Below are 54,521 nucleotides of genomic sequence, written 5' to 3'. Positions count from 1 at the left end.
CAGCCCGTTCCCGCCCTCGACCAGCTCTGTGCCGGTCGCGCTCTTCTTCGCGGCCTCGTAGATGCGATCCGGCAGCGCCGCCGTGCGATGGCTCGGGAACACGCGGATCTTGTAGGTTTCCGGATAGCGCTTGAACATCGCCATCTGGCCTTCGGACAGCTTGTCCTTGTACTGATCGGCGTTCTGCGCGGTGATCACGAACTGCGGCTGCTCATTGCCGAACGGGTTGGTGAGATGCCCGTTCTTCAGCGGCGCTGCATCGGTAGCCAAGCCACCGTCCCAGGCGGGGATGGTGCCATCGGCATTACCGGACTTCTCGGCGCCCAGCGGCGTCAGGCTGGTACCGAGCTTGGCGGCCTCCTCGGGAGAAACCGCGGCCATCACGCTGCTGGCGAGCAGGGAGAAGGCCAGGACACTGAGTAGCTTTCTTGTTGTTTTCATAGGTTTGCAGTTCCTTCGTTATTCTGGGTTGCGGCTGGAGCCGTCACTCATCGCGCGCCTGCGGGCGGGACCGGCTGGCCGGCCGCCGCGCCACGGCATGCGGCACTACAGACGCCTCCTTAGAAGTTCACGCCCACGCTGAAGGCGAGGAAATCGCGGTCGGTCAGCACGTTGTAGTCGCCGCCGAAGAAGTCGGTGTACGACAGGCTGGCGGTGTAGGTGTTCTGGTACTCTGCATCCACGCCGATACTGATGGCCTTGGAGCCTTCGATAAACAGGTTGTTCGGGCCGTAGCCGTGCACGTCATGCGAGAACGACAGGTTCGGCGTCAGGTTCACACCGGCGAATACGTTGCTGTAGTTCGCCAAGGCCCGCAGGCGGTAGCCCCAGGAGTCGGAAGTTACAAAGCCGTCATCTCCATAACGCGCCAATTGAGTGGCGTCGCTAGGAGTTCCGTAAATGGCGTCTCGCCCGTAGCGAAGCTCATTTTCGCTTTCAAGCCCACCGACATGAGCAAAACCGATTTCCCCGATAAGCGTTACACGGCCGGCGCCAAGCACCTGATCGAAGAAATGAGTAAAGGTTGTCTGAATCTGTGTAACTTCTTTACGGTTGTAGCCACGGTTATCGGCACCGAGCGAGCTCTGAACCGGCGACGCAGCCCCGCCTGCCAATGGGTTAAGTATGGCACGGGACAAATCCGTGGTATTAATCTGCACCGGCAAGTTAGGCCTGTAGCTTATCTCCCCGGACCACGCAGTACCTGTAGGGAGGGTTGTTGAAAAACTGAGACCATAAAGCCGAATATCCTCGGGGTACTCGAGATAGTACCGACCATTACCCAAGAAGACACTTTGGGCAAAACCGCCAGCGGTTTCGGAAAAGGCATCCGATGCGCATGCGGCACCGCCACCAAAGAAGTCACAGAGATCATTTAAGGCACCACCGACGCCAACCTCGCCAAGAGCCAAGGCAGTGGCCATTCCTGGGGTAGTGGTTCCAACATAAGGCGTACGGCTATGGTAATTCATAAAGTAAAAGCCGTACTCCGCAGTATCAGCCAGCCAGCGGAGCGCCAATCCATACTGCCCTGAGTCGCGCGCGTCCCGATCACCACTCCGGGGCAGAACCACGCCTTCACTGGTTACATCGAAGCCTGCGCCATAGGGAGCCGCCAATGGTGCAAGCGGCGCAATCGCACCGCTGCCGACGTGATAGTTATTATCGCATCCATCCTGAGCGACATCAGATCCGAAGAAAGTTCCGCAGTTATCTACGATGGTTTGATCCCACTCCAACTGGTAAAAGGCTTCCATGCTGAGCTGATCGGTAAGACTCTGCGAGACATAGAGCATGTTTACCGGAATGAGGCCTTCCTTGATTTCTGCACCTGGGCGGCGGAAGGCAGCAGCGTCGAGCGGATTAATCGAGTTGATACTGTTACCGATAAAAGTGCTTTCACCCCAACTTACAACCTGTCTACCGAAGCGAACCGTACCCGGCAAATCTCCAAGGTAATAATTGTGGTAAAGAAATGCGTCGAGAATCTGTGCGCCAGAGGATTGGGCAGCCTCTTTCCGATTGCTATCGCTGATATCCTTCCAAGGCCGGTTTTCGTCCTTTAGCTCGAAGTCATACCAATACTTGCCGCGAACGAACACACCAGTATCGCGATAGCGAAGCTCAAGGTCGTGCACACCCTTGAAGATCTTCGAGAAGGTCTCCCCCTTCTTGAAATTCAGCCGGCCGTCGTCACCCGTCTGGGTGTAGCCAGTACCGCCGTTATTGATGCCGATCAGATCCCTATCCGGATCATCCATGCCCCAGCTGGCCCCGATGGACAGCGCGGAGTCGAACTGCCCCTCGATTTCTCCGATGTTGAAGGTGACGGCATGAGCCGGGGCGACGGCGCCCAGTGCGATGGCCACTGCGAGGGTTTTCGGCTGGAAGAATCCTTGCCTTGTTTTTGTTGTTGTCATGCGGCGCTCCTGGTGGTTCCTGAGTGCATTAACCGTAACGACACGGCAGAAGGTGGATAAGCGCACTAAGGTTTGATTTGGTCTGTCATCCTTTAGGATGACTGCCTGGTCCCGACGGGCTCTGCGACGGGCTTTCCGATCCTGTCGGCCCGAGCCTGGACCTGCTCAGCCTAGCCCTGAACGGCCGCCGAGCAAAGCGGCCGCCGGCACCTTGCACCATCGGCGTGCAAAAACCCGGCGGCAATCGGCAAAACCGCCCGCACCGGGCGGCAAGGCCCGCCCTAGAGCCTCCGCGCGCGCGAGCAGGTTGCAACCCGAGGGGCGAACCCGGGCGTTACCCTCGTGCCCCGAGGGTGAGAGAAAAGGAAACAGCGCCCCACGCGAAGGCACGGGGGCCGGGCAGGCAAGCGCCCGGATGCGGGGGAGTCATTCACGGGAACGGGGCTGCATCATTCAGCCCGCGATGCGGCCCCGGCTCGGCGCTAGTCGAAAAAGCCCTTCATCCAGCCGAGATAGCGCTCCACGTCCACCTCGCGCGGAGCCCAGGGTGCGCGCTCGGCGTCGGTCAGCGGCAGGTAGGGCCCGGCCTTGCACTCGAACAGCAGGCTGTCCGGCGCCAGCACCACCAGGGCGTGGTAAAGGCCGGGCGGGATGTCGACGCCCAGGCAATCACCGCCCGCCTCCAGCAGCCGCTGCTCGCGAACGCCGCCCTGCTCGTCGAAGATCAGCAGGCCCAGGCGTCCGCCGAGCACGATCAAGCATTCGGCCTTGTCGTCGTCGAGGTGCCGGTGCGGTGCGACGTAGGTGGACGGCTGCAACCCCATCAGCAGGCGCTGGCAGGGCTCGTCCGGGCGGTGCAGCAGGTGGTGATGGCGCTGGCGCGGGCAGTTGTCCGCCGCGGCCGCCAGCGCCTGGAACAGCGACCTGTCGAAATAACGAGGGCTGGACACACTGCGCCCCGGGCTCAGAGCCCCTTGACCGCGTAGATGCCGGCGGCGTTGCGCCAGTAGCCCTTGTAGTCCATGCCGTAGCCGAAGATGTAGCGGTCGACGCAGCTCAGCCCGACGTAGTCGGCCTTCAGGTCCGGGCGCGACTTGCGCTGGTGATCCTTGTCGATCAGCACGGCAGTGTGGACGTTGGCAGCGCCGGCGTGACGGCAGAAATCGACGATGGCGCCGAGCGTGTGCCCTTCGTCGAGGATGTCGTCGACGATCAGCACGTCGCGGTCGATGAAGGAAATCTCCGGCTTGGCCTTCCAGAACAGCTCGCCGCCGCTGGTTTCGTTGCGGTAGCGGGTCGCGTGCAGATAGGACAGCTCCAGCGGGAAGGCCAGCTTGGGCACCAGCTTGCCGGCGAAGATCAGCCCGCCATTCATCACGCAGAACACCACGGGGTTGCGATCCGCCAGGCGGGCGCTGATCTGCTCGGCCACCGAGTCGATCGCGGCTTCGACCTGCGCTTCGGTGTACAGGCAGTCGGCTTCGGCCATTACCTGGCGAATGTGGGCGATATCGACGGACATGAGCTTCTCCGGTAGGACAACAGGGATCGAGAGCAAGCCTAGCAGGCCGCCCGCGAGAAAAGCGCGCGACGATAGCGGGCCAGGACCCGCACAGCAAGGCCTGCGGGGATATGACGCAGAAATAGCCGGTCACCGGGCGATGCTTTAATCTAGCCCGGTTTTTTGCCCGCCGGAGCCCTTCCCCCATGTCCATCCAAGAGATCCGCCACCCGCTGATCCGCCACAAGCTCGGCCTCATGCGCCGGGCCGACATCAGCACCAAGAACTTTCGCGAACTGGCCCAGGAAGTCGGCTCCATCCTGACCTATGAAGCGACCCGCGACCTGCCGCTGGAGCACTACGACATCGAAGGCTGGTGCGGCCCCGTGCAGGTGGAGAAGATTTCCGGCAAGAAGATCACCGTGGTGCCGATCCTGCGCGCCGGCATCGGCATGCTCGACGGCGTGCTCAGCCTGATACCGGGCGCCAAGGTCAGCGCGGTGGGCATCGCCCGCAACGAGGAAACGTTGCAGGCACACACCTATCTGGAGAAGCTGGTGCCGCAGATCGAGCAGCGCCTGGCGATGATCATCGATCCGATGCTGGCCACCGGCGGTTCCATGGTCGCCACCATCAACATGCTGAAGAAGGCCGGCTGCCGCGACATCCGCGCGCTGGTGCTGGTGGCCGCGCCGGAAGGCATCGCGGCGGTGGAGAAGGCCCACCCGGACGTCACCATCTATACCGCCTCGATCGACGAGCGGCTCGACGCCAACGGGTACATCATTCCCGGCCTGGGCGATGCCGGCGACAAGATCTTCGGCACCAAGCAGAAGGACGTCTGAGCATGCAGGATCACATGCACGACCCGGTCTGGCGCCAGGCGCTGGCCGGTTCGCAGATGCTCTTCGTGGCCTTCGGCGCGCTGGTGCTGATGCCGCTGATAACCGGGATGGACCCCAACGTGGCGCTGTTCACCGCGGGGCTCGGCACGCTGATCTTCCACCTGGTCACCCGCAACCAGGTACCGGTGTTCCTCGCCTCGAGCTTCGCCTTCATCGCTCCCATCCTCGCCGCGCAGGGCGAGTTCGGGCTGCCGGCGACGCTGGGCGGGCTGGTCGCCGCCGGCGTGGTCTACATGCTGCTCTCGCTCGGCGTGAAGCTGCGCGGCACCGGTTTCATCGACCGCCTGCTGCCGCCGGTGGTGATCGGCCCGGTGATCATGTCCATCGGCCTCGGCCTGGCGCCGGTGGCCGCCAACATGGCGATGGGCAAGGCCGGCGACGCCAGCGCCCAGCTGGTGCCCTACGATACCGCGCTGATGATCTCGCTGCCGGCGCTGATCACCACGCTGGTGGTCGCGGTGGTCGGCCGCGGCCTGCTGCGGCTGGTGCCGATCCTCGCCGGCGTGTTCGTCGGCTACCTGCTCGCCTGGTGGCTGGGGGTGGTGGACTTCAGCGGCGTCGCCGCCGCCCCCTGGCTGGCGGTGCCGAACTTCGTCGCCCCGGAATTCCACTGGGGCGCCATCCTGTTCATGCTGCCGGTGGCCATCGCGCCGGCCATCGAGCACATCGGCGACGTGCTGGCGATCGGCACCGTGACCGGCAAGAACTACCTGCACAAGCCCGGCCTGCACCGCACCCTGCTCGGCGACGGCCTGGCCACCTCCGCCGCCGGCCTGTTCGGCGGGCCGCCGAACACCACCTATTCGGAAGTCACAGGCGCGGTGATGCTGACCAGGAACTTCAATCCGCGGGTGATGCTCTGGGCCGCGGCCGTGGCGATCGTGCTGGCGTTCATCGGCAAGTTCGGCGCCGCCCTGCAGAGCATCCCGGTGCCGGTCATGGGCGGCATCCTCTGCCTGCTGTTCGGCTCCATCGCGGTGGTCGGCCTGAACACGCTGATCCGCCACCAGGTGGACCTGTCCGAGGCGCGCAACCTGGTGATCGTCGCCGTCACCCTGACCTTCGGCATCGGCGGCATGGTGATCGGCGCCGGCGACGTTAGCCTCAAGGGCATCTCGCTGTGCGGCATCGCCGCCATCGTGCTGAACCTGGTGCTGCCCGGCGGCAGCAGCTGGCGCCAGTCCTCGCGCCCGGTCGAGCCCTGAGCCAATCGCGGCAACGCCGCTCGCTCAAGGCCTGGCCAAGCCCCGTGAGCGGTCTCGACCGCGAATGCCGTTCCGTCGCGGTCAAGACCGCTCCCACACGCACCTTTAAGCGAGAGGACGGGGCGCGAACCCTCCCTCATCCGACCCCGCGGGCCACCTTCTCCCGGAGGGAGAAGGGAAAAGCGTAGGGTGCATGCGCACCGCCGGCAGGGCCTTGGCCTTCAGCCGCCACTCGCCGGACTGGACGTCGACCAGTCACGCAGCCGCTCCACGCTCTCGCGGTAGGGCCCGAGCCCGCTGGCCAGCAGGCCGAAGGCGGCGACCACCGCGCCGAGCGTGATGATCAACAGCGAGTAGCGCAGCGCCTGGTCATAGCCGAACACGTAGTCGGTCACCACGGCGACCGCCGTCGGCCCCACGCCGAGGCCGAACAGGGTGATGACGAACAGGTAGATCGCCGAGGCCTGACCGCGCATCGCGTTGGGCATGATTTCCTGGATCGCCGCCGGCGCGACGCCGAACGGCATGCTCAGGCAGAACACCGTCGGCGCCAGCAGCACCGAGGCCCAGATACCGTCGGGCATCAGCGGAAACAGCGCCACCAGCGGGATGGCCGTCGCCGCGGCGAACATCCCCACCCGCATGTTGGCGTCGGTGCGCCCGCGCCTGGCCATCCAGTCGGCCAGGCGTCCGCCGAAGACGATGCCCAGGCAGCCGAACACCGCCACCAGGCTGCCGTAGACGATGCCGACTTCCGAAGCGCTCCAGCCGTAGGTGCGGATATAGAAGGTCGGCACCCAGGCGGCGCTGCCGTAGCCGGCGAAGGCGAGGAAGGCGAAGCCGAAGTTGTGGTGCAGCACCGTCTTGCGGTTGGCCCGCAGATACCGGGCGACCTCGGCCATGGGCACCGCCACCCCGGCGCCGGCACCGCGTCGCGCAGGCTCCTGCACCGCGAGCATGAGCAGGGTGAAGAGCACGCCGGCGGCGCCTAGGATGAGGAAGATCGACTGCCACGGGCGCACCTCGCCCACCACCGGCAGCACCAGGTCGCCCTGCGCCGAGGCGAACTGGATCACCAGCCCGCCGAGCAAAAAAGCGATGCCCGAGCCGAGATAGACGCCCATGGAGTAGACGCTGATCGCGGTGGCCCGGCGCTCGGCCGGAAAGCTGTCGGCGATCAGCGAGTAGGCCGCCGGCGACAAGGCCGCTTCCCCTACCCCGACGCCGATCCGGCACAGCAGGAACTGCCAGTACATTCGCGCCAGCCCGCAGGCCGCGGTGGCCGCGCTCCAGAACAGGATGCCGACGGCGATCAGCCCGCGCCGGCTCCTGCTGTCGGCCAGGCGCCCGAGCGGGATGCCGCAGACCGTGTAGAAGATCGCGAAGGACAGCCCCATCAGCAGGCTCATCTGGGTGTCGCTGATCACCAGATCGCGGCGGATGGGCTCGACCAGCAGGTTGAGGATCTGCCGGTCGATGAACGACAGGACGTAGGCGACCATGAGGATCGCCACGGTGGTCCAGGCGCGGGCGCTGGAGGGGTAGCCGTTGTTATCGTTGTGCATGCGGGCTCCTCGGCGCCGCCCGTGGGGCGGCACGGCGGTGGAAGACGCCGCAGCTTAGGCCGGCCGGTAGCGCGCCGGTGCGCTTATCAGCCAGGCGAATGCGCGCAGCCGGCTCGTGCTGATGACGGCCGGAGGCCGTCGCCTTTCAGCACCCAGCGTCGGGCCTGGCGGTACGCCGGCAGAGGTCGACCAGCGTCTCGACCCAGGCGGGATGGTCGTTCAGGCAGGGCACCAGTTCCAGCCGCTCGCCGCCGGCCTCGGCGAACTGCTCCGCGCCGCGCAGGCCGATCTCCTCCAGCGTCTCGATGCAGTCGGCGACGAACGCCGGGCACATCACCAGCAGCTTCTTCACGCCCTGGGCAGCCAGTTGGTCGAGCCGCGTCTCGGTGTAGGGCTCGATCCATTTGTCCTTGCCCAGCCTCGACTGGAAGGACACCGACCACTGCCCCGGCTGCAGGCCTGCGCGCTCGGCGAAGCGCTCGGCGGTGCGCAGGCACTGGCTGCGGTAGCAGACGGCGAGCACCTCGTCGCGGATGCCGCTGCTGTCGGCGGCCTGCAGGTCGTGCCCGGGGTCCTTGACCAGCTTGCGGATGTGCCGCTCCGGCAGGCCGTGGAAGCTCAGCAGCAGGTGGTCGAATGCCTGCGCGAGGTACGGGCGTGCGCTTTCCACCAGCGCATCCAGGTAGGCGTCGTCGGCATAGAACGGCGGCACCACGGCCAGCGCCAGGTCCAGCCCGCGCTCGCGGATCACGCGCTGCGTCTCGACGATCGCTGTGGTGGTGGTGCTGTCGGCGAACTGCGGGTAGAGCGGCGCCAGCGTCACCCGGCGCACGCCCTGGGCGGCCAGGCGCAGCAGCGCCGATTCGATGGAGGGCTCGCCGTAGCGCATGCCCAGTTCGACCGGCCCGTGCGCCCAGAGCGCCTGCACGCGCGCCTGCAGACGACGGCTGAGCACGATCAGCGGCGACCCCTCGTCCCACCAGATCGAGGCATAGGCGTGCGCGGACTGCGCCGGGCGCCGGATGAGAATCGCCGAGACCAGCAGCCGGCGCAGCGGCCAGGGCAGATCGACCACGTAGCGATCCATCAGGAATTGATCGAGGTAGCGACGTACGTCCTCCACCCCGGGCGACGCGGGCGAACCGAGATTGACCAACAGCAGCGCATGATCGTTCATGGCGATTCCTTTGTTCGGCGCACCCGGCGAGCCGGGTCTGATGGGCGGGCATTATAAGGGCGCGCCCGGCCCCGCCGCCCACAGAGATTGCCAATCGCCATGATTGAGGCCACTACCGCCGCCGGTCAGGCGGCGACGTCTTGCTTGGCATTGCGCACCATTCTGGGCTTAGTCTGAAACGGCGCCGGGCCGGTCGGGAGCGACCGGCGAGCACCGACGCCTCTCGCCAACATGCAGGTGGTTGAAAGGGATGCGCCCGGGGGTTTCAGGGGGTGCATGCGACCGCTTGCCAGGTCCAGAGGAGAACCATGAGTACACCCATTGCGATCATCGGAACCGGCATGGCCGGCCTGTCCGCCGGACAGGCGCTGGTCGAGGCGGGGCTGGATGTGCGGTACTTCGAGAAGAGCCGCGGCAGCGGCGGCCGCATGGCCAGCAAGCGCAGCGACACCGGCAGCCTCGACCTCGGCGCCCAGTATTTCACCGCGCGCGACCGCCGTTTCGCCGACGTCGTCCAGCAGTGGCGGGCCCGCGGCTGGGTGGGCGAATGGGCGCCGTCGCTCTACCAGGCCAGCGAGGGCCAGTTGAGCCCTTCACCCGACGAGCAGGTGCGCTGGGTCGGTGTACCGCGCATGAGCGCGATTTCGCGGGCCCTGCTCGGCGCCCTGCCGACGGAGTTTTCCTGCCGCATCACCGAGGTCTTCCGCGGCGACCAGTACTGGCACCTGCAGGACGCCGAGGGTAAGAACCACGGCCCCTTCAGCCGCGTCGTCGTGGCCACGCCGGCCCCACAGGCGAGCAACCTGCTGGCGGCGGCGCCGAAGCTCGCCAGCGTCGCCGCCGGCGTCGCCATGGAGCCGACCTGGTCCGTCGGGCTGAGCTTCGAGCGGCCGCTGGACACCGAACTCGACGGCTGCTTCGTGCAGGGCGGCGCGCTGGACTGGGTCGCCCGCAACCGCAGCAAGCCGGGGCGCGAGCCGGTCCCGGACAGCTGGGTGCTGCATGCCAGCAGCGACTGGAGCCGGCACAACCTGGACCTGCCGAGGGAAGCGGTCACCGAGGCCCTGCATGGCGAGTTCGCCGAACTGGTCGGCTGCGCGGTACCGGCCCCGTCGTTCAGCGTCGCGCACCGCTGGTTGTACGCCAAGCCCACCAGCAGCCACCAGTGGGGCGCGCTGGGCGATGCCGACCTCGGCCTCTATGCCTGCGGTGACTGGTGCAGTTCGGGACGGGTCGAGGGCGCCTGGCTCAGTGGCCAGGAAGTGGCGCGGCGGATCATCAGCCACCTGCAGTAGCCCTGAAACGAGAAAACCGCCGCCGGCGGTTTTCTCGTGCAGCGATGCGGGGCGCGGATCAGAAGGCCAGGCGGTAATGCACCGCGTAGCTCTCGACGCCATCGTTCGGGTTCTTCAGCCCGGCGTTGGAATAATGAATGGCCCGGATGCCGACCTCGTGCCCGCCGGCGAAACGCAGGCCGGCGCCGAGGCGGTCCTCGAACTGGAACGAGGAGCCGAGGTCGCGATCCTCGATTTCGGTGCTTTCGAACGCGGCGATGCCGATGCCGGCCTCGAGATACGGGCGCACGGCGTCACCGTTGAATTCGTAGACGAACACCGGGCTCAGCGACAGGCTGTGGTTTGCGCTGGTTTCGTCCCCCTCCCAGTAGGTGTAGCCGGCATCCCAGTAGCCGGTGAGACGCCCGACGCTGGTCTGCCACCAGTTGGTGCCGAAGTCGAACTGCAGGCCGAGGCGGTAGGTCATGGTTGACTCGCCGGTCTGGCCGACGGATGCGGTCAGCCCTGCCGCGTGCGCAGGAACCTGAGCGAGCAGCAGGATCGCGGTGGTTGCCCCCAGAATCGTTTTTTTCATTCTTGAAACATCCTTACAAACAATTGGCGTCGAAAAAAGTTGAACATCAGTTCAGTTTATGAAACCGCCGTTCGGCGGAAAGTTCCTAGCCGGCGAACCGACGCACCGGCGCAGGCGCCCCCCAGAGCACCGGCAATACCCGCTGCAGCTGCTGCGGATCGGCACTGCTCCAGAAGCCTGTCGTGGCCACCCCCTCGCCTTGCAAACCGGCGGCCACCAATACGTCCTCGAGCCGTCTGGCCACGGCCGCGCCGGTGTCGACCAGGGTAACCGTCGGCGGCACCAGGCGCTCGAGCAGCGGGCGCAGGAACGGGTAGTGCGTGCAGCCGAGGATCAGCGTGTCGCAGCCCTCGGTCAGCAGGGGCTCGACGAAGCTCAGCAGCAGCGCGCGCGTCCGAGGCCCGTCGAGATCACCCGCCTCCACCAGCTCGACCAGCCCGGGACAGGGCTGGGTCACCACCCGCACGTCCACCGCGAAGCGGTCGAGCAAGGCGGCGAAGCGCGCGCTCTTCAGCGTGCCGGTGGTCGCCAGCACACCGACCACGCCGCTGCGCGTGGCCCGCGCGGCAGGCTTGACCGCCGGCTCCATGCCCACGATGGGCAGCTCGGGATGGCACTCGCGCAGCTCCGCCACGCCTGCCGCGGTGGCGGTGTTGCAGGCCACCACCAGCGCCTTGGCGTTGCGCTCGAGAAAGAAGTCGGCAATGGCGCGGCAACGCGCGCGGATGAAATCGGGCGTCTTCTCGCCGTAGGGCACATGCCCGCTGTCGGCCAGGTAGAGCAGCGACTCCCGCGGCAGCCGGGCGCGGATCTCGCGCAGCACCGACAGCCCGCCGACGCCCGAGTCGAACACGCCGATCGGCCGGTCATCCGCCATGGCGCGCCCCGCAGACCGCGCAGCCGGGATCGCGCCTGACCCGCAGCTCGCGGAAGCGCGTGCCCAGCGCATCGACCAGCAGCAGCCGGCCGACCAGGGGTTCGCCGAACCCGGCCAGCAGCTTCAGCGCCTCCAGCGCCTGCAGGCTGCCGACCGTGCCCACCAGCGGGCCGACCACGCCGGCTTCGCTGCAGGTCAGCTCGGCCTCGCTGCCGTGCCCGTACAGGCAGTGGTAGCAGGGGCTGTCCTCGCGACGCGGGTCGAACACCGCGAGCTGCCCCTCGAGGCGGATGGCCGCGCCGCTGACCAGCGGCTTGCGCGCGGCCACGCAGGCGGCGTTGATCGCCTCGCGCACGGTGAAGTTGTCGGTGCAGTCGAGCACCAGGTCGACCGCCGCGACGGCGGCGGCCAGGGTGTCGGCGTCCATCGCCTGGCGCTGCGGCACCAGGCGCACGTTGGGGTTCAGCACCTGCAGCCGGTTGATCGCCGAATCCACCTTGGAGAGGCCGACCGCCTGGCCATCGTGCAGCACCTGGCGCTGCAGGTTGGTCAGGTCGACCTGGTCGAAGTCGGCCAGGTGCAGCTCGCCGACACCCGCGGCGGCCAGGTAGAGCGCCACCGGCGAGCCAAGCCCGCCGAGGCCGACGATCAGCGCCCGGCTGTCCTTGAGCCTGAGCTGGCCCTCGACGTCGATCTGCCGAAGCAGGATCTGGCGGCTGTAGCGGAGCAGTTCGTCGTCGCTGAGCATGAAGATCCTCGGTCGTTGATCGTTAGCCTGCGTGCTCCGGGCCCATGCGCCCGAGGCTGATGCGCAGGTGCCCAGCCAGGTCGGCGCGGCTCTGCACCGCCTCGAAACCGGCAGCACCCAGCAGCTCCCGCACCGCGGCCGCCTGGTCGTAGCCGTGCTCGAGCAGCAGCCAGCCACCGGCCCGCAGATGCGCCGGCGCCCCGGCGACGATGTGGCGCAGGTCGTCGAGCCCGTCCGGGCCCGCGATCAATGCGCTGAGCGGCTCGAAACGCAGGTCGCCCTGCGCCAGGTGCGGATCGTCCGCCGCCACGTAGGGCGGGTTGGCGACGATCAGCGCGAAGCGCTGCCCCTCGAGCGCGGAGAACCAGTGGCTGCGGTGGAAGCGGACGTTGCCCAGCCCGAGCCGCGCGCGGTTGCGCTCGGCCAGCGCCACCGCCTCCTCGACACGGTCGACACCGGTCAGGCGCCAGGCCGGCCGCTCGCTGGCCAGCGCCAGGGCGATGGCGCCGGTGCCGGTGCCCAGGTCGAGCACGTCGAGGGATTCGGCCGGCAGCAGCGCCAGCGCGGTTTCCACCAGCAGTTCGGTGTCCGGCCGCGGGATCAGCGTGTGTGGCGCGACTTCCAGCTCCAGCGACCAGAACCCCTGGCGGCCGAGGATGTAGGCCACCGGCTCGCCCTGCCGGCGGCGCGCCAGCCAGGCGCGGTAACGCTCTGCCACCTCGGGCGCGACCTCGCGCTCGGGCCAGGTGCGCAGGTAGCTGGTCGACTTGCCCAGCGCGTAGGCCAGCAGCCACTCGGCGTCCAGCCGGGCGCTCGGCGAATCGGGCAGCGCGGCCTCGGCGAGCAGGCCGGCGATGGTCGGGACGGGGCTCAAGGCAGGCGGCTCAATCGCCCAGCGCCGCCAGCTGGTCGGCCTGGTATTCGCCGAGCAGCGGCTCGATCACCGCGTCCACGCCGCCGGCCATCACCTCGTCCAGCGCGTAGAGGGTCAGGTTGATGCGGTGGTCGGTGACCCGGCCCTGGGGAAAATTGTAGGTGCGGATGCGCTCGGAGCGGTCGCCCGAGCCCACCAGCAGGCGGCGCGTCTCGGAGATTTCCTTGTGCGCGGCGGCGTCCTGCTGGTCCTGCAGCCTGGCCGCCAGCCAGGCCATCGCCTTGGCGCGGTTCTTGTGCTGCGAGCGCTCCTCCTGGCACTCGACGACGATGCCGGTGGGCAGGTGGGTGATGCGGATCGCCGAGTCGGTCTTGTTGACGTGCTGGCCGCCGGCGCCCGAGGAGCGGTAGGTGTCGACGCGCAGGTCGGCCGGGTTGATCTCGATGGCCGCCTGCTCGTCGGGCTCCGGCAGCACGGCGACGGTGCAGGCGGAGGTATGGATGCGGCCCTGGGACTCGGTTTCCGGCACGCGCTGCACGCGGTGGGCGCCGGATTCGAACTTCAGCTTGGCGTAGACGTTGTCGCCTTCCACGCGGGCGATGACCTCCTTGTAGCCGCCGTGCTCGCCAGGGCTTTCGGAGAGTATCTCGACCCGCCAGCCCTGCCTCTCGGCGTAGCGCGAATACATGCGGAACACGTCGCCGGAGAAGATCGCCGCCTCGTCGCCACCGGTGCCGGCGCGCACTTCGAGGAACACGTTGCGGTTGTCGTTCGGGTCCTTCGGCAGCAGCATGCGCTGCAGTTCGCCCTCCAGCCGCTCGAGTTCGATGCGCGCCTGCGCGACTTCCTCCTCGGCCATCTCGCGCAGGTCCGGGTCGCTGTCCTTGAGCAGCGCCTGTGCGCCCTCCAGGTCCTGCTGCACCTTGCGCAGCCGGCGGTAGGCGGCGATCACCGGCTCGACCTCGGCGTATTCCCTGGAATAGGCGCGGAAGCGGCTCTGGTCGCTGATCACCTCGGCATCGCCGAGCAGCGCGGTGAGCTCCTCGAAACGGTCCTGCAGGGTATCGAGCTTGTTCAGCAGCGAGGCTTTCATGGGGTGTCCGACCCTCCGTTGAGGGCGAAGAGCTCCTCGGCCATGGCCAGCGCCTCGATCCGGCCCTCGGCCGAAAATTTCTTCAGTTGCACGCTCGGCGCGTGCAGCAACTTGTTTGTCAGCCCGCGGGCGAGCTGCGCCAGCGCTTCCTCGGCGGGCACGCCGCTGGCGAGCAGGCGCATGGCACGCTGCAGTTCCTCGTCGCGCTGGCGCTCGGCGCGCTGGCGGTAGGCCTTGAGCACGTCCACCGCGGCCAGCTCGCGCAGGCGCAGCATGAAATCGTCGGCGCCACTGGCGACCAGCTCCTCGGCCGCCAGCGCCGCGTCGTGCCGGCTCTTGAGGTTCTCCGTGATGACCTCGTGCAGGTCGTCCACGGTGTACAGGTAGACGTCGTCCAGCTCGGCCACCTGCGGCTCTATGTCGCGCGGTACGGCGATGTCGACCATGAACATCGGCTTGTGCTTGCGCACCTTCAGCGCCTGCTCGACCGCGCCCTTGCCGAGGATCGGCAACTGGCTGGCGGTGGAGCTGATGACGATGTCGCAGTTCGGCAGTTCCTGCGGGATGTCCGCCAGCAGGATGGCGTGCGCGCCGAACTGCTCGGCCAGCAGGCTGGCGCGCTCGAGCGTGCGGTTGGCGACCACGATGCGCTTGACGCCCTGCTCGTGCAGATGCCGGGCGACCAGGGTGATGGTCTCGCCGGCGCCGATCAGCAGCGCCTGGCTGCGATCGAGCTTGGCGAAGATCTGCCGGGCCAGGCTGACCGCGGCGAAGGCGACCGAGACCGGGCTTTCGCCGATGGCGGTGTCGGTGCGCACCGTCTTGGCGGTGCTGAAGGTGGCCTGGAACAGCCGCCCGAGCAGCGGCCCGACGCTGCCCGCCTCGCGCGCCACGGCGTAGGCGGACTTCATCTGGCCGAGGATCTGTGGCTCGCCGAGCACCATGGAGTCGAGCCCGCTGGCCACCCGCATCATGTGCCGCACGGCCTCGGCATCGGTGTGCACATAGGCGCAGGCGCGCAGGTCGTCGAGGTTCAGGCGGTGGTAGTCGGCCAGCCAGGCGAGCACCGCATCCGGCTGCACCTGGTCCTGGTGCAGGTACAGTTCGCTGCGGTTGCAGGTCGAGAGGATCGCGGCTTCGCGGGTCGGTGTCAGGCGACACAACTGCTGCAGCGCTTCGACCGTCTGCTCGGGCGTGAACGCGACCCGCTCGCGGACGTCCACCGAAGCGGTCTTGTGGTTGATGCCGAGCGCGATGAAGGACATGCGGATCGCTGATGAAAAAACGGAGCCCGCAATTCTCCTACTTCGCCAGATTGAGAACAACTGTTGCGGGCAATTGTCTCAATCCTCCGGACCTCGCCGGCCCGGCCGCCCCATGGGCTTGCCCGGTGGCTTGTGTCATCATGCCCCGACCCCACTGCCACGCGGTCCCGTATGAATAGAAGCCTTGCCCTCGCCGCCCTTCTGCTTCTGGCCGGCTGCCAGTCGATGCAGCCCGTCGAGCGCAGCACCCCGCCGGTGCAGGACGAGGCCTCCGCCCCCGCGGAGCCCGCGGTCACCGAGTACGGCTCGTTCAGCGCGGACACGCTCTACGCCCTGCTGGTGGCGGAGCTGGCGGGCCAGCGCAACCGCTTCGACATCGCCCTCGGCAACTACGTCCAGCAGGCCAACGCGACCCAGGACCCGGCCGTCGCCGAGCGCGGCTTCCGCATCGCCGAGTACCTCGGCGCCGAGCAGGCGGCCCTCGACACCGCGCTGATCTGGGCGCGCAACGCGCCGGACAACCTCGACGCCCAGCGCGCCGCCGCCGTCCAGCTGGCGCGCGCCGGCGAATACGAGCAGTCGATGGAATTCATGGAAAAGGTGCTGCGCGGCCAGGGCGACACCCATTTCGACTTCCTCGCCCTGTCCGCCGCCCAGACCGACGCGGACACCCGCGCCGGCCTGCTGCAGAGCTTCGACCGCCTGCTCGCCAAGTATCCGGACAACCCCCAGCTGGCCTTCGGCAAGGCGGTGCTGCTGCAGCAGGACGAGCGCCCGCAGGAAGCGCTCGCCCTGCTCGAATCGCAACCGCAGGCCAACGACCAGGTGCCGTCCATCCTGCTGCGCGCGCGCCTGCTGCACGCCCTCGGCCGCAGCGACGAGGCCGTGCCGCTGCTGGAGAAGTCGCTGAAGCGGCATCCGGACGACAAGCGCCTGCGCCTGACCTACGCCCGCCTGCTGGTCGAGCGCGGACAGCTCGAAGCGGCCATGGGCGAGTTCGCCACCCTGGTGCAGCAATACCCCGAGGACGACGACCTGCGCTTCTCCATGGCCCTGGTGTGCCTGGAGGCGGAGGCCTGGCAGGAAGCGACCATATACCTGGAGGAACTGATCGAGCGGGGCAGCCACCTGGACGCGGCGCAGTTCAACCTGGGTCGCGCCTACCAGGCGATGGGCGAGACGGACGCGGCGCTCGACGCCTTCGCCGAGGTCGGCCCGGGCAAGGACTACCTGCCGGCCAAGCTGCTGCAGAGCGAGCTGCTGTTCGACGCCGGCCGCGGCGAGCAAGCCAGCCGCGTGCTGGCCGAGGCCCGCGAGCAGCAGCCGGACTACGCCATCCAGCTGTACCTCATCGAGATCGAGGCGCTGCAGGACAAGGGCGAACAGGGCGCCGCCTGGCAGCTCGTGCAGCAGGCGCTGGAGCAGTTCCCCGACGACCTCAACCTGCTGTACACCCGCGCCATGCTCGCCGAGCAGCGCGGCGACCTGGCCCAGCTCGAGCGCGACCTGCGCTTCATAATCGAGCGCGAGCCGGAAAACGCCATGGCCCTCAACGCCCTGGGCTACACCCTCGCCGACCGCACCACGCGCTACGACGAGGCCCGCGCGCTGATCGAGCAGGCCCACGAACTCAACCCCGACGACCCGGCGATCCTCGACAGCCTCGGCTGGGTGAACTACCGCCTGGGCGACCTGGAAGAGGCCGAACGCCTGCTGCGCCAGGCACTGGAGCGCTTCCCCGATGCCGAAGTCGCCGCCCACCTTGGCGAAGTCCTGTGGGCGAAGAACCAGCAGCAGGAGGCCCGCCGCGTCTGGTCGGACGCCTTCGCGGCGCAGCCGGACAACGCCATCCTGCGCAACACCCTCAAGCGCCTGACCGGATCGGAGACGCCCTGACCGATGACCCTGTTCAAACGACTGCTGCTGCCCGCCTTCGCCCTGCTCCTGGCCGGTTGCGCCGGGCTCGGCCCGCAGGAAAGCGTGCAGGGCCCTGGCGACCAGGGCTCCTGGCAGACGCACAAGGCCCGCGTGTCCGCCATCGACGGCTGGCAGATCAACGGCAAGGTCGGCATTCGCGCCCCGCAGGATTCGGGCAGCGGCACCCTGTTCTGGCTGCAGCGCCAGGATTATTTCGACATCCGCCTGGCCGGCCCGCTCGGCCGCGGCGCCACGCGCCTGACCGGACGCCCCGATGAGGTGGTGCTGGAAGTCGCCAACCAGGGGCGCTTCCAGGCCGACTCGCCGGAGGCCCTGCTCGAGGCGCAGCTCGGCTGGCGCCTGCCGGTGTCGCACCTGCTCTGGTGGGTTCGCGGGCTGCCGGCGCCCGACAGCCCGCGGCAACTGACCCTGGACGACAACGGCCGCCTGGCGCGCATGACCCAGGACGGCTGGGAGGTGGAATACCTCAGCTACCTGCAGCAGGACGGCTACGCGCTGCCCGAGCGCATCCGCCTGGAAGGCCAGGACCTGCGCGTGACCCTGGTGATCAAGGACTGGCAGCCGCGCCAGCTCGGCCGCTGATGACGCGACTGACGCTGCCGGCGCCGGCCAAGCTCAACCTGATGCTGCACATCCTCGGGCGCCGTCCCGACGGCTATCACGAGCTGCAGACGCTGTTCCAGTTCCTCGACCACGGCGACGAGCTGACCTTCAGCCGGCGGGACGACGGCGAGATCCGCCTGCTGACGCCGCTGCCCGGCGTCGACCCCGAACGCAACCTGATCGTCCGCGCGGCGCGGCTGCTGCAGCACAGCAGCGGCTGCCGGCTCGGCGCCGACATCGAGCTGATCAAGCGCCTGCCCATGGGCGGCGGGATCGGCGGCGGCAGCTCCGACGCCGCCACCACCCTGCTCGGGCTCGACCGGCTCTGGGATCTGCGACTGGGCGAGGAGCGGCTCGCCGAACTCGGCCTCGCCCTCGGCGCCGACGTGCCGGTGTTCGTCCGCGGGCGCGCCGCCTTCGCCGAGGGCGTGGGCGAGCGGCTCACGCCGGTCGAGCCCGCCGAGCCCTGGTATCTCGTGCTTGTGCCGCAAGTGGCTGTCAGCACAGCAGAAATTTTCTCGGCGCCGGAGTTGACACGGGATAGTCCGGCCATTACAGTGCGCTCCGTTCTCGAGCGGGGCGGTCGAAATGACTGTCAGCCGGTTGTAGAGAAGCGTTACCCAGAAGTTCGTAACGCTTTGATCTTGCTAAACAAATTTGTTTCAGCTAGATTGACCGGTACCGGTGGTTGCGTGTTTGGGGCCTTCCCCGACCAAGCCGAAGCTGATAAAGTCGCGGCCCAACTTCCGGAATCCCTGCCAGGCTTCGTAGCCAAGGGAAGCAACATCTCGATGTTGCATCGCAAGCTGCAGAGTCTGTCCTGAGACAGGTATCCGAAGGGTACCGACACGATACAGGGGCGTCGCCAAGCGGTAAGGCAGCAGGTTTTGATCCTGCCATGCGTTGGTTCGAATCCAGCCGCCCCTGCCATTTTCTCTCATCAGGTCCACCTCAGCCGGCAAGGTACTGCGCGTGTCCAAGATGATGGTCTTCACGGGGAACGCCAACCCCGATCTGGCCCGGCGTGTCGTACGTCAGTTGCATATCCCCCTCGGTGATGTTTCCGTCGGCAAGTTCTCCGACGGCGAAGTCAGTGTCGAAATCAACGAGAACGTCCGCGGCAAGGACGTCTTCCTGATCCAGCCGACCTGCGCACCGACCAACGACAACCTGATGGAACTGGTGGTGATGGCCGACGCCTTCCGCCGCTCTTCCGCCACCCGCATCACCGCTGTAATCCCCTACTTCGGCTATGCCCGGCAGGATCGCCGCCCGCGTTCGGCGCGCGTCGCGATCAGCGCCAAGGTGGTCGCCGACATGCTCACCGTGGTCGGCGTCGACCGCGTACTGACCGTCGACCTGCATGCCGACCAGATCCAGGGCTTCTTCGACATCCCGGTGGACAACATCTACGGCTCTCCGGTACTGGTCGACGACATCCAGGATCAGCGTTTCGACAACCTGATGATCGTCTCCCCGGACATCGGCGGCGTGGTACGTGCCCGTGCGGTCGCCAAGACCCTCGGCGTGGACCTGGCGATCATCGACAAGCGTCGTCCGAAGGCCAACCAGTCCGAAGTGATGCACATCATCGGCGACGTCGAAGGCCGTACCTGCGTGCTGGTCGACGACATGGTCGACACCGCCGGCACCCTCGGCCACGCGGCCAAGGCCCTGAAGGACCACGGCGCCGCCAAGGTCTACGCCTATTGCACCCACCCGGTGCTGTCCGGCCGGGCCATCGAGAACATCGAGAATTCCGTGCTCGACGAGCTGGTGGTGACCAACACCATCCCGCTGTCGGCCGCCGCGCAATCCTGCACGCGCATTCGCCAGCTGGATATCGCACCCGTCGTCGCCGAAGCGGTACGCCGCATCAGCAACGAAGAATCGATCAGCGCGATGTTCCGTTAAGGACGCGCGCCGATCCTACGATGCCCCGCCGCGTGCGGGGCTTTTTGCCAACCGCCCGGACGCTGGTCGCAAGCGTTTCGGGCGTTGTTGCTATTTTGGAGAAACGAAATGACCGATTTCACCCTGAATGCCGAAGTGCGTTCCGACCTGGGGAAAGGTGCGAGCCGCCGCCTGCGTCGTAACGCCAACCTCGTTCCCGCCGTCATCTACGGTGGCGACAAGGCTCCGCTGTCGATCAGCATCCTCGCCAAGGACCTGGCCAAGCTGCTGGAAACCGAAGCCTCCTTCAGCCACGTGATCACCCTGAACCTGGGCGACCAGAAGGAATCCGTGCTGATCAAGGCCCTGCAGCGCCACCCGGCCAAGAGCTTCGTGCTGCACGCCGACTTCATGCGCGTGGTCGCCGACCATAAGCTGACCGCCATCGTCCCGCTGCACTACATCAACCAGGAAAACTGCGTTGGCGTGAAGAACCAGGGCGGCGAGATCCTGCACAACCTGAACGAAGTGGAAGTGTCCTGCCTGCCGAAGGACCTGCCGGAGTTCATTGAAGTCGACATGGCCAAGGTCGAGATGGGCCAGACCCTGCACATGACCGACCTCAAGCTGCCGAAAGGCGTCGAGCTGGTCGCCCTGGCGCACGGCAGCGACCTGCCGGTGGCCAACGTTCACCAGCCGCGCGTGAACAAGGAAGACACCAAGGAGGAAGGCGCCGCCGAGTAATCGCGCGCGCCTGAGGAAGGGCCCCTGTCGTGACTGCCGTGAAACTGATCGTCGGCCTGGGAAATCCCGGCCCCGAATACGACCAGACCCGGCACAACGCAGGGGCCCTTTTCGTTGAGCGCCTGGCCGCCCGCGAGGGTGCGGGCCTGAGCGCCGACCGCAAGTATTTCGGCCTGGTGGGCAAATTCAGCCACCGCGGCCAGGACGTCCGTCTGCTGATCCCCACCACCTTCATGAACCGCAGCGGCCAGGCCGTCGCGGCACTGGCGGGCTTCTTCCGCATTCCGCCGGAGAGCATCCTCGTCGCCCACGACGAACTGGACATGCCCCCGGGCGTGGCCAGGCTCAAGCTCGGCGGCGGGCATGGCGGACACAACGGCCTGCGCGACATCATCGCCAGGCTCGGCAACCAGAACGGCTTCCACCGGCTGCGCCTGGGCATCGGCCACCCCGGGCATGCCAGCCTGGTCAGCAACTACGTGCTGGGGCGCGCGCCGCAGGGCGAGCGCGAGAAGCTCGATACGGCGATCGGCTTCGCCCTCGACGTGCTGCCGGAGATGCTCGAAGGCGACTGGACCCGCGCCATGCAGCGCCTGCACAGCCAGAAGGCCTGAGCGCACCGGCGCTCGCGCTGCGCACCACCCTGCCCTTCTGATATAACCCGGGCTTCGCTCGGAGAGACTACCAACTCGAGGCACCTTCCATGGGATTCAACTGCGGCATCGTCGGCCTGCCCAACGTCGGCAAGTCCACCCTGTTCAACGCACTGACCAAGTCCGGCATCGCGGCCGAGAACTTCCCGTTCTGCACCATCGAGCCGAACAGCGGCGTGGTGCCGATGCCCGATGCCCGCCTCGATGCGCTGGCGGCGATCGTCAAGCCGGAGCGGGTGGTCCCGACCACCATGGAGTTCGTCGACATCGCCGGCCTGGTGGCGGGCGCCTCCAAGGGCGAGGGCCTGGGCAACAAGTTCCTCGCCAACATCCGCGAGACCGACGCCATCGCCCATGTGGTGCGCTGCTTCGAGGACGAGAACGTCATCCACGTCTCCAACAGCGTCGATCCCAAGCGCGACATCGAGATCATTGACCTCGAACTGATCTTCGCCGACCTCGACAGTTGCGAGAAGCAGCTGCAGCGCGTCACCCGCAACGCCAAGGGCGGCGACAAGGAAGCCCTGGCGCAGAAGGCCCTGCTGGAGAAGCTGATCCCCCACTTCACCGAAGGCAAGCCGGCGCGCAGCCTGATGAAGGACATGGACGAGGAACAGAAGCGCGTCATCCGCGGCTTCCACCTGCTCACCTCCAAGCCGGTGATGTACATCGCCAACGTCGCCGAGGACGGCTTCGAGAACAACCCGCACCTGGACGTGGTGAACGCCATCGCCGCCGAGGAAGGCGCCGTGGTGGTGCCGGTCTGCAACAAGATCGAGGCCGAGATCGCCGAGCTCGACGACGACGAGGAAAAGCAGATGTTCCTCGAATCCATGGGCATGGACGAACCCGGCCTCAACCGCGTGATCCGGGCCGGCTATGAGCTGCTCAACCTGCAGACCTACTTCACCGCCGGCGTGAAGGAAGTGCGCGCCTGGACCGTCAAGGTCGGTGCCACTGCGCCCCAGGCCGCCGCCGTGATCCACACCGACTTCGAAAAGGGCTTCATCCGCGCCGAAGTCATCGCCTACGACGACTTCATCGCCTACCAGGGCGAAGCCGGCGCCAAGGAAGCCGGCAAGTGGCGCCTGGAAGGCAAGGAATACATCGTCAAGGACGGCGACGTGATGCACTTCCGTTTCAACGTCTGAGCCCCCGCCAGCCCCAAGCCCGGCGCACACCCTCGCAGGGTGCGCCGCCCGCACCGAGACAACCGAACGCGCACTGCAACACCGCAGGCACGCGTCGCCCTGGCGCCCCCTACGGACCGGTGTCGCCCCACCCTGTGGGAGGCGCACCCTCGCGACGACTGTGGGCCGAAGGACCGCCAGAGGCCAAACGCATCGCCCCGAGAAGGGCCTCCAAAAGCATTCGAAGCCGTGCTGGCCCGGGGTTGTGCCGCACGCACAAAGTGGCTGGAACCTCGGAAGGCGCACACAGCCCCACCCCGAAGGCTCAGCGCCGCTCCTCGCGTATGAACGGCACGCCCAGGGCGCCGGGCTGGCTGCCGCTCACCTGCTTGCCGGAGGCGACCCAGATCATCACCGCCAGGGTGACCGCGTAGGGCGTCATCAGCACGAAGTACTGCGGCAGGCGGATGCCGGCGGCCGCGAGTTGCGGGATCAGGGCCTCGATGCAGCCGAACAGCAGCGCCCCGGCCAGCGCCTTCCATGGCGACCAGCGGGCGAAAATCACCAGCGCCACGGCGATCCAGCCGCGGCCGCCGGTCATGTCGGCGATCCACAGCTTGGTGCTGAGCACCGAGATATAACCGCCGGCCAGACCGATCAATGCGGAGCCTGCGAGGATTGCCACCAGCCGGTAGCCGAGTACGGAAATGCCCGCGGCATCCGCCGCCTGCGGATTCTCTCCCACGGCGCGCAGGCGCAGCCCGGTGGTGGTGCGGGTGAGCAGCCAGACCACGGCGAGGAAGATCAGCGGCGTCAGGAACACCAGCGGGTTCTGCACGAAGACCTTGCCGATCAGCGGCAGCTCCGACAGCGGCCACAGTTCGATCGCGCCCAGGCCCCGGACCGGCTTGTTGGTCCATTCCAGCAGCGTGCCGAGCAGCCCGGTCAGGCCCTGGCAGAAGAACACCAGCGCCAGCCCGGCGATCACCTGGTTGATCCGCAGCACGATGACCATCAGCGCGAACAGCAGCGAGACGACGCTGGCGGCGGCCATCGCCAGCAGCAGCGAGACGCCGGGCGTCCCGTAGGCCAGCTGCGCGCCGATGCCGGCCAGCGCGCCGACCAGCATCAGGCCCTCGGCACCGAGGGCCAGCACCCCGGCGCGCTCGGTGAGGATCAGTCCCAGCGCGGCGAGCGCGAAGGGCACGGCGAAGTCCGGCGTGTTGCCCAGCCAGTTGGCGATCATGTCCATCAGCTTTCGCCTCCCTGGACGCGGCGGATACGGTGGCGAATGAAGAAATCCGACGAGGCGACGCAGATGACCAGGATCGCCTGGATCAGCTGCACCATGGAAAACGGGATCTGGTAGAAGACCTGCAGGCTGCGCCCGGCGACGAACAGCATGGCCATCAGCAGCGCCACCACCAGCGCGGCGATGGGGTTGTTGCGCGCCAGGAAGGCGATGAGGATTCCGGAGAAGCCGTAGCCCTGGTAGAACGACTGGGTCAGCCGGCCCTCCTGCCCCGCCGTGACCAGGAAGCCGGCGATTCCGGCCATGGCGCCGGACAGCAGCACCGTGGCGACGATCATCCTGCGCACCGGCACGCCCACCGCGCCGGCGACCCGAGGGTTGGCGTCGACGAAGCGCAGGTACAGCCCGGCGCGCGACAGCCCGAGGAACCACAGCGCCAGCAGCGCCACGACCACCGCCAGCGGCACCGCGGCGCTGATGCCGTCGAGCACGTCCGGCAGCCGCTCGAACGGCTGGAACTGCGGCGAATAGGGGAACGAGCTCCTGGGATCCTTCCAGCTGCCGTAGAGCAGGTGCAGCAGGAAGTTCAGCGCCAAGTAGTTGAGCATCAGCGTCGAGATGATCTCATTGACCGAAAGGCGCAGCTTGAGCAGCACCGGCGCCACCGCCCAGGCGAGGCCGCAGACCACCGCCGCGCCGAACATCAGCGGCAGGCGCAGCGCCTCGGGACCGATCTGGAACAGCGAGATCGCGGTGGCGCCGATCGCGCCCCAGATCATCTGCCCCTCGAGCCCCAGGTTCCAGAAGCGGGCGCGGAACGCCATGCAGCCGGCCAGCCCCACCAGGATCATCGGCGAGGCCTGGAACAGTACCGCCTTGAGGCTCTGCAGATCGAACACCGTGAGCACGACGAATTCGTTGAGCAGCTCGCCGGCCGGCACGCCGGCGGCCACCAGGATGGCCGCGGAGAGCCCCAGCCCGACCAGCAGGGCCAGGCCGATGATGGAAGCCTGCCAGTACCAGGCGAGCTGCTGGCGAATCTCCAGCGCGTAGCGCCGCGCCAGCAACGGGCGCCGGGGCTTGCGCGCGTCCTGCACGGCCTGTTCGAGCATCACCGGGCGAAGCCGATCATTCATGGGTCACCATTGCCTTGCCGATGGCCTGGCGGTCGGCCGGATGGGGGAACTCGGCGACGATGCGTCCGGCGTTCATCACGCCGATGCGATCGGCGAGCGCCAGCACTTCATCGAGGTCTTCACTGATCACCAGCACTGCCGCGCCGGCATCGCGAGCGGTACGCAGACGCCCATGCACCGCGGCGGTGGCGCGTACATCCAGCCCGCGACTGGGGCTGTGCACCAGCACCAGTTGCGGCTCACGGGAAAACTCCCGGGCGATCACCAGTTTCTGCGCGTTGCCGCCGGAGAGCAGCGCGGCCTTCTGTTTCAGCGAGCGCACGCCCTGAACGTCGAAGCCGGCGATGGCCGCCGCGGCGTCCTCCTCCAGCCGCTTGCGGCGCAACCGGAAGAACGAGCCGTAGCGTCCGCCATGGATCTGCCCGACGCCGAAGTTCTCGGCCACCGACAGCTCGCCGGCCAGCGCCGTGCCGTAGCGATCGGCGGGGATGCAGGCGATGCGCAGCGCCCGGCGCTGCTCGCTGCTGGCGCGGCGCAGGTCGCCGAAGCCGATCAGTTCGATGTCCCCCTCGGTGGGCTCGGGCAGCCCCATCAGGGCGTTCGCCAGCTCGCTCTGGCCGTTGCCGCCGACGCCGGCGATGCCGTAGATCTCGCCGGCGCGCAGGCTCAGGTCGATGCCGTTCAGCACCCGGTGACCGCCGACCTCGGGCGAGCGCAGGCCGCGTACCCGCAGCCGCTCCTCGCCGGGCGTGCCCGGCTGGTGTGCGTGCGTCGTGGCCGATTCGCCCACGGTCAGGCGCACCAGTTCGGCGATCGACACGCTTTGCGGATCGAGGGTCTGGATGGTGCGCCCGCCGCGCATCACGGTGACGCGATCGGCGAAGCGCTTGACGTCGCTCATTTTGTGGGTCACCAGGATCACCGCCGCGCCCTGCCGGGCGAAGGACCGCACGGTTTCCAGCAGGCGCTCGGCCTCCTGGTCGGTGAGCACCGCGGTGGGTTCGTCGAGAATTAGGATACGGGCGCCGGCCAGCAGCACCTTGAGGATTTCCACCCGCTGCTGTTCGGCCACCGAGAGCGATTCGGTGGCCTGGCAGGGGTCGATGGCGAAGCCCAGCTCGGCGGCCTTCTCGCCGATTCGCGCCTCCAGCGCGCGCAGGCGCTGGCGGTGGCTGCCGCGCACGGCGTTGCCGGGCTGCTCGGGCAGCCCGAGCAGGATGTTCTCGGCCACGCTGAACGGTTTCACCAGCTTGAAGTGCTGGTGAACCATGCCGATTCGATAGCGGCTCGCATCGCGCGGGCCGCTCAGGCGTACCGGGTTGTCGTCGATGAACAGTGATCCGCTTTCCGGTGCGTAGAGGCCGGCGGCGATGTTCATCAGCGACGACTTGCCTGCGCCGTTCTCGCCGAGCAGCGCATGCACCTCGCCCCACTTGGCGGTGAAATCCGCCTGGGCCAGGGCCATGAAGCCGTCGAACGACTTGCTGACGCCGGTCAGCTGGATCGCGTTCAGGGTGCTCATTGCTGGGTGGTCACTCCCTTGACGAACCAGTCCATCTGCCAGAGCTCCGCGTCGGCCATGACCTCGCCTGCGGCGATGCGCTCGGTGCCGTCGCGATCGAGCAGCGGGCCGGCATAGATCTTCTTCTCGCCTTTGAGCAGCTCCTCGCGCGCAGCCATGATCTTCGCCTTGTCCGCCTCGGACACCGCCGGGCCGCAGCAGGCGGCGTCGGTGCCGCCCTCGGCCATCGACAACAGCGCGCCGTGTTCCGGCGGTACCCAGTTGCCGGCGCTGATCTTCTTGAGCTCGGGGGCGAGGAACCTGTCCCAGACCCATACCGAGGAGCACACCGTCGCGTCCGGGGCGAACTCGCTCATGTCGCGGTGGTGGCCGGTGCCGTGCACGCCGCGCTCCTGGGCGACGATCTGCGGGGTCGGGCTGTCGACGTGCTGGCCGAGCACGTCGACCCCGGAGTCGATCAGCGCCATGGCCGCGGCGCGCTCTTTGACCGGGTCGTTCCAGGCGCCGGTGTAGACCACGGTGACGGTGGCGTCCGGGTTGATCTGCTGGGCGCCGAGGGCGAAGGCGTTGATGGTCCAGTTGACCTGGCCGAAGGGGTTGGCGGCGACGAAGCCGAGCTTGCCGGTCTTGGACGCGGCGCCGGCGGCCATGCCGCACAGGTACTGGCTCTCGTAGGTGCGGCCATAGAAGGATTCGAGGTTGTGGCTGTTGGTGGTGCCCGAGCCGTTGAGGAAGGCGACGTCCGGGTACTTGTCGGCCAGCTCCTTGAAGGTGTCCGAATAGCCGAAGGCGGTGCCGATGATGACGTTGGCGCCGCGCTGCACCAGGCGGTCGACGGCCGGGCGGATCGAGGAGGCATTTTCCGGCACGCTTTCGACGTACTGGATCTTGGTGTCGAGCTCGGCCTCGAGCTTCTGCCGCGCCTCGTCGAACGCCTGGGTCCAGCCGCCGTCGTTGCGCGGGCTGATGTAGAGCATGGCGATCTTCGCCGGCTTGTCCAGCGTCAGGCCGGCCTTTCCCTCCTCCGCCACGGCGAGGGTTCCGAGGCCGAAGGCCACTGCCGCACACAAGGTCCGTTTCATGAACGTATTCAGCATTTTCTGGTTTTCCTGGTTGGAGAGCTGTCGGAAGGCAGGGGCGGTCACATCATGAAGTTGATGCGGAAAACGTTTTTCTCGGGGTCCAGCAGGACGGCCTGGTACCAGTGGTAGTAGGTCTCGTAGGGGGCCTTGACGAGGGTGGCGCCCATCTCGCAGGCGATCGGCACCAGCCGGTCGACCTCCTCCCTGCTCTGCACGTCGATGTTGAGCAGGAACTTGCAGCCCCGGGTGTCCGCCTGGTCGCCCAGGTGCAGCAGCTCGTAGGCCTCGGGCGCGTTGAAGCCGATGCAGGATTTGCCGGTGTCCAGGCCGCGGAAGATCGGCGAAGCGATTTCCGGGATGTCGCGGAAACCGAACAGCTCGCGGTAGAAGCCGGAGAGCGCGACGATGTCGTGGGCGAAGACGTTGACGTACGACAGCGTGTTCATCAGGCGACCTCCAGGCCTTTGCCGAAGGTGGTCTGCTTGACGAACTTCGACAGCAGGTTGTCGCCGGAGGTGACCGGCGCGTGGCGCGGCGGATCGGTCTCGCTGCAGCAGCTGGGCAGGCATTCGATCAGCGCGTCGTAGTTGGGCTGGTGGAAGAACACCAGCGACTGGCGGCCGTTGTCGGTGGGGCTGTCCTGCGGCGGGTTGACCACGCGGTGCAGAGTGGAGATCCATTGGTCGTTGGTCCACTGCATCATCAGGTCGCCGATGTTCACCGCGAAGCCGCCTTCCACGTAGGGCACGTCCACCCACTCGCCCTGGCGGTTGCGCGCCTGCAGCCCGCCCAGGGCGTTGTCCGGCTTGACGATGGTCAGGCTGCCGTAGTCGGTGTGGGCGCTGGCGCGCATCTGCCCCGGCTCGACGTTGCCCTTCACGTCCGGGTAGCTGAGACTGCGGAACATGCTGATGTGCTTGTCGATCTTGTCGTCGAAGAAGGTCTCCGGCAGCCCCAGCGCCAGGGCGAAGATGCGCATCAGCGACTGCGAGAGGCCGCTCATCGCCTCGAAGTACTCGCGGTAGGCCTGCTCGAAGCCTTCGATGCCGGTGGGCCAGACGTTCGGCGCGAAGTGCGGGCCGGCGGCGGTGCAGCGGTAGTAGTCCTCGTCCGGCACGTCGCTCGGACCGATGGAGAAGGATTCCTTGAGATCCCCCGGGGCGGCCTCTTCCATCGAGTATGACAGGCTCTCCTCGGCGACGGCGCTGTAGCCGCGCACCATTTCCGGGCTGGGCCGGTCGACCTTGCGCTTTTCCGACAAGGGCAAGGCGAAGAACCGGCGGGTCAGCGTCGAGACGCGCTCGATCAGTTCGGCGGGGATCTGGTGGTTGGTGATCACCAGGAAGCCGATGTCGCGGCAGGCCTGGTCCACCGCCTTGGCCACCGCCGCCTTGCCCTCCGGCGTGCCGCTGAAATAGGGGGCGAGATCGATGATGGGCACATACTGCAAAGTCATGTTGACGCACTCCTGTAGGACGCAAAGCGGAAGATCGTGCGGCTTTCGAGAGAAAGCGGCCTCTTGCGTGCGAGCCCATCGGGCGGCGTCTTTGGCGGCCGGCGGGCTTGACAGGAGCGACTCAGCAGAATCTGTGCCACTCGACCAATCGCCCGGAAATCAAGAAGTTGCAATCGGCGCCCGGGAAAACCTGGATCAAATGGTCCGAAGCGGAGCACTTGGTTTGTGCGCACGGCACGAAAAGCGGGCGAGGCAGCAGGTCTTCATGTCCACGCATCCCTTGTAGGAGCTCTGCTCGCGAATGAGGCCCGCTGCGGGTGCGCGCCCCGTGCAATGGTCGCGGGCAGAGCCCGCTCCTACAGGCGAGCCCCGTCCCTGATCGGTGGGACGCAAGCCCTCAGCTCGGGTGGGAGAGGATGGCGCGGCGTTGCCCGTGGCCAGGGTGCAGGCCCGTTCGCGGTCAAGACCGCGCCCACGCCCCGGCGCAGGCCGGAGCCCAGCTGCCGGCATATGCCCTGCCCACCGCCTGGGTACCTGCCTGCGCCGGTATGACGGGCTTGAAGATCGGAAAGGACCGTCACCACAGGCAGCGCCCGCGCGCCCCCCCATACCGCGCACGCTTCTTCCTGTAGGAGCGAGCTCTGCTCGCGAATGAGGCCCTCTGCGGGGTACACGACTCGTGCAACGGTCGCGGGCAGAGCCCGCTCCTACAGGCGAGCCCCGTCGCTGATCGGTGGGACGCAAGCCCTCACCCGGCCCTCTCCTGGAGGGGACGGGGGATGGCGTGGAACTGCCCGGACCTCGCGCAGACCCGGTTCGCGAGCGAGCTCGCTCCTACAGACCTGCGCCGAATCTATGGGCCACACCCGGCTTTTCCCTTCTCCCCGCGGGAGAAGGTGGCCCGCAGGGCCGGATGAGGGATGGCCGGCAGCAACGAAGCAGGACAGCGCCCACCGAACCACCCACACGACGTCCCGGTCGGCTCAACGCCCGGCGCTGACGAGCCTGTCGATCACGTCGCCGCTGGTGGTCACTTCGCCGAATTCGTAGGCGAAGGTGGTCAGCGCCACGCGCTGCACCTCGGCCGCGCTGACCCGGCCCCAGCCTAGGTCGGGGTAGTCCATCGCGGCGTTGGCGTCGCTGAGGACTATGACCTTGTATTCGCGGTGCACGGCGTCGCGGATGGTGGTGTCGCAGCAGACGTTGGTGACGGTGCCGCAGACGATCAGGGTGTCGATGTCCCGGACCCGCAGCACGGTGTCCAGGTCGGTGTTGTGAAAGCCGCTGTAGAACAGCTTGTCGACCACCACGTCGCCGGCGCGTGGCGCCAGCGCCTCGATGATCTCGATGCCCGGATCGTCTCGTGCGAGGATGTCGTCGACGTTGGGATAGAGGTCGCGCATCCGCCCGGTGTCGCTGCCATCGCCGCGCACCACGTGTCGCAGGTAAATCACCGGCACGGCTGCGGCGCGGGCGGCTTCGACCAGTGCGGCGATGGGCTGGACGATGGCGGCGGTGGCGGGCACGTACAGCGCCCCTTGCGGCTCGCAGAAGACCTTCTGCATGTCGACCACGACGACAGCGCTGCGGGAGGGCTGCAGCGCCCAGCGGACCAGGGGTTTGCTCATGGGGCTCGACTCCTTGCGAAGGGTTCGAGCCGGTCGGTCAACGCGGACGAACCCCGTTCAATATCAGGGCCTGCAGGCTTTGCAGGGTCTCTTCGAAGAAGGCCGGGTCGTCCAGCGTCCTGCCGGCCACCGCCGTGACCTGGGCGGCGAAGTCGGCGTAGTGCTGGGTGGTGGCCCATAGCGAGAAGATCAGGTGATGCGGCTCGATCGGGGCGAGCTTGCCGGAATCGACCCACGCCTGGATCACCGCGACCTTGGCCTCGACGAGATCACGCAAGGGTTGTTCCAACTCGGTGAGCAACAGCGGGGCGCCCTGCATCACCTCCATGCAGAACAGCCGGGACTCGGCCGGATGATCGCGCGACAGTTCCAGCTTCACGCGGATGTAGTCGCCGATCGCCTGGACCGGGTCCTGCTCCACGCTGAAGCTCTTCAGCGGGCGCAACCAGACATCCAGCAGCTGGCGCAGCACGCTGACGTACAGCTCGTCCTTGCTGCCGAAGTAGTACAGCAGGTTGGTCTTGGAAACGTCCGCCTCGAGGGCGACCTGGTCGAGGCTGGTGCCGTGGAACCCATAGCGGGAAAACACCTTCAGCGCCGCCTGGAGAATGCCGGCGCGCTTGCTTTCGGTCTGCCGCAGGCGGCGCTTCTGCGCGGTTTCGCTGGGCTGGCGCGGCGCGTTCTTCGAAGGCCGTGGATCGACGGGAGCGGGGGTTCTGATGGTCACTGAGTTACCGGGGTGCGCGGAGAAGTCGGCACTACTGTAGCGCGCAAGGTGCCGCCCGCGTACCTGCGCGATGTCGCAGCGCCGGTTGCCTCATCTTCGGGCAGCGCGCACAAACCAAGTGCTCTGATTCGGACCAAATGGTCCAGCCAAACGATCGAATTTTTCACAACCTGCTGAAAGAAAAAGACATTCCAAAGCTGGCCTGCTTTCTGCTTTTGCCCCCGGGACACTGCCCGCCAGACGCAGGCAGCCCTTCAGGCATTGCAGACACGAGGCAATCCCATGGACGTAGGTGTTTTCATCCCGATCGGCAACAACGGCTGGCTGATTTCCGAGAACGCGCCGCAGTACATGCCGACCTTCGAGCTGAACAAGACGGTCGTGCAGAAGGCCGAGCACTACGGCTTCGATTTCGCCCTGTCGATGATCAAGCTGCGCGGGTTCGGCGGCAAAACCCAGTTCTGGGAGCACAACCTCGAATCCTTCACGCTGATGGCCGGCCTCGCCGCCGTCACCAGCCGCATCAAGCTGTTCGCCACCGCCGCCACCCTGACCCTGCCGCCGGCGATAGTCGCGCGCATGGCCTCGACCATCGACTCGATCTCCGGCGGCCGCTTCGGCGTCAACCTGGTCACCGGCTGGCAGAAGCCCGAGTACTCGCAGATGGGGCTGTGGCCGGGCGATGAATTCTTCGGCACGCGCTACCAGTACCTCGGCGAGTACGCCCAGGTGTTGCGCGACCTCTGGGCGACCGGCCGCAGCGACTTCAAGGGCGAGCACTTCCAGATGGAGGACTGCCGCGTCAGCCCGGTCCCACAGGCGGAGATGAAGATCATCTGCGCCGGCTCGTCCGACGCCGGCATGGCCTTCTCGGCGCAGTACGCCGACTACAACTTCTGCTTCGGCAAGGGCGTGAACACCCCGACCGCCTTCGCGCCGGCCACCGAGCGCCTGCAGGCCGCCTGCGCCAAGACCGGGCGCACCGTCACCTCCTGCGTGCTGTTCATGGTCATCGCCGACGAAACCGACGAGGCTGCCCGCGAGCGCTGGGAACACTACAAGGCCGGCGCCGACCAGGAGGCGATCGCCTGGCTGGGCGAACAGGGCGCGGCGGACAAGACCTCCGGCAGCGACACCAACGTCCGCCAGATGGCCGACCCGACCTCGGCGGTGAACATCAACATGGGCACGCTGGTGGGCTCCTACGCCAACGTCGCGAAGATGCTCGACGAGATCGCCAGCGTGCCGGGCATGCAGGGCGTGATGCTGACCTTCGACGATTTCGTCAAGGGCGTCGAGGACTTCGGCGAGCGCATCCAGCCGCTGATGCAGAGCCGCCGCCACATCACTGAACAGCGGGAGATCGCCTGATGAACGCACCCGAGAACCTGTCCGGCTACGGCCTGGAAGCGACCGGCGCACCGGTGCGCCTGCCGGCCCGCCCCGAACCGCTGGCGATGAAGGCCAGCGAGACCGCACTGATCGTGGTCGACATGCAGAACGCCTACGCCAGCAAGGACGGCTACCTCGACCTGGCCGGCTTCGACGTCTCGGCCACCGCCCCGGTGATCGCCAGGATCGGCCAGGCGCTGGCCACCGCCCGCGCCGCCGGCATGCCGGTGGTGTTCCTGCAGAACGGCTGGGACGCCGGCTACCTGGAGGCCGGCGGCCCCGGTTCGCCCAACTGGCACAAGTCCAACGCGCTCAAGACCATGCGCAAGCGCCCCGAGCTGCAGGGCAAGCTGCTTGCCAAGGGCGGCTGGGACTATGCGCTGGTCGACGAACTGCAGCCGCAGCCGGGCGACCTGCTGGTGCCCAAGCCGCGCTACAGCGGCTTCTTCAACTCGCAGCTGGACAGTACCCTGCGTGCCCGCGGCATCCGCAACCTGGTGTTCACCGGCATCGCCACCAACGTGTGCGTGGAATCGACCCTGCGTGACGGCTTCCACCTCGAGTATTTCGGCGTGGTGCTGGCCGACGCCACCCACCAGGCCGGCCCCGAGTTCGCCCAGCAGGCCGCACTGTTCAACATCGAGACCTTCTTCGGCTGGGTCTCGACCGTCGACGACTTCTGCGCCGCCTTCGCCGCAACGCCGGCCGCCACCAGCGCCTGAACCACAACGACATCCATCGCCTTGCAAGGAAAACGCACCATGCCCAAGCAATCCGTCATCCCCGCCGGCAGCGGCAAGCCGCTCGCTCCCTACGTCCCCGGTTCCATGGCCGACGGCATCCTCTACGTGTCCGGCACCCTGCCGTTCGACAAGGACAACAACGTGGTCCATGTCGGTGATGCTGCCGCCCAGACCCGCCACGTGCTGGAAACCATCAAGGGCGTCGTCAAGGCCGCCGGCGGCAGCATGGACGACGTGACCTTCAACATGATCATGCTCACCGACTGGGCCAACTACGCGAAGGTCAACGAGGTGTATGCCGAGTACTTCCCCGGCGAGAAGCCGGCGCGCTACTGCATCCAGTGCGGCCTGGTGAAGCCGGACGCGCTGATCGAGATCGCCAGCATCGCCCACGTCGGCCCGTGACGCGCCGAAGGTAGCCGAACGGCTTCGCCTCACCTTCGCGGAGGTATGCACATGCACCATGAAATCCACGGCCGTCTCGACGCGGACGCCCCCACCCTGGTGCTCAGCTCCGGGCTGGGCGGCGCCGGGGCCTTCTGGACGCCGCAACTGCCGCTGCTGAGCCAGGACTACCGGGTGCTGGTCTACGACCAGTTGGGCACCGGCCACAGCCCGGCGACGCTGCCGGAAGGCTATTCCATCGACGACATGGCCGGCGAACTGCTGGCCCTGCTGGACGAGGTCGGGATCGGGCACTGCCACTTCATCGGCCATGCCCTCGGCGGGCTGGTCGGCCTCAAGCTCGCCCTGCTGCGCCCCGCGCTGCTGGATGGCCTGGTGCTGATCAACGCCTGGAGCAGCCCCAACCCGCACAGCGAACGCTGCTTCGCGGTGCGCCTGAACCTGCTGCGTGACAGCGGCCCCGCAGCCTACGTGCAGGCGCAGCCGCTGTTCCTCTACCCGGCCGACTGGATCGCCGCCAACAGCGAGCGCCTGGCCCGGGACGACGCCCATGCGCTGGCGCACTTCCCGGCGGGCGACAACATGCTGCGGCGCATCGAGGCGCTGCTGGCGTTCGATATCGAGGACGCGCTGCCGCGCATCGCCACCCCGACCCTGCTGATCGCCAACCGCGACGACATGCTGGTGCCCTGGCAGCGCTCGCAGCACCTGGCCGAGCACCTGCCCGACGCCCGCCTGGAGCTGCTCGACTATGGCGGCCACGCCTCCAGCGTCAGCGACGGCGACACCTTCAATCGCGTACTGCTCGAGCACCTGGCCCGCGTCGCCGCGCCGGCCGTTGCGACGGCCTGAGGAACATCCATGACCACGCCACTCGATTCCGACGCGCTCGACGCCCTGTTCCGCCAGGCGCGCACGCACAACGCCTGGCTCGACCGGGCGGTGCCCGACAGCCTGCTGCAGGAGCTCTATGCGCTGGTACGACTGGGCCCGACCGCGGTCAACAGCTGCCCGGCGCGCTTCGTCTTCGTGCGCAGCGCGGAAGGCAAGCAGAAGCTCGCACCCTGCCTGTCCAAGGGCAACCTGGACAAGACCATGAGCGCCCCGGTGACGGCGATCGTCGCCTATGACGAGAACTTCCCCGACACCCTGCCCGAGCTCTTCCCACACGTCGACGCCCGCAGCTGGTACGCCGGCCAGCCGGCGCTGATCGCCGAGAACGCCCTGCGCAACAGCTCGCTGCAGGCCGGCTACCTGATCCTCGCCGCCCGCGCCCTGGGGCTGGATACCGGGCCGATGTCCGGCTTCGACAACCGCCTGCTGGACGAGACCTTCTTCGCCGGCACCACCTGGAAATCCAACCTGCTAATCAACCTCGGCTATGGCGACACGGACGCCCTGCGCGACCGCCTGCCCCGCCTGCCGTTCGAGCGCGCCTGCGTGCTCGCCTGAGGAGACCGACCATGCCACTGGCCCAGCTCGCCCCCGTTACCCCGCTCGCCCCGCCGGTCGCCAGGCAGGACTTCCGCGACGCCATGGCGCGCCTGGCCGCCGCGGTCAACATCGTCACCACCGACGGCCCGGCGGGCCGCGCCGGCTTCACCGCCACCGCGGTATGCAGCGTCACCGACGAGCCGCCGACCCTGCTGGTGTGCCTGAACCGCAGCGCGTCGGCGTACCCGGCCGTACTCGGCAACGGCACCCTGTGCATCAACACCCTGGCCAGCCACCAGCAGGCGCTGTCCAACCTGTTCGGCGGCAAGACGCCCATGGCCGAACGCTTCGCCGCCGCCCGCTGGTCGACCTGGGCCACCGGCTCGCCGGTGCTGGACGACGCGGCGGCCTCCTTCGACTGCCGCATCAGCCACATCAGCAGCGTCGGCACCCACGACATCCTCTGCTGCGAGGTGCTGGCGCTCCGCCGCCAGGCCGATGCCGACGGGCTGGTGTACTTCGACCGCGGCTACCATGGAGTGCATGCCACACGCTGATTCAGCCGGTCAGCGCCAGGCCGATAAGGAGATGGAGGGGCTCAAGGGTCGTACATCGGACGCAGCCGCAACCACGCCCCGCGCACATCCGTCGCCCCGACGCAGGCCGGGGCCCAGTGGGCTTGTACCGCCCCCAGCAGAGCACAAAGAGAAGAAGCCGCCGCCCCACAAACAAGGCCTAACCTCTACAGTCCGACATCGCGGCCACCCCTTTACCAGCAGCAAGCAGTAAAAGCGCGCGCCTACCCGCTACCCGTCTGTTCCTCGGCCATGCACTCCCGATAGAAGTCGCGCGCCGCCAGGTTCTTGTCCTTCGCCTCGATCATGATGTCGAAGCGCTCCAGGAAGCCGCGCGCATAGGCGTTGGTCCATCGGTTCCACATCCGCTGGCTATGGGCGTAGAGCTCGCGCTTGCTCACCTTCTCCAGCAATTCGGCCATCTCCAGCTTGCGCACGGCGGAAAAGCCCAGCGCCATCAGGCGTTCCGGCGGCTGCGAGTAATGCATGGTCGGGCGCACACCGCGCCAGCTCTCCAGGATGCGCTCGATACGAGGGTCGTCGTGGGCGATGTAGCGTTCCTCGTTGATCCAGCAGTGGTGGATGTCCAGCACCACGGGAGCGAGGTCAGCCAGTTCCAGGCAGGCGTCGACGCCGTAGGTCTTTTCCTCGTTCTCGAAGGTGATGCAGTTGCGCGCCACCTCCGACAGCCGCGGCCAGAGCGCCCGAATGCCCTCAGCGCCCAGCCGTCCGGCAATGTGCACGTTGCACTTGAAGTCCTGGAAACGGCGGCCGAAGCCCATCATGCGGATCACGTCGGCGTGGTACTCGAACTCCGCCAGGCTGTTCTCCACCACCTGCGGCCGGTCCGAGCCCAGCGCGCAGTACTGCCCCGGATGCATCGACAGCCGCACGCCGAGCGCCCTGGCCCGCTCGCCGAGCCGGGCGAAGCCCTGCTCCAGCGAGGCCTTCACCGCCGGCTCGCGGTAGAAGCCCGCCACCGCCGGGTGACTGTACAGCGGCAGCAGGTCGCTGCTCAGGCGCAGCATCCGCAGCGCCGGCGGCAACTCGCCGACGTATTCCAGCAAGCGCCCCTGCGCCTCGAGGTTGTGCGCGATCACCGCGTGCAGCTTCTCCCGCGCCTGCTCCACCGCCACGCTGTTGAGCCAGCGCAGCGTGGTCGACCGGCAGTTGAAAGCCCGCTCGACGCTCTCCAGTTCCTTCGCCGCCAGACGTTCGTCCGGGTGCCGGTACTGGCAGGCGAAACCGATTCTGTACATGCGCGACCACCCTGCTCCGCGTGCATGCCGGCCAGCCCCAGGCCGCGGGCCACGCACCTGTCCAGGTTAGAGACGCAGCGCTCCGACACGTGCCCCCGCCCCGACGAAACACGCCCGCCACCCAGGCGGCAACGCCGTCTAAGCGCTTGATCGGACGTGGAAAAATTTCAAACCGAAGGGGTTGACAGCCACCACCACCACGAGAATAATGCGCGCCACTTGGCTACGTAGCTCAGCTGGTTAGAGCATAGCATTCATAATGCTGGGGTCCGGGGTTCAAGTCCCTGCGTAGCCACCAAATTTTTCAAGGGCTTACCGAAAGGTAGGCCCTTTTGTTTTGGGCAGATGACTACAGAGTGACCACGCGGCGTCCACGCGGTTAACCAGCGGCCCGCAAAGGCTCGATTTCGTGTTCGATCGCTTCGCCATTGGCCGCATAGGTAGTGGCCAGAGCGTAGTCAGATTGCAAGTTCATCCAGAACTGCGCAGACGTATCAAAGTAGCGGCCCAGGCGAATTGCGGTATCGGCTGTAATGCCACGGCGCTCACGCACGATGTCATTGATGGTCGGCGCCGATACGTGCAGCGCACGAGCAAGAGCAGCAGGCGTTATGCCCAGGGGCTCCAGAAACTCTTCGCGCAGCACTTCACCAGGATGAACGGGGCGCATGCCGTTAATTGCCATGTAGCCACCTCCTCAGTGGTAATCGACGATTTCAACCTGTGTTGGGCCTGCGTCAGTCCAGACAAAGCAGATCCGCCACTGGTCGTTGATCCGGATGCTATGTTGCCCTGCCCTATCGCCATGCAACGCTTCCAACCTGTTGCCCGGCGGAGAACGCAGGTCTCGCAGCTCCGTTGCGGCATTGAGCATCGCGAGCTTTCGGGTCGCGACGTTCAGGATGTTTCCCCAACGCCTGGAGCTTCCCGATTCGAACAACTCTCGGGTTTCATCACCTTTGAAACTCAGTATCACGCATTAACCCTTAACGTTAAGCGTTAATCAATCATACCCCTCCTGGCTGTCGCGTCAAGACGCCACGACCGAATGCCCCGCCTGTGCTAATGGCGACAGCCGCAGCGCAGACTCCAGGTGATCCGGCGACAGATGCGCATAGCGCATGGTCATGGTGATCGACGAGTGGCCCAGGATCCGTTGTAGGCTCAGGATGTCACCACCGCCCATCATGTAATGGCTGGCGAAGGTGTGCCGCAGAATGTGGGTCAGTTGGCCTGACGTGGCAAAGCCACAGCGCTTGTAGGCGCCTCGAAACGCCGACCGGCATGGCATGAACAGACGACCATTACCCGGCATCCCCAGCTTCAACGCGATCTCTTCCACTTCCTTCGGGATGGGCACAGACCGGGACCGCTGGAGGACAGTGCTCTATAACAAAGACGTCCGGATAAGCACGGACGAGGTTGAAGCGTTAGGGAAGCTTTTCCCAAGCTACCGCTGGTGGATGATCAGTGGCGAGGTAGCCCCAGAAATGGGACAGACCAGCCCAGCTTACGACGAGGCCAACCGAAACTTGGCCAATCCAAACGCGGGATAGCGACCACTCAGAAAGTAGCTAGGCGCTGGTACCCCCGAAGGATCGGAGGAGAGACGGAACATGGACGTTGAACGAGCTGTGCTGAAAGCAGGCGTGACCGTGGCTTCGATGTTTGCCATCTACCAATGGCGTGCAAGGGATGCAAGAGTTTGCCAAGCAGCGCTCAGAGAAAACCCACCGAGAAACCCAAGCGCAGCAAATGGAGCAGGAGAAGAGAGAGGGATCGAGGGAGACTATATTGAATTTCTTCGATTAAAGGAGGCTAAACGTCGCCGGCCTAAAGTGAGCGAAGTTGATCCCATTAATAGGAACCAAAAAAGAACACCTTAATCACAAATAGTGAGAGGGTTAGCCACGACAACCTCAAGTGTCGGTTTATTGCTAGCTATTTTAGCTATTTCTGAATAGCCATATTTCTTAGTTAAAGATAAAAAAAACGACGGCTCGATATGCTTTGCATGTGCCAGGAGCCCTGACAAACTCCGCCTTTCAGCAGAATCAAGCTTGTTATTTAAACAATCAAAAACCAAACTTTTGATTTTTCTCTTCTTATGCCTTCCCAGCGAAAGCTTTCCTTCGTTTGTAATTGTAACCCCCGTAACATGTCGATTATTCCCTTTGGAAGAAAAAACGGTCTTTTCGCTATTCACAGATAGGCGGGGATAGTCAATTTTCTTGCAAATATCTATAACCAAGCTAGGGATTTGAAATAGTAATCCCTTAACATTTGTAGTAAACGTTATATCATCTGCATATCGAGTATATACAATTCCTTTTTCACTGCAAATTTCACTCATCAAGCAATCAAATTGATACATTACAGTATTTGAAATAAACGGCGAAGCCGGAGACCCTATACTAAGAATTAAAGAAGATGTCCGCTTTGGCGTCCAGAAAAAAAGCTTGGTTATTTGTTTTGCAGTAGCATCATCAATCCCCCCCATGTGCTGCGAGCAATGACGAATGAGGTCGGACGGCTTAATAGAGTGAAAGAAATCCTTGAAGTCCATCTTAAGCAAATACGAGTTCTTCGCATGCGCTTTGGCATTATCCATAATGCCCTTTCCTCGACAATAAGCTGTCGCGCTTGAATGCACGGGAAGAAATTGTTGAAACTGAGCAATCGCCAACAGCTGCATTATCTTAAGCTCAGCAGCGGGCTGAGCTATTAGGCGCACCCCATTATTATTTCTCTTAGGAATCTGGTACTGCTTATAACGATGCGGGGCAGTATTGATAAACTTCTCCACTTCATTCTCAGCAATATAAAGAGTCTGCGACAAGTATGAAACAATATTCATATCACTGCCCCCTCAAGCTTTGCTGAGGTCTCAGGATTAGGATTTGGATAGACTGTTTTTATAACTTCAAACCTTTGCTTTTCGCTATCACTTAATGCGTAAAACTGCATCGCCGCTACTTTCGCCTTGCTATAATCAAGCTTCGCCAGGCTTATCTTTCCGACTTCCGAGCAAGCCCAGTAATAATCCTGATGACCTCGTTTTACAGACTTAACTAGTGATAGTTTCTCTAAAAGGAAAAGCATCCTACGCAGCTTATCGCGCTGAAGCGATACATTCAGCGAAGATAAATATTTTTCTATTTCGCCAAACTTCAGCGCACGATAAAGTTTTATTATTTCAAAGACGAGGAATGCAACATGCCCATTGTTGCTTAAGCTGAATGCTTCTGTCTTATCAAGATCCGAAAGACACTCCATTATATCCTGACATATCTCAGGAAGAATGGGCTTAAGGCTGCACGGATTTTTGTCATCCCAAGGGTAGGCGCATACGCTTCTCTCGTTATGACGCTCAAGATAGCGTAAAGGACCGAGTCGAATAAATCACGACTGACTGTAATGGTGGTCGTTAACAATAACGTGAAGTTTTTTGCTTAGGTAATCATGTCGAGCAAAAAGCCCTAGCTCAGTTAGGGCTCCAGGGCTTTCGAGAATCAACACAACCAGGGATGAGATAGATGCTAAATCATCTTCGAAAGTTACTAGATCGTGATATACGGAGTCCGCAACCCAGTCCTTGAAATGTTCCGCAAGAATTAATGACCAGCTAGGTCTTTGCGAGCCTAAATGGCTAAGAACTCCATCTCGAACAGAACTGCCGTAGGGGTTTCTGGCATCCACCTCACCTCCACATAAGAATACTATTGGAGATGAAAGATCAACTCTTGAGCTGTCAAGATTTATTCTTTGGAGATGCTCAATCCGTTTATCTTCAACCACTTACCTTTCCTGGAAGAGGTGTTACTTAGAATTCGCTTTTTACCAAAAGAATGCGACGAATGTTCGTCTGGGCTTTAGGAGTGAAGCGAGTGAAGCCCAGACGGACATTCGTCGCAACTAAAGCCGATCAATAAATTTGAGTCTGGCTGTACACCCGACTAGTGCATAAAACAGCACCAAAACGCGTAAAAAGCCCCAGAACCCTAGGACAAAAAAGCGCTAATGTCAATATGGCATCATCGTTGAGGTTGCTTGCTTTCGGCTTTGCTATGTGAGTCGGGCGCACCTTGCCTAAGAATTTTCAAGGACTACATCACGCGCGCCTCGTGAAACGCTCTGGCATAGCAAGTCGAGAGCAGAGCTGGCGCGCTTATGCTGTGGGGATATCAGGGATTTAGGGCGTGTCTCAAGCGATTCATCATGCTGGGGTTCGGGGTTCAAGTCCCTGCGTAGCCACCATCTTCGAAAAGGGGTTCAGCGATAGCTGAACCCCTTTTTTCTGTTAGCTTCTACCCGGGCCGAGCCGCAACGCTACTCGCCCTCACACCGCACCCTCAGCTCAATCCGCCCCTCCCGCCTCTCCTCACTCAGCGTTTCATGCCCCTGCGGGCATGCCTGTTCCAGGCGCTGTTCGCATTTGGCCCATTCCGATGCGGCCTGGCCGCAGGCGAGCACGAATTCGTCGGTAGGGGTAGGTGGCGGGAGGGTGTCGGTTGCGGAGCAGCCGGCGATGGCGGCCAGGATCAGGGCGGTGCCGGGCGTCCGCATGAGGAGAGTCTTTCTCATGGTCGATGATGGCGCTAGCAGCTGGGTTCGACGGTGAAGGTCTTGCTGGAGTCGACCGGGCCGAGTTTTTCGAGGGTGCGGCGGCCGAGCAGGACGGGGTAGTTCATGTCGTCCCGGTCGTTCAGCGAGAACTCTTCCTCGTACACTTGGTCGGCCAGGCACACCTTCATCAGCACCACCGGACGGCGCTCCTCGCCGCCGGCGCCGCGCACTTCGAGGTTGCGCTCGATCTTGCGCTCGAGCCGCGCCTCTACATCCTTCTCGGTGTCGATGTCTTCGAACTCGATGGTGAAGCGCACCCAGTCGTCACCGTCCCGTTCGAAGCGCTCGATGTCTTCGGCATGCATCGAGGAAGTGAGCGCGCCGGTGTCGAGCTTGAACTTGACCGCGACCTTTTCCGGCATCACCAGGCCCTCTTCGACCCAGCCGAACACGCGCTGTGATTCGGCGTAGGCAGCGGGGATGGCGCAAGTGGCCAGGAGCGTCAGTCCGATTGCCAGGGAATGCTTCGATCGCTTCAGGGTGGGCATGTTTGGCCTCGTCGTCTCGACACGGAAGTTATGTTGAGTCGGCGTGCAGGCGCATGTTCCGTTGGCGGCATGGATGGTAGGCGCAGGAGCGTTTCCCTCACCCCTGCCCCTCTCCCGGAGGGAGAGGGGCTGTCTGGGAGCGAGCCTTATGTCCTACTTGGTGCGGTGGTTCTTCGGGTCGTCCTCGTTGCTGCCGGTCGTGCGGGTACGGGTGGGTTCGAGGCTGTGGCCGGCGGGTTGGGTGCGGTCGTCGTGCGCGGTGGTGCCGATCTGGACCTCGTCGGCGCTGTTGACCAGGTCGTGGTCCTTGGATTCGTGCTTGGTCTTCAGTTCTTTGCCCATGTCTCACCTCGTCTGGCTGTCGAATAAGAGACCTCATTCGTTCGAGGCGCCCGGCGTGCAGATGTTCGGGCCATGGCCTACCAGCGGTCAGGTCATGGTCCGGCAGGCGCGGATCAGCGGCGCCAGTCGCGCCGGTCGTATTGCTGGCGGCCCTTCGGCGCGCGCCAGTCCGCGCGCCGATCATGGCGTTCGGCTTTCCGGTAGTGGTAGTCCTGGTGATACACCTTGTGGACATGGTGGCCGTTGCCGCCGCGGTCGTGGTGCGCGTAGGACACGCATCCGCTGAGCCCGAGTACTGCTGCAATGAGGCCGATGGTCGCGATTCGAGCAAGCATGGTCGTCTCCTGGTTCCGGGCTTTTTCCCGTGCCTCCATGAAACGCCGTGGCGGTGTAAAGCGCGGTCAGCGGCGGGTAAAGGACGAGTAAGACCGATGCGACCTGTGGCATGCAGACCGGTGCCGCTCCGCGGTCGAAACGCAGAGAGACAGTCCGCGAACGGACTGCCTGCATCGAGCGGGAGAACCACCATGAGCGAGCCAGACAAGCCGGAAGACGGCCTCACTCCACCGGACTACGACGAGTACGGCGACGGCCCGCCCGTCGAGAGCCGGCCGGACAAGTCCCGAGAGGCCGAGCAGGAACCGAACCCCGGCGAGAGCCCGCTGGGCTAGGCGCTGCGACGACGCTGCACGGTGGCCAGCAGCAGGCCGGCGAAGATCAGCCCGCCGCCGAGCCAGTGGTAGGGCTGCAGCGCCTCGCCGAGCAGCAGCCAGCCGAGGATGGCGACGAACACCGGCATCGAATAGCTGGTGATCGCCGCCTTGGCCGCACCGACCACCTTCACCCCGTGGTTCCACGCCAGGTAGGCCACCAGCGAGGCCAGCAGCGCCGTGTAGGCGATGGCGGCGAGGTTGGCGGGCGTGGCCGCGAAGCCGCCGACCCGCGCCAGCTCGACGAGGTAGAACGGCAGGATCAATGGCGTGCCGAGCAGCACCAGGGTCGCCAGCAGCACCAGCGGCGGCACCGAGAGGTAGTGCGCCCACTTCCTCAGCAACAGGGTGTAGAGCGCCCAGACCACCACGGCGAGCAGCATAACCAGGTCGCCGGGGTTGAACTGCAGGCCGGCGAGATTGGCCCATTCGCCGCGGCTGATCAGCAGCAGCAGGCCGGCCGCGGCGATGAGCAGCCCGACCCAGGCGCGCCGGGTCGGCCATTCGCCGAGCAGCAGCCCGCCGCCGATGAAGGTGGCCAGCGGCAGGCAGGTGTTTACCAGCGAGATGTTGATCGCCACCGTGGTCTGCGCCGCGGTGTAGAGCAGCGAGTTGTAGCTGCTGATGCCCAGCGCGGCGACCAGCCACAGCCGCCAGCCGGCCTGCCGCAGCGGTGCGCGGTGGGCCCAGACAGCGCGGCCGACGAAGAGCATGAGGATCGCCAGCGCCAGCACCCAGCGCCAGAAGGCCAGGGCCACCGGCGGAATCTGGTCGTAGAAGGCACGGGCGACCAGCGCGTTGCCGGCCCAGCACAGGCACGCGACGAACAGGCCGGCGTACGCCAGCAGGTTGCGGGACGGCACCTTATACGCCCTGGCGCGGGCGCAGGCGGTACTGCGGCGGCAACTGGTCGAGGCCGCTGACGGTGACGTTGAGGTCCTTCCACAGCCCGTCCTTGATGCCGTAGATGCAGCCGTGCACCGACAGCGCCTGGCCGCGGTGCCAGGCGTTCTGGACGATGGTGGTGTGGCTGACGTTGGCCACCTGCTGGATCACGTTCAGCTCGCAGAGCCGGTCGACCCGCTCTTCCTCGGTCGGCAGCGCATCGATATGGGCGCGATGTTCGTAGTAGAGGTCGCGGATGCTGCGCAGCCAGCCGTCGATCAGGCCGAGCTGGTCCTGGTGCATGGAGGCGCGCACGCCGCCGCAGCCGTAGTGGCCGGTGACCAGGATGTGCCTGACCTTGAGCACCTCGACCGCGAACTGGATGACCGACAGGCAGTTGAGGTCGGTGTGCAGCACCACGTTGGCGACGTTGCGGTGGACGAACAGCTCGCCCGGCAGCAGCCCGACGATCTCGTTGGCCGGCACGCGGGCGTCGGAGCAGCCGATCCACAGGTACTCGGGCGTCTGCTGGCGCGCCAGCTTGGCGAAGAACTCCGGATCTTCCTGCTTGATCGCTTCCGCCCAGCGCTTGTTATTTTCGAATAGCTGTTCGAGTTCGCGCATGCCCTACCCTCTTCTCGGCTCAGCCGGGCACCTTAGGGGCCCGGCGGGGCTTTGACAAGCCACTGCGGGTCACAGCGCATAGGCCGTGCCCTTGGCGGGCACCGCCTTAGGTCGCGAGACGAACGAGCGCAGGTCGCGCAGGAAGTTGTCGCGCCAGGCGTTCAGGTCCGCCGCGCGGATAGCGCGCATCATGTGCTCGTAGCGGTCCTTGCGCTCGGACAGCGACATGCGCAGGGCGCGGTCGAGCGCCTCGGCCATGCCGATGCTGTCGTAGGGGTTGATGATCAGCGCCGAGGTCAGCTCACGCGCTGCGCCGGCGAAGCGCGACAGCACCAGCACGCCGGGGTCGTCCGGGTCCTGCGCGGCGACGTATTCCTTGGCCACCAGGTTCATGCCGTCGCGCAGCGGGGTGACGAAGCCGATGTCGGCGCCGCGGAACAGCCCCATGAGGATGCGCCGCTCGTGGCTCTTGTTGAGGTAGTGCAGCGGCGTCCAGTCGAGGTCGGACAGGCGCCCGTTGAGGTGGCCCGCCTCGCTTTCCAGCTGTTCGCGGATCGCCTGGTAGGTGCGCACGTCCGAGCGCGAGGTCGGCGCGATCTGGATGAATTCGACGTTGCGCCGGTGCTCGGGGTAGCGGTCGAGGAAGCACTCGTAGGCGCGGAAGCGCTCGACCAGACCCTTGGAATAATCCAGCCGGTCGACGCTGATGATCATCTTGCGCAGGCCGCCCTCGGGGTTGCGCCCGATCAGCTGCCGGCGGCCACGGTAGGAGGCGGCCAACTGCTGGATCTCGTCCGGCACCACGCCGATCGGGTAGACGCCGGCGCGGAAGTTCTGCCCATAGGCGGTGAGCGAGCCGTCCGGCTCGATGACGCCGCGCACCTCGCGGGTGATGTAGTCCTGAAAGGCGAGCCGGTCGGTGTCGGTCTGGAAACCGATCAGGTCGTAGTAGCAGAACGTCTTGAGCAGCTCGTTGTGCGGCGGGATGGCGGTGAGGATCTCCGGTGCCGGGAACGGGATGTGGAGGAAGAAGCCGATGCGGTTGCGGATGCCGAGCATGCGGCAGGCCTCGGCGAAGGGAATCAGGTGGTAGTCATGGATCCAGATGATGTCGTCGGGCTTGAGCAGCGGCTTGAGCTTCTCGGCGAGCATGGCGTTGACGCGCCGGTAGCCTTCGTATTCCTCGCGGTTGTAGCGGGCCAGGTCGATGCGGTAGTGGAAGATGGGCCAGAGGGTGGCGTTGGAGAAGCCGCGGTAGTACTGGTCGTAGTCGCGCTTGGTGAGGCCGAGGGTGACGTAGGTGATGTTGCCAACCGTCTCGCTGTGCGTCTGCGGACTGTTGCCGACCTCCCCGCTCCAGCCGAACCAGATCCCTCCGGATTGCCGCAACGCGTCGTAGACACCCACCGCCAGCCCACCGGCGAGCACCTTGCCTTCCTTGATCGGCGCGACCCTGTTCGATACCACCACTAACCGGCTCATGAATAGTCACCACTCTTGTTCTGTTGAGACGCCCCCGACCGCCCGGCGGGGGTGTCGAGAAGCAGCCGCAGCCAGTCGGCCACGGCTGGAACCGAGGGAAGGCGCATACGAGCGCAGGTCTCGCCCGCCCCGACCTTGACCGACCAGCCATCCAGTCGATTGACCACCTCGAAGCCGGCCTCGTCGGTGAGGTCGTCGCCGACGAACACAGGCAGGCGCCCGGCGAAAGGCTCGGCGTGCATGAACGCCTCGATCGCCCCACCCTTGCTGGCCCCCTTCGGCTTGAGTTCGAACACGCACTTGCCCGGTTGCAGCACCAGGGCCTCGGGGTAGCGCGAGACGAATTCGCTGGCCAGCGCCGCCACCTCCGCTTCGCGCTCCGGCGCCTGCCGGTAGTGCAGCGCAAAGGCCACGCCCTTCCCTTCGAGGCGCACCCCTGGCAGCAGCGCACAGGCGCGCTCGAGTTCGGCGCCGACCTGCGCCAGCAGCGCTTCGTCCAGTCCCAGACGGTGGAGCCGGCCGGCCGCATCGCGGCGTTCGGTGCCATGTATGCCGGCGCCAGGCAGCACCAGCGGTGACAGCAGGGTGTCGATGTCGGCCAGCCGGCGCCCCGAGACGGCGGCGACCAGGCAGCCACGGGCCTGCAGTTCGGCGAGGGTGTCGAGCGTCGTTCGCGGAATGAAAACCTGCTCGGGGCGGGGCTGGATGTCGGCCAGCGTGCCGTCCACATCGAGAAACAAGGCAGTGCGCTGCAAATCCAGCGCAGGTGGAGCAAGTTGGTCGGTCATGCGCTTTATGACCATCCGACGCGCGCCTGGGTTCTGGATTTTTTCCCTGACAATCCAAGGGCTTTTCCAGCATGCTGGCCCGCCCGGCGGGCGACAGGAATCTTATCCGGGGCACCGAGTCACAACGGGTAAGACGTGACGACGAGGAGGCCGTGATGACCGATACCCGCAAACCCGGCACACCCCGCGAGATAGACGACATCGAGGACCGCATGGGCTCGGTGGAGCAGCTGGATTTCAGCTCGCGCCGGGACGAACGAAGGGGCCGCGTCGGCGATACGATGCCGGAGGACGAAGCCAACGAGCAGTATCCGCCGGAGCGGGTCGCCGAAGCCGGCATGACCACCGGCGAGGTGCCGACCGACAAGACCACCATGGACGACCTGGCGCCGGAGACGCTGATCCCCGAAGACGGCTCGCGCTCGCCCGGAGAGCGCGGACACGGGCTGCCGGTCGACCGTGACCTCTCGGTGGTCTCCGAACACCGGATCGGTGCCGACGTGGACCTCGACGAAGCGGAACTGGGCCGCTACGAGCCGCTGGATGGCAAGGACTGGGACGGCCCCGCCACCGGCGACCCGGACACCGGGCTCAGCGAGGGCGATGCCGTGCTGTCGCAGGACGAGGCCCAGGACGTGCTCTCCGACGAGGAGCTGGAAGGCGACGCGCCGCTCGATTCGGCGAGGGACAAGGCCCCGCGCCGCTGACCTCTCGGCACTGAAGTAGGCGCCGGGCTAGTCGAGCAGTGTGCAGGCCATGACCAGCGCGTCTTCACGGCCGTCGGCCGCGGGGTAGTAGCCGCGCCGGCGGCCGATCTCGTTGAACCCGTAGCGCTCGTAGAGGCGGTAGGCCGTCTGGTTGCTCGCGCGCACCTCGAGGAAGCACTCGCCGGCGTGGCGCGCCCGCGCCCGCTCCATCAGGTGTTCGAGCAGCCGCAGGCCCAGGCCGCGCCCCTGGTTCTGCGGCTTGACGGTGATGTTCAGCAGATGCGCCTCGCCGGCGATGACGTTGATCACACCGTGCCCGACCTGCTGCTCGCCCTCGAACATGACCCAGCATTCATAGGCCGTGAGGCTGTCCTGGAAGATGCCGCGGGTCCAGGGATGGCTGAAGGCGGCGTATTCGATCTTCAGCACGGCCTCGAGGTCGGCCGCGGTCATCGGCCGGAAACTGATCGCGTCACTACTCATCAGACGGTCTTCCAGCGCCCCATGCTCCGTTGCATCGCGCGCCACAGCGGCGCCTTGCGGGCCGGTTCTTCCATCAAGGCCTCGAGCCCAGGCATGGCCAGCGCCACGCCGAGACCCTCGATGTTCAGCTCGCGGTTGCAGGCTTCGGCATCCGCCTCGCCGGCGAAGCGGATGGCCGGCTCGCCGATCAGCCACAGGCAGGCGCTCGGCTGTTGCTCCAGCTCCACCGCGATCACGCCCTGCACGTAGTCCAACGCCGCCTGCGGACCCTGGTCGAGCGGCGCGCCCTGGCCGAACCGTCGGCCCGCGACCAACGGCCAGCGGATCGGCTCGCCGTCGCCGACCTGCTGCGGGCTGTCCGGCAGGCCGGCGGCACGCAGCATGTCCTTGAGCAGCAGGTAGGCCGGATCGCGGCTGGCGAAGGGCTCTCCGGTGGGCAGCTCTACCAGCACCAGGCAGGCGCCGGCGCGCAGCAGCTGCAGCGTGAAGCGCGGCGGCGGTACCGCTTCGCTCGCAAGCGCTGGGGTAGCATCGGTTTCGGCTTCCGGTGCAGCTTCGACGATCGTCTCACGTCTGGGCTCCGGCGCGATCAGGCGCGAGCGCAGCGTCTCGCGCGCCACGGCGGGCCGCTCCGGTGCCGGGCTCGGGGCGCTGACCGGCGTGGGCTCGATCTCGGCGGGTGCCGGCTCGCCCGGGGCGGCCATCGGCAGCGGCGGCTTCAGGCATTCGGGACGGGATGGCGCGGCGAATGGCAGGGCGACCCGCGGCAGCCAGGTGTCGACCTGCATGGCCTGCAGGTAATCGCGGCGGCGTACTTCGCTGATCAACGCGGACGACCTCCGCCCGCAACGGCAGCCGAGCGCCCTCCGGCGTCGGGGCCGGGACGTTCGAGTTGGCGATAGCGGTTGCGCATGAAGACTCCTGGGACGGACGACGACGGGCTGCGCCGGCGCTGAGAGGCGAATTGTGGCCGGAAAGCGCGCGGCCGGAAAGGCCTGACGGAACGGACGGCGGCCCGACCATCGGTGACGCAAGCGAAGCCTTGCGCATGCAGTACAATGCGCGGCCACTTTTCGCACCTTGCCCGGGCCTGTCGATGATCGATCCCAAGCGCGTGCTGCGCGCCCTCGCCGAACACTGGACGTTGCTCGAACCGCTCTGCGAGCGCTTCGATGCCGGCACCCTGAGCCTGATCGAACTGCGCAGCCAGCTCGGCGTGCAGTTGCCGGACAGCACGCCGGCCGACGTCACCGCCCTGCTCGACCAGTGGATCCGCCTGGACATCCTGGTGCCGGTGGCCAAGAGCCCCAACCGCTTCGAGCTCAATGCGCAGATCCATGACTTCCTCGCCTACCTGCGCCGCGAGCACCGCCTCGGCCTGTGTCTGGAGATCGAGGCCTACCTGCGCCACCTCGAACGCCTGGCCGGGTACATCCAGGATGCCTTCGAGATTCGCGACGGCCAGGACCTGGCGCGCCAGCTGAGGCTGCTCGACATGCGAGTGCGCGACGTGCTGAAGAAGCTCGGCAACGACGAGCAGGCGCTGGTCGGCGTCGCCGATCGGGCCAAGACCAGTGACCGGCAGATTCCGCTGCGTCAGCGCTATGCCGAAGTGCTGGCGACCTGGGACGAATACGTCGAGCCGATGATCCAGCTGGTGGCCGCCGACGGCGCCTTCGAGCAGGGTGTCCGCCGCGTCGAGCAGGTGCTGCTGAAGCTGCTCGGCGAGCAGCAGCGGCTCGGCCAACTGGTCGACGACGACCTGCTGCTGCGCACCCACGCGCGCATCCTGGAAATGCAGACCACCGCCCAGCTGACCCTGCGCCGCGCGCGCGAGCTGCTGCTGCCGCTGCGCGAGGAAGCGCGCCGGCACAACGCGGTGACCCGCGGTGCGGCGCTGGCGCTTTCGGCGATCCGCAAGCGCGGTCTGGACGCCGTGCCGCAGGCCTCGCTGCCGCTGTTCACCCGCCCACAGAGCACCTTCCTCGGCTCGGCCAGCCAGGTCGAGGCCTACGTCTATGCGCTGGCCCGCTTCGAGCCCAAGCCGGCGCAGTTCCCACGCGCCAGCGGCAAGCGCAAGGCCGACGCCCCGCGCGCGCCGCGGACCGTGCGGGAGATGCTCGAGCGCTGCGAGCAGGCTTTGCCGCTGCCGGACCTGATGCTCTGGCTGCTGGAGCAGGAGCCCGAGGGCGCCACCGACGAGCTGCTCTACTGGTTCTCGCGGCTCTCGCGGGACGCCCGCTTCCAGCGCGAGCGCCTGGAACGGCGCGACTACCTGACCCGCGAGCACTGCGTCAGCCTCAGCTCCTTCGCGCTGGTGGGCCACGCCAATGCCCAAGCCTGACGTAGGGTGGACAACGCTCCGCTTGTCCACCTCGATCACCGACCTCTTTGGTGGAAAAGGCTTCGCCGTTTTCCACCCTACGACTGCCTGTGAGCAATCCGTATGAATCTCGACCTTTCCGAACTCTCCCTGCTCGCCCCGATCTTCCGCGAGCTGTTCAAGGGCTACCACGTCAGCCGCCGCGACCCGGAGCTTTACACCCAGCTGTCGAACCTGCAGGACCCGTACCGCGCGCTGTTCCGTGCGCTCGGCTTCGAGCTGGTCTGCGACACTCGCGGCTTCTACTACTTCGTTCCCGAGCAGATGGGCGCGCAGGTGAACAAGACCGCCCAGCGTCTGGCGCTGTTCACCTTCATCCTCGTCGAGCACCTGGCCGACCAGGGCCGCGACCCGCTGGCCGTGCTAGACGGCGGCAGCCTCGGCCGCGACGAGCTGCCGCCGCTGCTGGACAAGTACCGCGACCTCTTCCTGCAGGCCGAGGTCACCAGCCAGGACGAACTCGAGGAGAAGATCCTGCGCCGCCTGACGCAGCTCGGCTTCGCCGCCGAGGACAACGGTGTCTACCGCTTCCTGCCGCCGATGCACCGCTTCCTCGATGTCTGCCTCGCCGTGCAGCAGGACCGCGACCTGGCCGCCACGCTGCACAGCGACCTGCCGTTGCCGACCCCGCCGCTGGCGGTCGAGGACGAGGATCCGGTCGTCAGCCTGGAGAACGTTCTCGCCGAGGAGGAGGACGAGGAAGCCGCCCTCGCCCGCGCCATCGCCGAAGAAAAGGAGCTTGAAGCATGAGTCAGGAACGCTACGGCATCCGCCGCTTCGCCCTGCTGAATACCGCCGGCTACACGCTGGGCCTGTTTCCGCTGGAAAACCCGCTGTCGGTCTACGGCGCCAACAACCTCGGCAAATCCGCCTCGATCAACGCGCTGCAGTTCCCGATCCTCGCGCGCATGTCGGACATGAGTTTCGGCAAGTACAGCCTCGAGCAGTCGCGCAAGTTCTACTTCGCCTCCGATACCAGCTACATCCTGGTCGAGGTCTCGCTGCCGCACGGCCCACACGTGATTGGCGTGGCCGGACGCGGCCCGGGCGGCGGTTTCGGTCACCAGTTCTTCGCCTATGCCGGCGAGCTGAACCTCGACCACTATCAGAAGGCCGGCACCTGCCTACGCCAGCGCGAGTTGTTCACCACGCTCGGCCAGGCCGGCATTGTCGCCTACGAACTCAAGCCCGAGGAGCTGCGCCGCCTGCTGGTCGGCGGGCACACGTCGATTCCGCTGGACCTCACGCTCATCCCGCTGCGCTCCACCAGCGAGCAGAGCCTGAAGACCTTCCGTGCGCTGTTCATCAACCTGCTGCACATGCGCGAGATCACCGCGGCCAAGCTCAAGCAGCTGTTCCTCGACGCCTTCGAGCACAGCCTGCGCTCGGGCAGCGTCGACTACATCGCCGCCACCGAGGAAGCCTTCCGTGACGTGCGCCGCATGGAGCAGGACTACCAGGCGCTGGTCGCGGCCGGCCCGCTGGTCGAGGCGCTGGCCGCCGGGGTGACCCAGCGCGAGCTGCTGCGCGGCAAGCTGCATCGCCTTTCGCCGTTGCTCGACAACCTGCTCGGCGCCTGGCAGGACTACGCCGGCGCGCGCAAGGAGGAACTGGTCATCCAGGCCGAGCACTACCGTCGCGAGCAGGACGGACTGCAGAACGAGCAGCGCGGCACCACCGGCGAGCTGATGCGCCTGGAGCGCGAGATCAGTGAGATCCAGCGCTGGCTGGGCGAACTGGCGGTACTGAAGAACCGCTTCGCGCTGGTCGGCGACGTGCAGATGCTCGAGCAGCAGCTACTCGCCGCCAAGGACGCCCACGACGAGCTCGCCGGCGCCCTGGCCCAGTCCCGTCAGTTCTCCAGCGAGGACCTGGACGAGCGGCTGCGGGATCTCGAGAAGCTCCTCAAGTCGGTTCGCCAGCAGCTCGATCACGCCGACAACAACAGCTACGCGCGGCTGCGCGAGGAATTCAGCCAGCAGGACGTCGACCGGCTGATGCGCCTGTTCAACGGCCAGCTGTTCAGCCTGCCGCTGGGTGAAAAAGGCATCGAGGCGCACGGCGACGACTGGGTGAAGGCCGTCGAGGCCGTGCTCGATCGCTTCAAGGGCGAGCGCTTCGAGGTGCCGGGCCTGTCCATCGACCTGTCGCACATCGAACCGCCGGCCCTGCAGGCGCTGGCCGACCGTACGGCGCTGCGCGACCAGCGCGACCGTCTCGAGCGCGAGCTCAAGCAGCTCAAGACCCAGCAGGCGGTCGCCGCCGACCGCGCGGCGAGCAAGGCCCAGGCCGAGGCGCTGTATCAGGCGGTGCTGGATGCGCAGAAGGCCTTGGAGGACTTCCGCCGCGGCCAGACGCTGACCGTCGAGGAGCCGGAAAAGCTCGAGCGCCTGGCCGAAGCCGAAGCCGCCCAGGACGAACTCAGGCGGGCCAGCGATTCCTTCGCCGAACGCGTGCAGCAGATCTCCGCCAAGCTGCAGCTCATCGGCCGTCAGTTGGCCGACCTGGAAGCCAAGGAGCGCACCCTGGAAGACGCGCTGCGTCGTCGCCAGCTGCTACCCGCCGATCTGCCGTTCGGCACGCCCTTCATGGATCCGGTGGACGATTCGCTGGATAACCTGCTGCCGCTGCTCAACGACTACCAGGACAGCTGGCAGGCGCTGCAGCGCGTGGACGGGCAGATCGAGGCGCTCTATGCGCAGGTGCGGCTGAAAGGCGTGGCCAAGTTCGACAGCGAGGAAGATCCGGAGCGCCGTCTGCAGCTGCTGGTCAACGCCTACGCGCACCGCCAGGACGAAGCGCTGACTCTGGCCAAGGCACGTCGCGCCGCGGTGACCGACATCGCCCGGACGCTGCGCAACATCCGCAGCGACTACGACAACCTGGAACACCAGCTGGCGCTGTTCAACCGCGAGATCAACAAGCGCCAGGTCTCGAACCTGCAGAGCTTCCGCATCGTGCTGGCGCCGAACAAGGACGCGCTCAGGCACATCGACCAGATCATCCACAGCGCCGGCCAGTACGAAGAGGGCGAGACGCTGTCGGTGTTCGATCTCTCGCAGTCCGCCGAGCAGGACGCGAAGAACGAGGAAGCCAAGGAGTATCTCGCACGCCTGGTGGCGGCCAACCACAACCAGCTCGGGCTCAAGGACCTGTTCGAGCTGGCGTTCGAGATCACCAAGGTCGGGGGCCAGCCGATCATCCACACCGACATCGATGGCGCCGCGTCCAACGGCACCACCATGACCATCAAGGCGCTGACCAACATGTACCTGCTGCTGCATCTCATGGATCGCGAGCAGGCAGGCCGCGTAAGGCTGCCCTACTACCTCGACGAAGCCGCGGACATCGACGAGCGCAACCAGCAGGCGCTGATCGAAACCAGCCTGCAGCTCGGCTTCGTACCGATCCTGGCCTCGGTGAAGCCACAGGTCTCCGCACACGTGGCTATCGACCTGGAAGGCGGCAGCACCCCGAACGGCATCTACATCGACGAAGCGGACTGGAAGTTCATCAGACCAAGGGAAGACCGGCCTGTGATGGCGAAAGCCGAGGCGCTCGAAACGGCCTGATAAACAGGCCAGCTTGATGTCGGGGTGTCTGGCCTGGCCCTGGTAGATACCGTCTTGAGCCCTAGTGGGCAAGGGCCAGTTTAGGGTCGAAAGGCTGGCCGGATTTCAGTACCCCATAGGCGATGTGCAATAGCTTGCGCATGGCGGCACAGACGATCTGCTTGCCGGTCTTGCCCCTGGCTTTCAAGCGGTCCCGCAGAGCGCTGATGGCGGCGTTGTGCTTGAGCGAGCAAACAGCCGGCATATAGAGCCCAGCCCTCAGGCGAGACGAGCCCGTTCGAGATATGCGCGTCTGGCCCTTGTAGGTGCCGGACTCCTGCAGCTTGGGGTTCAATCCGGCAAAGGCGGTGATCGCACGGC

59 protein-coding genes, 2 tRNA genes and 1 pseudogene (1 of these 62 running past the window's edge) are annotated in these 54,521 nt (G+C 66.0%); 25 read left to right on the top strand and 37 right to left on the bottom strand.

What is annotated here, in order from left to right; genetic code table 11:
- The 4 genes from H610_RS0110835 to H610_RS0110820 form a co-directional block, all read right to left on the bottom strand.
- Positions 1-441 carry the 5' portion of a DUF1329 domain-containing protein gene (locus H610_RS0110835; protein WP_028239682.1) on the bottom strand. Its footprint begins 921 nt before the window's first position, so only the first 441 of its 1,362 coding nucleotides appear in the window; it begins with the start codon at positions 439-441; its stop codon lies off the left edge, out of view.
- Between the two features lie 119 nt (positions 442-560).
- Positions 561-2,420, bottom strand: coding sequence for a DUF1302 domain-containing protein (locus H610_RS23730; protein ID WP_043238351.1), 1,860 nt, complete (start codon positions 2,418-2,420; stop codon positions 561-563).
- 482 nt (positions 2,421-2,902) lie between these two features.
- On the bottom strand, positions 2,903-3,370 hold the full coding sequence (locus H610_RS0110825; protein WP_028239680.1) for a WbuC family cupin fold metalloprotein: 468 nt from the start codon (positions 3,368-3,370) through the stop codon (positions 2,903-2,905).
- Positions 3,371-3,384: 14 nt separating this feature from the next.
- Complete coding sequence (locus H610_RS0110820) at positions 3,385-3,942, bottom strand: hypoxanthine-guanine phosphoribosyltransferase (RefSeq protein ID WP_028239679.1); 558 nt, start codon at positions 3,940-3,942, stop codon at positions 3,385-3,387.
- Positions 3,943-4,127: 185 nt separating this feature from the next.
- Here H610_RS0110820 and upp point away from each other — a divergent pair, with 185 nt between their 5' ends.
- Both upp and H610_RS0110810 read left to right on the top strand, forming a co-directional pair.
- The gene (gene upp / locus H610_RS0110815; RefSeq protein WP_028239678.1) at positions 4,128-4,766 is read left to right on the top strand and encodes a uracil phosphoribosyltransferase; all 639 of its coding nucleotides are present in this window, start codon (positions 4,128-4,130) and stop codon (positions 4,764-4,766) included.
- Between the two features lie 2 nt (positions 4,767-4,768).
- Complete coding sequence (locus H610_RS0110810; RefSeq protein WP_028239677.1) at positions 4,769-6,031, top strand: uracil-xanthine permease family protein; 1,263 nt, start codon at positions 4,769-4,771, stop codon at positions 6,029-6,031.
- A gap of 221 nt (positions 6,032-6,252) precedes the next feature.
- On the opposite strand, the gene H610_RS0110805 is transcribed toward H610_RS0110810, so the two are convergent.
- Both H610_RS0110805 and hemH read right to left on the bottom strand, forming a co-directional pair.
- The gene (locus H610_RS0110805; RefSeq protein WP_028239676.1) at positions 6,253-7,596 is read right to left on the bottom strand and encodes a spinster family MFS transporter; all 1,344 of its coding nucleotides are present in this window, start codon (positions 7,594-7,596) and stop codon (positions 6,253-6,255) included.
- 145 nt (positions 7,597-7,741) lie between these two features.
- Positions 7,742-8,773 (bottom strand): ferrochelatase, encoded by a 1,032-nt coding sequence (gene hemH, locus H610_RS0110800; protein ID WP_028239675.1) that lies wholly within the window; start codon positions 8,771-8,773, stop codon positions 7,742-7,744.
- 308 nt (positions 8,774-9,081) lie between these two features.
- Between hemH and H610_RS0110795 the strand changes: the two genes are divergently transcribed.
- Positions 9,082-10,068 carry an NAD(P)/FAD-dependent oxidoreductase gene (locus H610_RS0110795; protein ID WP_028239674.1) on the top strand — a complete coding sequence of 329 codons (987 nt, stop codon included), beginning with the start codon at positions 9,082-9,084 and terminating at the stop codon, positions 10,066-10,068.
- Between the two features lie 58 nt (positions 10,069-10,126).
- On the opposite strand, the gene H610_RS0110790 is transcribed toward H610_RS0110795, so the two are convergent.
- The 6 genes from H610_RS0110790 to hemA form a co-directional block, all read right to left on the bottom strand.
- Positions 10,127-10,642, bottom strand: a complete 516-nt coding sequence (locus tag H610_RS0110790) for an acyloxyacyl hydrolase (protein ID WP_028239673.1) — start codon at positions 10,640-10,642, stop codon at positions 10,127-10,129.
- 85 nt (positions 10,643-10,727) lie between these two features.
- Positions 10,728-11,519, bottom strand: coding sequence for a glutamate racemase (gene murI / locus H610_RS0110785; protein ID WP_028239672.1), 792 nt, complete (start codon positions 11,517-11,519; stop codon positions 10,728-10,730).
- Complete coding sequence (locus H610_RS0110780; protein ID WP_028239671.1) at positions 11,509-12,267, bottom strand: molybdopterin-synthase adenylyltransferase MoeB; 759 nt, start codon at positions 12,265-12,267, stop codon at positions 11,509-11,511. Before H610_RS0110780 ends, murI begins: the two co-directional genes overlap by 11 nt.
- Before the next feature lie 22 nt (positions 12,268-12,289).
- On the bottom strand, positions 12,290-13,141 hold the full coding sequence (prmC, locus tag H610_RS0110775) for a peptide chain release factor N(5)-glutamine methyltransferase (protein ID WP_043238347.1): 852 nt from the start codon (positions 13,139-13,141) through the stop codon (positions 12,290-12,292).
- Between the two features lie 10 nt (positions 13,142-13,151).
- Positions 13,152-14,234, bottom strand: coding sequence for a peptide chain release factor 1 (gene prfA, locus H610_RS0110770; RefSeq protein WP_028239669.1), 1,083 nt, complete (start codon positions 14,232-14,234; stop codon positions 13,152-13,154).
- A complete protein-coding gene (gene hemA, locus H610_RS0110765) occupies positions 14,231-15,499 on the bottom strand; it encodes a glutamyl-tRNA reductase (protein WP_028239668.1) in 1,269 nt (422 codons plus the stop codon). Before hemA ends, prfA begins: the two co-directional genes overlap by 4 nt.
- Positions 15,500-15,670: 171 nt before the next feature.
- Between hemA and H610_RS0110760 the strand changes: the two genes are divergently transcribed.
- From H610_RS0110760 to ychF, 8 genes are all read left to right on the top strand, one after another.
- On the top strand, positions 15,671-17,395 hold the full coding sequence (locus H610_RS0110760) for a tetratricopeptide repeat protein (protein ID WP_028239667.1): 1,725 nt from the start codon (positions 15,671-15,673) through the stop codon (positions 17,393-17,395).
- 3 nt (positions 17,396-17,398) lie between these two features.
- The gene (gene lolB / locus H610_RS0110755) at positions 17,399-18,019 is read left to right on the top strand and encodes a lipoprotein insertase outer membrane protein LolB (RefSeq protein WP_043238343.1); all 621 of its coding nucleotides are present in this window, start codon (positions 17,399-17,401) and stop codon (positions 18,017-18,019) included.
- Positions 18,019-18,864: a 4-(cytidine 5'-diphospho)-2-C-methyl-D-erythritol kinase gene (gene ispE, locus H610_RS0110750; protein ID WP_028239665.1), complete on the top strand. Its 846-nt coding sequence runs from the start codon at positions 18,019-18,021 to the stop codon at positions 18,862-18,864. Before lolB ends, ispE begins: the two co-directional genes overlap by 1 nt.
- A 31-nt stretch (positions 18,865-18,895) precedes the next feature.
- Positions 18,896-18,970, top strand: a tRNA-Gln gene (locus H610_RS0110745).
- 42 nt (positions 18,971-19,012) lie between these two features.
- Positions 19,013-19,954 (top strand): ribose-phosphate pyrophosphokinase, encoded by a 942-nt coding sequence (locus H610_RS0110740; protein ID WP_028239664.1) that lies wholly within the window; start codon positions 19,013-19,015, stop codon positions 19,952-19,954.
- A gap of 108 nt (positions 19,955-20,062) precedes the next feature.
- Positions 20,063-20,677: a 50S ribosomal protein L25/general stress protein Ctc gene (locus tag H610_RS0110735; RefSeq protein WP_028239663.1), complete on the top strand. Its 615-nt coding sequence runs from the start codon at positions 20,063-20,065 to the stop codon at positions 20,675-20,677.
- 29 nt (positions 20,678-20,706) lie between these two features.
- Entirely contained in the window at positions 20,707-21,291 is a 585-nt protein-coding gene (pth, locus tag H610_RS0110730) for an aminoacyl-tRNA hydrolase (protein WP_028239662.1), read from the top strand.
- An 89-nt stretch (positions 21,292-21,380) separates the two neighbouring features.
- Positions 21,381-22,481: a redox-regulated ATPase YchF gene (gene ychF / locus H610_RS0110725; protein ID WP_028239661.1), complete on the top strand. Its 1,101-nt coding sequence runs from the start codon at positions 21,381-21,383 to the stop codon at positions 22,479-22,481.
- A gap of 304 nt (positions 22,482-22,785) precedes the next feature.
- On the opposite strand, the gene H610_RS0110720 is transcribed toward ychF, so the two are convergent.
- The 8 genes from H610_RS0110720 to rutR all read right to left on the bottom strand — a co-directional run bounded on the left by H610_RS0110720 (position 22,786) and on the right by rutR (position 31,263).
- Complete coding sequence (locus H610_RS0110720) at positions 22,786-23,712, bottom strand: ABC transporter permease (protein WP_028239660.1); 927 nt, start codon at positions 23,710-23,712, stop codon at positions 22,786-22,788.
- Positions 23,712-24,848: an ABC transporter permease gene (locus H610_RS0110715; protein WP_043238338.1), complete on the bottom strand. Its 1,137-nt coding sequence runs from the start codon at positions 24,846-24,848 to the stop codon at positions 23,712-23,714. Before H610_RS0110715 ends, H610_RS0110720 begins: the two co-directional genes overlap by 1 nt.
- Positions 24,841-26,370, bottom strand: a complete 1,530-nt coding sequence (locus H610_RS0110710) for an ABC transporter ATP-binding protein (protein ID WP_028239658.1) — start codon at positions 26,368-26,370, stop codon at positions 24,841-24,843. Before H610_RS0110710 ends, H610_RS0110715 begins: the two co-directional genes overlap by 8 nt.
- A complete protein-coding gene (locus H610_RS0110705; RefSeq protein ID WP_028239657.1) occupies positions 26,367-27,467 on the bottom strand; it encodes a BMP family ABC transporter substrate-binding protein in 1,101 nt (366 codons plus the stop codon). The genes H610_RS0110710 and H610_RS0110705 overlap by 4 nt, the downstream gene beginning before the upstream one ends.
- A 44-nt stretch (positions 27,468-27,511) precedes the next feature.
- Entirely contained in the window at positions 27,512-27,898 is a 387-nt protein-coding gene (locus H610_RS0110700; protein WP_028239656.1) for a VOC family protein, read from the bottom strand.
- Positions 27,898-28,908, bottom strand: coding sequence for an isopenicillin N synthase family dioxygenase (locus H610_RS0110695; RefSeq protein ID WP_028239655.1), 1,011 nt, complete (start codon positions 28,906-28,908; stop codon positions 27,898-27,900). Before H610_RS0110695 ends, H610_RS0110700 begins: the two co-directional genes overlap by 1 nt.
- Positions 28,909-29,891: 983 nt before the next feature.
- Entirely contained in the window at positions 29,892-30,536 is a 645-nt protein-coding gene (locus H610_RS0110690) for a cysteine hydrolase family protein (RefSeq protein WP_028239654.1), read from the bottom strand.
- Positions 30,537-30,573: 37 nt separating this feature from the next.
- The gene (gene rutR / locus H610_RS0110685; protein ID WP_043238335.1) at positions 30,574-31,263 is read right to left on the bottom strand and encodes an HTH-type transcriptional regulator RutR; all 690 of its coding nucleotides are present in this window, start codon (positions 31,261-31,263) and stop codon (positions 30,574-30,576) included.
- Between the two features lie 282 nt (positions 31,264-31,545).
- Between rutR and rutA the strand changes: the two genes are divergently transcribed.
- The 6 genes from rutA to rutF are packed head-to-tail and all read left to right on the top strand — an operon-like array spanning position 31,546 to position 35,794.
- The gene (gene rutA / locus H610_RS0110680) at positions 31,546-32,634 is read left to right on the top strand and encodes a pyrimidine utilization protein A (protein WP_028239652.1); all 1,089 of its coding nucleotides are present in this window, start codon (positions 31,546-31,548) and stop codon (positions 32,632-32,634) included.
- Entirely contained in the window at positions 32,634-33,377 is a 744-nt protein-coding gene (rutB, locus tag H610_RS0110675) for a pyrimidine utilization protein B (protein ID WP_028239651.1), read from the top strand. The genes rutA and rutB overlap by 1 nt, the downstream gene beginning before the upstream one ends.
- A gap of 39 nt (positions 33,378-33,416) precedes the next feature.
- Complete coding sequence (gene rutC / locus H610_RS0110670; protein WP_028239650.1) at positions 33,417-33,803, top strand: pyrimidine utilization protein C; 387 nt, start codon at positions 33,417-33,419, stop codon at positions 33,801-33,803.
- A 51-nt stretch (positions 33,804-33,854) separates the two neighbouring features.
- A complete protein-coding gene (gene rutD / locus H610_RS0110665) occupies positions 33,855-34,655 on the top strand; it encodes a pyrimidine utilization protein D (RefSeq protein ID WP_028239649.1) in 801 nt (266 codons plus the stop codon).
- A 9-nt stretch (positions 34,656-34,664) separates the two neighbouring features.
- The gene (locus tag H610_RS0110660; RefSeq protein ID WP_028239648.1) at positions 34,665-35,255 is read left to right on the top strand and encodes a malonic semialdehyde reductase; all 591 of its coding nucleotides are present in this window, start codon (positions 34,665-34,667) and stop codon (positions 35,253-35,255) included.
- An 11-nt stretch (positions 35,256-35,266) separates the two neighbouring features.
- Positions 35,267-35,794 carry an NADH-dependent FMN reductase RutF gene (gene rutF, locus H610_RS0110655; protein ID WP_028239647.1) on the top strand — a complete coding sequence of 176 codons (528 nt, stop codon included), beginning with the start codon at positions 35,267-35,269 and terminating at the stop codon, positions 35,792-35,794.
- 242 nt (positions 35,795-36,036) lie between these two features.
- Here rutF and H610_RS0110650 read toward each other — a convergent pair whose 3' ends face one another.
- Positions 36,037-37,071 (bottom strand): UV damage endonuclease UvsE, encoded by a 1,035-nt coding sequence (locus H610_RS0110650; RefSeq protein WP_028239646.1) that lies wholly within the window; start codon positions 37,069-37,071, stop codon positions 36,037-36,039.
- A gap of 221 nt (positions 37,072-37,292) precedes the next feature.
- Here H610_RS0110650 and H610_RS0110645 point away from each other — a divergent pair.
- Positions 37,293-37,369 (top strand) — tRNA-Met (locus tag H610_RS0110645).
- Between the two features lie 81 nt (positions 37,370-37,450).
- On the opposite strand, the gene H610_RS0110640 is transcribed toward H610_RS0110645, so the two are convergent.
- The 3 genes and pseudogenes from H610_RS0110640 to H610_RS23725 all read right to left on the bottom strand — a co-directional run.
- The gene (locus H610_RS0110640) at positions 37,451-37,756 is read right to left on the bottom strand and encodes a HigA family addiction module antitoxin (RefSeq protein ID WP_028239645.1); all 306 of its coding nucleotides are present in this window, start codon (positions 37,754-37,756) and stop codon (positions 37,451-37,453) included.
- A 12-nt stretch (positions 37,757-37,768) separates the two neighbouring features.
- On the bottom strand, positions 37,769-38,047 hold the full coding sequence (locus H610_RS24910; RefSeq protein ID WP_084166436.1) for a type II toxin-antitoxin system RelE/ParE family toxin: 279 nt from the start codon (positions 38,045-38,047) through the stop codon (positions 37,769-37,771).
- A gap of 54 nt (positions 38,048-38,101) precedes the next feature.
- A pseudogene (locus H610_RS23725) lies at positions 38,102-38,446 on the bottom strand (tyrosine-type recombinase/integrase); the annotation flags it as partial.
- Here H610_RS23725 and H610_RS25960 point away from each other — a divergent pair.
- Together H610_RS25960 and H610_RS25475 are read left to right on the top strand one after the other, a co-directional pair.
- On the top strand, positions 38,424-38,627 hold the full coding sequence (locus H610_RS25960) for a hypothetical protein (protein WP_084166435.1): 204 nt from the start codon (positions 38,424-38,426) through the stop codon (positions 38,625-38,627). The pseudogene H610_RS23725 and the gene H610_RS25960 overlap by 23 nt on opposite strands.
- A gap of 60 nt (positions 38,628-38,687) precedes the next feature.
- A complete protein-coding gene (locus H610_RS25475) occupies positions 38,688-38,957 on the top strand; it encodes a hypothetical protein (RefSeq protein ID WP_152529088.1) in 270 nt (89 codons plus the stop codon).
- Here the strand turns inward: H610_RS25475 and H610_RS24900 are convergent.
- The 6 genes from H610_RS24900 to H610_RS0110610 all read right to left on the bottom strand — a co-directional run bounded on the left by H610_RS24900 (position 38,954) and on the right by H610_RS0110610 (position 42,862).
- The gene (locus H610_RS24900; protein ID WP_084166434.1) at positions 38,954-39,928 is read right to left on the bottom strand and encodes a retron St85 family RNA-directed DNA polymerase; all 975 of its coding nucleotides are present in this window, start codon (positions 39,926-39,928) and stop codon (positions 38,954-38,956) included. The two genes, H610_RS25475 and H610_RS24900, sit on opposite strands and share 4 nt — an antisense overlap.
- On the bottom strand, positions 39,925-40,347 hold the full coding sequence (locus H610_RS25470) for a hypothetical protein (protein ID WP_152529087.1): 423 nt from the start codon (positions 40,345-40,347) through the stop codon (positions 39,925-39,927). Before H610_RS25470 ends, H610_RS24900 begins: the two co-directional genes overlap by 4 nt.
- A 126-nt stretch (positions 40,348-40,473) precedes the next feature.
- Positions 40,474-40,869 (bottom strand): retron St85 family effector protein, encoded by a 396-nt coding sequence (locus tag H610_RS25465; protein ID WP_152529086.1) that lies wholly within the window; start codon positions 40,867-40,869, stop codon positions 40,474-40,476.
- Between the two features lie 800 nt (positions 40,870-41,669).
- Positions 41,670-42,185, bottom strand: a complete 516-nt coding sequence (gene rloA3, locus H610_RS0110620; protein WP_043238332.1) for a retropepsin-like aspartic peptidase RloA3 — start codon at positions 42,183-42,185, stop codon at positions 41,670-41,672.
- Positions 42,186-42,338: 153 nt separating this feature from the next.
- A complete protein-coding gene (locus tag H610_RS0110615) occupies positions 42,339-42,527 on the bottom strand; it encodes a hypothetical protein (protein WP_028239642.1) in 189 nt (62 codons plus the stop codon).
- 113 nt (positions 42,528-42,640) lie between these two features.
- The gene (locus tag H610_RS0110610; RefSeq protein WP_028239641.1) at positions 42,641-42,862 is read right to left on the bottom strand and encodes a hypothetical protein; all 222 of its coding nucleotides are present in this window, start codon (positions 42,860-42,862) and stop codon (positions 42,641-42,643) included.
- 192 nt (positions 42,863-43,054) lie between these two features.
- On the opposite strand from H610_RS0110610, the gene H610_RS25795 reads away from it, so the two are divergent.
- Entirely contained in the window at positions 43,055-43,198 is a 144-nt protein-coding gene (locus H610_RS25795) for a hypothetical protein (RefSeq protein ID WP_169338856.1), read from the top strand.
- Here H610_RS25795 and H610_RS0110600 read toward each other — a convergent pair.
- The 4 genes from H610_RS0110600 to otsB all read right to left on the bottom strand — a co-directional run bounded on the left by H610_RS0110600 (position 43,195) and on the right by otsB (position 47,016).
- Positions 43,195-44,100: a DMT family transporter gene (locus H610_RS0110600; protein WP_028239640.1), complete on the bottom strand. Its 906-nt coding sequence runs from the start codon at positions 44,098-44,100 to the stop codon at positions 43,195-43,197. The two genes, H610_RS25795 and H610_RS0110600, sit on opposite strands and share 4 nt — an antisense overlap.
- Before the next feature lies 1 nt (position 44,101).
- Complete coding sequence (can, locus tag H610_RS0110595) at positions 44,102-44,746, bottom strand: carbonate dehydratase (RefSeq protein WP_028239639.1); 645 nt, start codon at positions 44,744-44,746, stop codon at positions 44,102-44,104.
- A gap of 69 nt (positions 44,747-44,815) precedes the next feature.
- Positions 44,816-46,228, bottom strand: coding sequence for an alpha,alpha-trehalose-phosphate synthase (UDP-forming) (gene otsA / locus H610_RS0110590; RefSeq protein ID WP_028239638.1), 1,413 nt, complete (start codon positions 46,226-46,228; stop codon positions 44,816-44,818).
- The gene (otsB, locus tag H610_RS23720; RefSeq protein WP_043238406.1) at positions 46,225-47,016 is read right to left on the bottom strand and encodes a trehalose-phosphatase; all 792 of its coding nucleotides are present in this window, start codon (positions 47,014-47,016) and stop codon (positions 46,225-46,227) included. Before otsB ends, otsA begins: the two co-directional genes overlap by 4 nt.
- A gap of 155 nt (positions 47,017-47,171) precedes the next feature.
- Between otsB and H610_RS0110580 the strand changes: the two genes are divergently transcribed.
- Positions 47,172-47,723 (top strand): hypothetical protein, encoded by a 552-nt coding sequence (locus H610_RS0110580; RefSeq protein ID WP_028239637.1) that lies wholly within the window; start codon positions 47,172-47,174, stop codon positions 47,721-47,723.
- A gap of 27 nt (positions 47,724-47,750) precedes the next feature.
- Here the strand turns inward: H610_RS0110580 and rimI are convergent, their stop codons facing one another.
- Both rimI and H610_RS0110570 read right to left on the bottom strand, forming a co-directional pair.
- Complete coding sequence (gene rimI, locus H610_RS0110575; RefSeq protein ID WP_028239636.1) at positions 47,751-48,206, bottom strand: ribosomal protein S18-alanine N-acetyltransferase; 456 nt, start codon at positions 48,204-48,206, stop codon at positions 47,751-47,753.
- Positions 48,206-49,033 carry a hypothetical protein gene (locus H610_RS0110570; protein WP_028239635.1) on the bottom strand — a complete coding sequence of 276 codons (828 nt, stop codon included), beginning with the start codon at positions 49,031-49,033 and terminating at the stop codon, positions 48,206-48,208. Before H610_RS0110570 ends, rimI begins: the two co-directional genes overlap by 1 nt.
- A 269-nt stretch (positions 49,034-49,302) precedes the next feature.
- On the opposite strand from H610_RS0110570, the gene mksB reads away from it, so the two are divergent.
- The 3 genes from mksB to mksF all read left to right on the top strand — a co-directional run bounded on the left by mksB (position 49,303) and on the right by mksF (position 54,161).
- On the top strand, positions 49,303-50,550 hold the full coding sequence (gene mksB, locus H610_RS0110565; RefSeq protein ID WP_028239634.1) for an Mks condensin complex protein MksB: 1,248 nt from the start codon (positions 49,303-49,305) through the stop codon (positions 50,548-50,550).
- Between the two features lie 102 nt (positions 50,551-50,652).
- Positions 50,653-51,339, top strand: a complete 687-nt coding sequence (gene mksE, locus H610_RS0110560; protein ID WP_028239633.1) for an Mks condensin complex protein MksE — start codon at positions 50,653-50,655, stop codon at positions 51,337-51,339.
- Entirely contained in the window at positions 51,336-54,161 is a 2,826-nt protein-coding gene (gene mksF, locus H610_RS0110555; RefSeq protein WP_028239632.1) for an Mks condensin complex protein MksF, read from the top strand. The genes mksE and mksF overlap by 4 nt, the downstream gene beginning before the upstream one ends.
- A 61-nt stretch (positions 54,162-54,222) precedes the next feature.
- Here mksF and H610_RS0110550 read toward each other — a convergent pair.
- The coding region (locus H610_RS0110550) for a transposase (RefSeq protein WP_028238549.1) at positions 54,223-54,521 on the bottom strand (299 nt) is incomplete at its 5' end.

The sequence above is a fragment of the Stutzerimonas azotifigens DSM 17556 genome (assembly GCF_000425625.1).
GTDB lineage: Bacteria > Pseudomonadota > Gammaproteobacteria > Pseudomonadales > Pseudomonadaceae > Stutzerimonas > Stutzerimonas azotifigens.
Note: the sequence above shows the minus strand (reverse complement) of the source record. Positions and strands in the feature narration are given on the sequence as shown.

Excerpts from the sequence above, each read along its gene's own strand:
- H610_RS0110805 (WP_028239676.1), bottom strand. The coding sequence starts at position 7,596 with ATGCACAACGATAACAACGGCTACCCCTCCAGCGCCCGCGCCTGGACC.
- H610_RS0110790 (WP_028239673.1), bottom strand. The coding sequence starts at position 10,642 with ATGAAAAAAACGATTCTGGGGGCAACCACCGCGATCCTGCTGCTCGCT.
- H610_RS0110640 (WP_028239645.1), bottom strand. The coding sequence starts at position 37,756 with ATGGCAATTAACGGCATGCGCCCCGTTCATCCTGGTGAAGTGCTGCGC.
- H610_RS0110720 (WP_028239660.1), bottom strand. The coding sequence starts at position 23,712 with ATGGACATGATCGCCAACTGGCTGGGCAACACGCCGGACTTCGCCGTG.
- H610_RS0110810 (WP_028239677.1), top strand. The coding sequence starts at position 4,769 with ATGCAGGATCACATGCACGACCCGGTCTGGCGCCAGGCGCTGGCCGGT.
- H610_RS25470 (WP_152529087.1), bottom strand. The coding sequence starts at position 40,347 with ATGGAGTGTCTTTCGGATCTTGATAAGACAGAAGCATTCAGCTTAAGC.
- ispE (WP_028239665.1), top strand. The coding sequence starts at position 18,019 with ATGACGCGACTGACGCTGCCGGCGCCGGCCAAGCTCAACCTGATGCTG.
- H610_RS0110580 (WP_028239637.1), top strand. The coding sequence starts at position 47,172 with ATGACCGATACCCGCAAACCCGGCACACCCCGCGAGATAGACGACATC.
- H610_RS0110710 (WP_028239658.1), bottom strand. The coding sequence starts at position 26,370 with ATGAGCACCCTGAACGCGATCCAGCTGACCGGCGTCAGCAAGTCGTTC.
- H610_RS0110735 (WP_028239663.1), top strand. The coding sequence starts at position 20,063 with ATGACCGATTTCACCCTGAATGCCGAAGTGCGTTCCGACCTGGGGAAA.
- rutD (WP_028239649.1), top strand. The coding sequence starts at position 33,855 with ATGCACCATGAAATCCACGGCCGTCTCGACGCGGACGCCCCCACCCTG.
- H610_RS0110700 (WP_028239656.1), bottom strand. The coding sequence starts at position 27,898 with ATGAACACGCTGTCGTACGTCAACGTCTTCGCCCACGACATCGTCGCG.
- otsA (WP_028239638.1), bottom strand. The coding sequence starts at position 46,228 with ATGAGCCGGTTAGTGGTGGTATCGAACAGGGTCGCGCCGATCAAGGAA.
- otsB (WP_043238406.1), bottom strand. The coding sequence starts at position 47,016 with ATGACCGACCAACTTGCTCCACCTGCGCTGGATTTGCAGCGCACTGCC.
- hemA (WP_028239668.1), bottom strand. The coding sequence starts at position 15,499 with ATGTCCTTCATCGCGCTCGGCATCAACCACAAGACCGCTTCGGTGGAC.
- H610_RS25960 (WP_084166435.1), top strand. The coding sequence starts at position 38,424 with ATGGGCACAGACCGGGACCGCTGGAGGACAGTGCTCTATAACAAAGAC.
- H610_RS0110780 (WP_028239671.1), bottom strand. The coding sequence starts at position 12,267 with ATGCTCAGCGACGACGAACTGCTCCGCTACAGCCGCCAGATCCTGCTT.
- mksB (WP_028239634.1), top strand. The coding sequence starts at position 49,303 with ATGATCGATCCCAAGCGCGTGCTGCGCGCCCTCGCCGAACACTGGACG.
- H610_RS0110795 (WP_028239674.1), top strand. The coding sequence starts at position 9,082 with ATGAGTACACCCATTGCGATCATCGGAACCGGCATGGCCGGCCTGTCC.
- H610_RS0110705 (WP_028239657.1), bottom strand. The coding sequence starts at position 27,467 with ATGCTGAATACGTTCATGAAACGGACCTTGTGTGCGGCAGTGGCCTTC.
- rutA (WP_028239652.1), top strand. The coding sequence starts at position 31,546 with ATGGACGTAGGTGTTTTCATCCCGATCGGCAACAACGGCTGGCTGATT.
- H610_RS0110695 (WP_028239655.1), bottom strand. The coding sequence starts at position 28,908 with ATGACTTTGCAGTATGTGCCCATCATCGATCTCGCCCCCTATTTCAGC.
- prfA (WP_028239669.1), bottom strand. The coding sequence starts at position 14,234 with ATGAAAGCCTCGCTGCTGAACAAGCTCGATACCCTGCAGGACCGTTTC.
- H610_RS24900 (WP_084166434.1), bottom strand. The coding sequence starts at position 39,928 with ATGAATATTGTTTCATACTTGTCGCAGACTCTTTATATTGCTGAGAAT.
- rutC (WP_028239650.1), top strand. The coding sequence starts at position 33,417 with ATGCCCAAGCAATCCGTCATCCCCGCCGGCAGCGGCAAGCCGCTCGCT.
- H610_RS25475 (WP_152529088.1), top strand. The coding sequence starts at position 38,688 with ATGGACGTTGAACGAGCTGTGCTGAAAGCAGGCGTGACCGTGGCTTCG.
- H610_RS25795 (WP_169338856.1), top strand. The coding sequence starts at position 43,055 with ATGAGCGAGCCAGACAAGCCGGAAGACGGCCTCACTCCACCGGACTAC.
- rimI (WP_028239636.1), bottom strand. The coding sequence starts at position 48,206 with ATGAGTAGTGACGCGATCAGTTTCCGGCCGATGACCGCGGCCGACCTC.
- mksE (WP_028239633.1), top strand. The coding sequence starts at position 50,653 with ATGAATCTCGACCTTTCCGAACTCTCCCTGCTCGCCCCGATCTTCCGC.
- rloA3 (WP_043238332.1), bottom strand. The coding sequence starts at position 42,185 with ATGCCCACCCTGAAGCGATCGAAGCATTCCCTGGCAATCGGACTGACG.
- murI (WP_028239672.1), bottom strand. The coding sequence starts at position 11,519 with ATGGCGGATGACCGGCCGATCGGCGTGTTCGACTCGGGCGTCGGCGGG.
- H610_RS0110660 (WP_028239648.1), top strand. The coding sequence starts at position 34,665 with ATGACCACGCCACTCGATTCCGACGCGCTCGACGCCCTGTTCCGCCAG.
- ychF (WP_028239661.1), top strand. The coding sequence starts at position 21,381 with ATGGGATTCAACTGCGGCATCGTCGGCCTGCCCAACGTCGGCAAGTCC.
- hemH (WP_028239675.1), bottom strand. The coding sequence starts at position 8,773 with ATGAACGATCATGCGCTGCTGTTGGTCAATCTCGGTTCGCCCGCGTCG.
- H610_RS0110715 (WP_043238338.1), bottom strand. The coding sequence starts at position 24,848 with ATGAATGATCGGCTTCGCCCGGTGATGCTCGAACAGGCCGTGCAGGAC.
- H610_RS0110610 (WP_028239641.1), bottom strand. The coding sequence starts at position 42,862 with ATGCTTGCTCGAATCGCGACCATCGGCCTCATTGCAGCAGTACTCGGG.
- rutF (WP_028239647.1), top strand. The coding sequence starts at position 35,267 with ATGCCACTGGCCCAGCTCGCCCCCGTTACCCCGCTCGCCCCGCCGGTC.
- H610_RS0110650 (WP_028239646.1), bottom strand. The coding sequence starts at position 37,071 with ATGTACAGAATCGGTTTCGCCTGCCAGTACCGGCACCCGGACGAACGT.
- lolB (WP_043238343.1), top strand. The coding sequence starts at position 17,399 with ATGACCCTGTTCAAACGACTGCTGCTGCCCGCCTTCGCCCTGCTCCTG.
- H610_RS0110820 (WP_028239679.1), bottom strand. The coding sequence starts at position 3,942 with ATGTCCGTCGATATCGCCCACATTCGCCAGGTAATGGCCGAAGCCGAC.
- mksF (WP_028239632.1), top strand. The coding sequence starts at position 51,336 with ATGAGTCAGGAACGCTACGGCATCCGCCGCTTCGCCCTGCTGAATACC.
- H610_RS0110760 (WP_028239667.1), top strand. The coding sequence starts at position 15,671 with ATGAATAGAAGCCTTGCCCTCGCCGCCCTTCTGCTTCTGGCCGGCTGC.
- can (WP_028239639.1), bottom strand. The coding sequence starts at position 44,746 with ATGCGCGAACTCGAACAGCTATTCGAAAATAACAAGCGCTGGGCGGAA.
- H610_RS0110615 (WP_028239642.1), bottom strand. The coding sequence starts at position 42,527 with ATGGGCAAAGAACTGAAGACCAAGCACGAATCCAAGGACCACGACCTG.
- H610_RS23730 (WP_043238351.1), bottom strand. The coding sequence starts at position 2,420 with ATGACAACAACAAAAACAAGGCAAGGATTCTTCCAGCCGAAAACCCTC.
- upp (WP_028239678.1), top strand. The coding sequence starts at position 4,128 with ATGTCCATCCAAGAGATCCGCCACCCGCTGATCCGCCACAAGCTCGGC.
- rutB (WP_028239651.1), top strand. The coding sequence starts at position 32,634 with ATGAACGCACCCGAGAACCTGTCCGGCTACGGCCTGGAAGCGACCGGC.
- H610_RS0110690 (WP_028239654.1), bottom strand. The coding sequence starts at position 30,536 with ATGAGCAAACCCCTGGTCCGCTGGGCGCTGCAGCCCTCCCGCAGCGCT.